This window comes from Erythrobacter sp. NE805, assembly GCF_046452355.1.
In the GTDB taxonomy this organism is placed as follows: domain Bacteria; phylum Pseudomonadota; class Alphaproteobacteria; order Sphingomonadales; family Sphingomonadaceae; genus Erythrobacter.
In genome coordinates, this window is record NZ_JBKFDI010000001.1 from 54400 (window position 1) to 109265 (window position 54866).

Genomic DNA, 54866 nt, shown 5'->3' on the forward strand with positions numbered 1-54866 from the left:
CCTCCTTCTTGGGGAGGAAGGTCATGCGCTCGGGCATGCAGTAGGAGCACCTCAGGTCGCAGCGGTCGGTGACCGAGAGGCGCAGATAGGTGATGCGGCGCATGAAGGCATCGACCAGCGGACGCGCCTCGGCCGGGTCCTTCAGCAGGATGAGGTCGGGCTTGCGGGGGCTCGGGAGGGGCGACACGGGGTCATACATGACACACCAGATACTGCCCTGTCACCCCGGGCGCATCTCCCAAAAATCGCAAGGTCGCATCGCGCGCCTCTCCGGGAGAGCCGGCGACGAGGTTGACGCGCTTCGGCGCCACCTCGCGGGCGAGGTCGCGGGCGAGCGCGCGGCGCCAGTCGCGGTGGTCGTGCGCGGCGGGCGGCAGGAGAATGGCGAGCGCGGTGGTATCCGCCTCGGCCAGCAACGCGCGGGCGCCTTCGAGGTGGAGGGCCATGAAGGCGGCCGCCGCGTAGAGCGCGCTCTCGGGCAGGCTTTCGACCGCGAGCTCGCGCTGCACCCCCGTCAGCCCCCGTGCTCGGGCCGACGGGTGCGGTGGAGGGTGATGCCGATCTGCTCGCCCGCCTCGGCGATGGCGAGCTTGACGATCTTGACCGTCACCGCCTCGACCTTCGCGTCCTGCACGAACAACGTCTCGCAGATGTGGTCCGCCACCGCCTCGATGAGCTTGAAGTGGACGCCGGCAGGCAGCCCCTCGGAGGCGGCGAACTTCAGGTCCATGTAGTTCTTCGAGGCCTCGAGCGGGGTGTCGGGCTCGTAGCGGTCCGCGACCGTGTAACGCGCCGCAACCGAGATGCGCAGCGGCTGGGGCTTGCCGGTCTCCTCGGAATAGATACCGGTGAGGACATCGACGACGAGATCGTTGACTTCGAGGGTGAGGGTATCGGCCATTGCGAGGCCCGTTGGCAGGATGGAGGGCGCAAGTCCAGTGTTGGCGCGTGCCGCAGGCCCACCCCCGACCCCTCCCGCTAGCGGGAGGGGACGATCGCGTCCTAGTCCCCCTCCCGCTAGCGGGACGGGTTAGGGGTGGGCACGGGCTACCCGTTCGACCACCGCGCAAAGATCGCGGTCGGCAGGAGGCGAGCGCCCTCCCCCTCCTCGCGCACCGCGAGGTCGCCGTGCTCGATGACGCCCGGCAGGTGGCCGAGCGCCTCCTCCAACAATCCCGCGATGGCGAGGCTGCTCATGCGCACGGCATAGACGGTGAGGAACAGGAAGCGGCTGTCCCCGTCGAGCAGCCGCGCGCAATCGGCGACGAGGCCGGGGAGGTGCTCCTCCAGCCGCCACACCTCGCCCTCGGGCCCACGGCCGAACTTGGGGGGATCGAGGATGATCCCGTCATAACGCCGCGCGCGCCGCACCTCGCGGGCGGTGAACTTGGCGGCATCGTCGGTAAGCCAGCGGATCGGGCGCTCGGCGAGCCCCGAGAGGCCTGCGTTCTCGCGCGCCTGCGCGACCGATTTCTTCGAGGCATCGACATGGGTCACCCGCCCGTGCTGCGACAGGGCGAGCGTGCCGAGGCCGGTGTAGCCGAACAGGTTCAACGTCTCGGCCGCGCTCAGCCCCTCGAGCCGCCCACGCATCCATGCCCACACCGGGGCCATGTCGGGGAAGAACTGGAGGTGGCGGAAGGGGGTCGGGCGGACGGTGAAGCGCACCTCGTTCCATTGGAGCACCCAGCCCTCGTCCGGCAGGCGCCCGGCGAACTGCCAGCGTCCGCCGCCGTCCTCGTCCGATCCGGGGATGAACTCGCCGTCCGCGCGCCAGTCGGGACGGCGCGGCTGCCACAGCGCCTGGGGCTCGGGGCGGATGAAGGAGCGCGGGCCGAAGGCTTCCCACTTGCGCCCCGCCCCGCTGTCGAGGAGGCGGTAGGAGTCCCACCCGGCGCATTCCATCACCAGCGGCTGCTGGACGAGGCGCGCCATCAGGCCTGCCCGGCGTGGCCGAGCACGTAGTCGCGGGCCGCGGCGTAGTCCCCGCCGATCTCGGCGAAGCTCTCCGCGCGCCCGAACAGGTCGCCGACGCGGGCCGGGAGCGCGGGCCTCAGGCCGATGGCGCGCTCGACCGCGTCGGGGAACTTCGCGGGATGGGCGGTGGCGAGCGTCACGAGCGGGACGCCCGCGGGGAGCGTCCCCGCGAGCGCCTGCGCGGCATAAAGGCCCACGCCGGTGTGCGGATCGAGCACCTGTCCGGCGGCGCGCCACGCCCATTGCAGCGCCCGCGCGGTCTCGACCTGGTCGGCGCGCGCGCTGGCGAAGAGCGCGGAGGCACCCCCGGCCTGCGCGTTGGTGAGCTGCATCGCCTTCGAGGCTTCGAAGCTCCGCATCTGCTCGGCCAGCGCCGCCCCGTCGCGGCCGCCCGCGTCGAACAGCAGGCGCTCGAAGTTCGAGGAGACCTGGATGTCCATCGACGGCGTGATCGTCGGCGTCACCCCGCCCGCCGAATAGTCCCCGGCGGACAGCGCGCGGTGGAGGATGTCGTTGACGTTGGTGGCGACGATCAGGCGCTCGATCGGCAGCCCCATCTTCGCTGCGACATAGCCCGCGAAGACGTCGCCGAAGTTTCCCGTCGGCACGGAATAGGCGACGGTCCGCTCGGGCGCGCCCAGTTGCAGGGCGCTGGCGAAGTAATAGACCACCTGCGCCATCAGCCGCGCCCAGTTGATCGAGTTGACCGCGCCGAGGTTGAGGACGCCCATCACTTGCCGGTCGGTGAACATCCGCTTCACGTGCGCCTGCGCATCGTCGAAGCTGCCCTCGATGGCGAGGTTGTGGACGTTGGGCGCGCGCACGGTGGTCATCTGGCGGCGCTGGACGTCGCTCACCCGACCGCGCGGGTGGAGCATGAAGATCTCGACCCGTTCGAGCCCCGCAACCGCCTGGATCGCCGCCGAACCGGTGTCGCCGCTGGTCGCGCCGACGATGGTGAGGCGTTCGTCGGCCCTCGCGAGGAAGGTCTCGAACAGCCGTCCGAGCAGTTGCAGCGCGACGTCCTTGAAGGCGAGCGTCGGGCCGTGGAACAGCTCGAGCAGCCAGTGCTGCTGGTCGAGCTGCACCAGCGGGGTGACCGCGGCGTGGCCGAAGTCGCCATAGACCTTGTGGCAGATCGCCAGCAGTTCCTCGTCCGAGAGGCTCCCCGCGACGAAGGGTGCCATGACGCGCGCGGCGAGGTCGGGATAGGCAAGACCGCGCATCGCCCGGATTTCGTCGGCGCCGAAGCGCGGCCACTCGGCGGGCACATAAAGGCCCCCGTCGCTGGCGAGGCCCGCCAGCGTCACCCCCTCGAAATCGAGCGCCGGAGCGCTCCCCCTGGTCGATACATATTGCATATGCGAAGGGCCTAGAGCGATTTCGAGGGAAATGGAACATTTCCCGACTCGGAAATCGCGACCATCAGGTGGCGCCCCGGCGGCGGCGCAATGCCAGCACGTAGATGACGAGGGCCGTCAGCGCGAAGAAGAACCACTGCACGGCATAGGCGAGGTGGTTGTTGGGGAGATCGCCGGGATCGGGCTTCGCCATCGCCTGCAAGCCGGCGAGCGGCGGGTCGGCGATGAGGCGCGGACCGGGGGCGATCACCCCGGTGACCGTGCCGCCCTGCCAGTCGGGCTTGGCAAGGTCGCGGCTGTAGCCGATGTCGACGCGCACCAGGACACCCTCGCTCACGGCGCAGGCGGCTCGCTGGACCCAGCCCTTCTGCCCCGTTGCCGAGGTGCCCGACACTGCCGCGATCCCGGCGACCTTGCGGCAGGCGACCTCGCTGCGCCGGAAAAGCGCCTCCTCGCCCTTGCCGGCGAGCGGGAAGGTGACGGGCGCATCGTTCCCCGCCGCCGCCGTGTAGCGCGCGATCAGCGCCTCCTTCTCGGCCTTGCGCTGGAGCTGCCAGATGCCGAGGCCGATCATCGTCAGGACCGCGGCGATGACGACGATGGTCGCGAATATCGGGATACGACGGGTCACGGCTGGCGTTCCTCGTATTGGTGGTAGACCCACATGGTCTTGTAGAACCGCAGGGCGAAGAGGACGCTCCCCACCGTCACCGGCGCCCAGAGCAGGAAGGACAGCCACAGCGGCGGCCGCAGCCACGCGTCGAAGCCGAGCGCGGCGAGGATCAGCACGAGCGCCAGCACCATCGTCAGCACGCCGACGAAGCGCCCGCCCCGCTCCAGCGCCAGAATATCGAGCCCGCAGGACCGGCACTCCTCGGCGAGCGCGGCAGGCGCGGCGAACAGCGTCCGCTCCCCGCACCGAGGGCACAAACCGGAAAGGGCAGCCGAGACGAGTCCCGGCTGCCCTTTCGTGTCGTTCGGACCTCGGTCCGGCGCCATCAGTGGTAGTGCGCGCCCCAGCCGCCCCAGACGTAGACGGCGACGAACAGGAACAGCCACACCACGTCGACGAAGTGCCAGTACCACGCCGCCGCTTCGAAGCCGAAGTGCTGGCGCGGGGTGAAGTGGCCGAGATAGGCGCGGTAGAGGCACACGGCGAGGAAGATCGTCCCGATCATCACGTGGAAGCCGTGGAAGCCGGTCGCCATGTAGAAGGCCGAGGAGTAGGTGTTGCCGCCGAAGCCGAAGGGCGCGCCGGCATATTCGTAGGCCTGGATCGCGCTGAACAGCACGCCCAATGCAATCGTCGCCCACAGGCCCTGCTTGAGGCCCTGGCGATCACCGTGGATCAGCGCGTGGTGCGCCCAGGTCACCGTCGTGCCCGAGCACAGCAGGATCAGCGTGTTGAGCAGCGGCAGCGAGAAGGGATCAAGCACCATCATGCCCTCGGGCACGAAGGAGGCGAGCGCGCCCTCGGTGCCGAACAGGCTGGTGGTCGCGCCGGTCGCCTCGTCGAATTGCAGCGGGGTCGGGAAGAGCGCGAAGTCGAAGAAGCTCCAGAACCAGCCGACGAAGAACATCACCTCCGAAGCGATGAACAGGATCATGCCGTAGCGCATGTGGAGCTGCACCACCGGGGTGTGGTCGCCGCGCTGGGCCTCGATCACGATGTTGCGGAACCACATGAAGAAGGTGGCGATCAGCCCGGCGAGGCCGAGATACATCACGATGCCCGCGGCCTGGCCGAAGACGTCGGGGTGCATGTGCAGCACCAGCCCGCTGGTGAAGGTCAGCGCCGAGATCGAGCCGACGAGCGGCCAGATGTCGGGTTCGAGGATGTGGTAATCGTGGTTTGCCTTGCCAGCCATGTGGTCGTTCCCGTCCCTGGGTTTAGCGGATCAATTGGTGCGCGTTGCCGCCGCTGCTAGCGGAGCTTCCGTGCGGTGGAAAGTGTAGCTCAGCGTGATCTGCTCGACACCCTTCATGTTGGGGTCCTTGAGCATCGCCGGGTCGACGAAGTAGAGCACCGGCATGGTGACCTCCTCGCCGGGCTTCAGGGTCTGCTCGGTGAAGCAGAAGCACTGGATCTTGTTGAAATACTGGCCGGCCTGCTCGGGCACGACGTTGAAGGTGGCGGTGCCGGTGACGGGCCGGTCCGAGGTGTTGCGAGCGACGAAGGTGGCGATGTCGCGCTCGCCGATGACGACCGTGTCGGTCGGCTGCGACGGGTGGAAGACCCACGGCATCCCGGCCTCGGTCGAGGCGTCGAAGCGGATCGAGATTTTCTGGCCCGTTGCGGCCGCGGCGGCCGCGGCAGCCTTGCTCTCGCTCGCGACCATGGTCGTGCCGCCGAAGCCGGTGACCTGGCAGAACAGGCGGTAGAGCGGCACCGAGGCATAGCCGAGGCCGAGCATCGCCAGCGCCCCGGCAGCCGCCATCAGGCCGACGCGCAGGTTGCTGCGCGCGGTATCGGGCGAGAGGGGCGCTGCGGAGGCCATCAGTGCTGCGCTCCGATGCGCACGATGGTGATCGCGTAGAACAGCACCACGAAGAACACGAGCGTGCCGAGCACCACCCAGTTCCGCGCCTTGCGGCGGCGGATGAATTCCTTCTCTTCCTCGGGCGTCATGCGATCCACCCCTGGTAGGCCGCGACGCGGTCGAGCACCAGCGCGGCGAAGAGCACGAAGAGGTAGACGATCGAGAACTTGAAGAGCGTCTTCTCCGGCGTCATCGCGTCGACCTCGGCGCGCATCCGGGTGAAGACCGGCAGGGCAAGCGCCACGAACAGCGCGGAGAGCACCACCGCGACCGAGCCGTAGATCCAGCTCGTCCCGCCGATGTACCACGGCGCGACGGTGATCGGCGCGAGCAGCAGCGTGTAGAGCATGATCTGGCGGCGCGTCGCCTTCTCGCCGGCGACGACGGGCAGCATCGGAATGCCGACCTTGGCGTAGTCCGACTGCACGAACAGCGCGAGCGCCCAGAAGTGCGGCGGGGTCCAGAAGAAGATGATCGCGAAGAGGAGGAGCGGCATCGCGGTGATGTCGCCCGTCACCGCCACCCAGCCGATCAGCGGCGGGAAGGCGCCCGCGCCGCCGCCGATGACGATGTTCTGCGGAGTGCGCGGCTTCAACCACATGGTGTAGACGACCGCGTAGTAGAGGATCGCGGCGAGAAGCAGCGCGGCGGCGAGCCAGCCCACCGCGAGGCCCATCAGCACGATCGACACGGCCGAGAGGAAGATCCCGAAGTCGCGCGCGTCCTCGCGCCGCATCCGGCCGCCGGGGAGCGGACGGTTCATGGTGCGCTTCATCCCGGCGTCGAGGTCGGCCTCCCACCACTGGTTGAGCACCGCCGAGCCGCCCGCGCCCATCGCGATCGCGAGGATCGCGGTGAAGGCGATCACCGGGTGGATGCTGCCCGGCGCGGCGAGCACGCCGCAGATCGCGGTGAAGATCACCAGCGTCATCACCCGCGGCTTGGTGAGCGCGAAGAAGTCGCGCCACTCCGTCGGCAGCGGGAGAGAGGCAGTCTGGGGTGCGGTGCTGGCCATGTCTCGCTTCGGTTCCATTGCGAAGGAGCGCGGGCCATCACCCGCGCTCCCCCTCGTGTCATTGCGCTCCGGCGAGGGAGCCGATCACGCGCCCCGCCTTACGCGGTGGCGGGACGGTGATCGTGGTAGTCGTTGGCGTCGGTGATGACCGGCAGCGTCTCGAACTGGTGGTAGGGCGGCGGGCTCGGCAGGGTCCACTCGAGCGTGGTCGCGCCTTCGCCCCAGGGGTTCGCCTCGGCCTTCTTGCCCGCGAAGAGCGCGTAGAGGATGTTCACGAAGAAGAACACCATCGAGCCGGCCATGATGTAGTACCCGTAGGTGCTGATCTGGTGCCAGAAGTGGAACGCCTCGGTGTAGTCCGGGTAGCGCCGCGGCATGCCGTTCATCCCGAGGAAGTGCTGCGGGAAGAAGATCACGTTCACGCCGACGAAGAAGGTCCAGAAGTGGAGGTGCGACAGGAGCTCGGAGTGCATCCGGCCGCTCATCTTCGGGAACCAGTAGTAGAAGCCGGCGAACATCGAGAACACCGCGCCCATCGACAGCACGTAGTGGAAGTGCGCCACGACATAGTAGGTGTCATGAAGGTTGTCGTCGATCCCGCCGTTGGCGAGCACCACCCCGGTCACGCCGCCGACGGTGAACAGGAAGATGAAGCCCAGCGACCAGACCATCGGCGACTTGAACTCAAGACTGCCGCCCCACATCGTCGCGATCCAGCTGAAGATCTTCACGCCGGTCGGCACCGCGATCACCATCGTCGCGGCGGTGAAATACATCTTCGTGTTCACGTCGAGGCCCACGGTGTACATGTGGTGCGCCCAGACAATGAAGCCGACGACGCCGATCGCGACCATCGCATAGGCCATGCCGAGGTAGCCGAACACCGGCTTGCGGCTGAAGGTCGCAACGATCTGCGAGATCATGCCGAAGCCCGGCAGGATCATGATGTAGACTTCCGGGTGGCCGAAGAACCAGAACAGGTGCTGGTAGAGCACCGGGTCACCGCCGCCGGCCGGATCGAAGAAGGTCGTGCCGAAGTTGCGGTCGGTCAGCAGCATGGTGATCGCCGCGGCGAGCACCGGGAGCGCGAGCAGCAGCAGGAAGGCGGTGACCAGCACCGACCACACGAACAGCGGCATCTTGTGCAGGGTCATGCCCGGCGCGCGCATGTTGAAGATGGTGGTGATGAAGTTGGTGGCGCCCAGGATCGAGCCCGCGCCCGCAAGGTGCAGCGAGAAGATCGCGAAATCGACCGCCGGCCCCACCGAGCCCTTGGTCGAGAGCGGGGCGTAGACCGTCCAGCCGGTGCCGGCGCCGGGCCCGGTGCCGCCGGGGACGAAGAGCGAGAACAGCAGGCTGAAGAAGCCCGCCACCGTCAGCCAGAAGGAGATGTTGTTCATCCGCGGGAAGGCCATGTCCGGCGCGCCGATCATCAGCGGCACGAACCAGTTGCCGAAGCCGCCGATCATCGCCGGCATCACCATGAAGAACACCATGATCAACCCGTGCGCGGTGATGAACACGTTCCACATGTGGAGCGCGGTGTTGAGATCATTGCCGCCGCCCATGAACTGGGCCCACCAGGTCAGGTACTGAATGTCCGGGTCCTGCAACTCGACGCGCATGATCCCCGAGATGGCCCCGCCGACGATCCCCGCGATAATGGCGAAGATCAGGTACATCGTGCCGATGTCCTTGTGGTTGGTCGACATGAACCAGCGGGCGAAGAAGCCCGGCTTGTGGTCCGCGTGATCATGCGCGTCATGCGCATGATCGTGGTGGATGTCGAAGCCTTCAGCGGTGGTTGCCATGGTCAGCTACTCTTTTGCGTAAATCTTGTCGGTCGGATCAGGCGGCGGGGGCCGGCTGGGTCTCGGGCGCATCGGCAGGGGCCTGCGCGGGGCCGCCGACGGCCGGAGCGGCGGTCGGCGCGGCCGGGGCAGCACCCTCGCCCGGCATCGTGCCGCCCTGCGCGCGCACCCACGCCGCGAACTGCGCCGGGGGCAGCGCCTCGACGACGATCGGCATGTAGGCGTGGCGCGCGCCGCACAGCTCGGAGCACTGGCCGTAGTACACGCCCGGCTCCTTGATGGTCACCATGCGTTCGTTGAGCCGCCCCGGAACCGCGTCCATCTTGAACCACAGCGAGGGCACCGCGAAGGCGTGGATCACGTCGGAGGCGGTGGTCTGGATGCGCAGCGGCACGCCCGCGGGCACGACCATGCGGTTGTCGACCGCGAGCTGGTCCGGCTCGCCGCGCTTCAGCGCCTCGGCCCTGTCGAGCATGTTCGAGACGACCTCGAAGTCGCCGTGGTCGGGGTAGGAATAGCCCCAGTACCACTGGTAGCCGGTCGCCTTGATCGTCACCGCGTTGGCGGGCGCGCTCTCGTACTGGCGCGCGAGCAGGGTGATCGAGGGGACCGCGATGATGACGAGCACGATCACCGGGACGATCGTCCAGACCACCTCGATGAGCGTGTTGTGGGTGGTCTTCGAGGCGGCCGGGTTGGCGCGGCGGTTGAAGCGCACCACGACGTAGAGCAGCAGGCCGAGCACCAGCAGGCTGATCGCGGTGATCACCGGCAGCAGGATCATGTCGTGCATCCACAGCGCGTAGTCGCCGGTCGCCGAGTACTGGTCCTGGAAGTGCATGCTCTTGAGCGGGCTGTCCTCGTAGGAGGTCGGCATGCCCTTGCCCTTGGTCGGCTTCATCGGCGTGTAGACGCCTTCGCCGGCGGGCGCCGCGGCCGCTTCGCCGGGGGTCTTGTTGCCCGGCAGGGCCTCGACACCCGGGGCGGTCTGCGCGCCCGGGACCTCGCCCGCCTCGGCGGCGGTGGTCGCGGGCGCCGCGACGGCGGGAGCAGCGGGCGCAGCGGCCTCAGCGACGACGCTCAGCGGCGCGAACGCCGCGAGCCCGGCAGCAACCGCCGCCAGGATAGCCTTTTTCATACGGGTGTCCCTCTGACCCATGAGCATGTGTCCAAGTGGTTCGAATCTGATCCCATACCGCGCGGCGGCAAGCCCCCTCGAGACCCGCTACGACACGGCGTTTGGCCGGCCCTCGGGCCAGCGTCAGCCCCGCCCTTAGCGATGCTTGCCGAGGGCCTCAAGCGCTTCTAGGGAGAAAATTATGCAAGGCTCCATGCCCGGGGCGCAAGAGGGCGAAGTTCCCTACCCTTCTTAAGGAGTTGCTTCATGAATCAAGAGGCTGTCCTGGCCGAGTTCCGCGCCTCGGGCGCGCTGCTCGAGGGGCATTTCAAGCTCTCCTCGGGGCGGCACAGCGGCCATTACCTGCAATGCGCGCGGGTGCTCATGAACCCGGCGCGCGCCGCCCGCATCGCCGAGGCGGTCGTGGCCGCCGTCCCCGCCGAGGTGCGCGCGGCTGTCGACGTCGTGGTCTCCCCGGCGATGGGCGGGATCATCATCGGCCACGAGGTCGGCCGGGTGCTCGGCAAGGACGCACTCTTCCTCGAGCGGCCCGAGGGCACCTTCCACCTGCGCCGCGGCTTCGCGCTCGCGAAAGGCGCGAAGGTGCTGATGGTCGAGGACGTCGTCACCACCGGCCTCTCCAGCCGTGAGGCGATCGCCGCGGTCGCGCGCGAGGGGGGCGAGGTGATCGCCGAATGCGCGATCATCGACCGCTCGTGCGGGTCGGTCGATCTGGGCGTGCCCTTCCACCCGCTCCTCGCCATCGACTTCCCGACCTATGACGAAAGCGACATCCCGGAAGAGCTGGCGCGCGTACCCGTGACCAAGCCCGGAAGCCGGAAAGAATGAGCCAGACCCACTCCCCCTCCCACCTACGCCTCGGCGTGAACATCGATCACGTCGCGACGATCCGCAACGCGCGCGGCGGGGACCACCCCGATCCGGTGCGCGCCGCCGAGATCGTCGCCGCGGTGGGCGGGGACGGCATCACCGCGCACCTGCGCGAGGATCGCCGCCACATCCGCGACGAGGACCTCGCGCGCATCCAGGCGGCGACCGACCTGCCGCTCAACCTCGAGATGGCGGCGACCCGCGAGATGCTCGCCATCGCCCTGCGCCACAAGCCCCACGCCGCCTGCATCGTCCCCGAGAAGCGCGAGGAGCGCACCACCGAAGGCGGGCTCGATGCGGCGGGGCTGCACAACACGCTCGTGCCGATCGTCGAGGAGCTGAAGGCCGCGGGCATCCGCGTCTCGCTGTTCATCGGCGCCGAGGAACGACAGCTCGACGCCGCGCTGCGCCTCGGCGTGCCGGTGGTCGAGTTCCACACCGGCGACTATGCCCACGCCGTCCTCGACGGGGACCGCGAGAAGGTCGCGCGCGAGTTGAAGCGCGTCACCGACATGGCCGCGCTCGCCGCAAAGAACGGGATCGAGCCCCACGCCGGGCACGGCCTCACCTTCGACAACGTCCAGCCGATCGCCGCGATTCCCCAGATCGCCGAGCTCAACATCGGGCATTATCTCATCGGCGAGGCGGTGTTCACCGGCCTCGAGACCGCGATCCGCCGGATGCGTGAACTCATGGATGAGGCGCGGTGAGCCAGCCCGACCTCCCGCAGCTCACCGGCGAGCAGAAGCGCTGGGCCTTCGGCGCGGCGGGGCTGTTCCTGCTCGGGGTGGGCTTCCTTGGCTTCGCGCTCAACACCGGCGTGATGCGGGTCTTCGCGGTCGGCTGGGTGGCGCTGATGATCTTCGGCTTCGTCGGCGCTGGCCGCGTCGCGAAGGGCGACTTCGCGCATCCGCTGTTCAAGGCGCAGGTGATGCTCCACGTCGTCGCGCTCGGCCTGCTCGCGGCGGTGATCATCAGGGCGGTGAAGGGATGAGCGGCGCGAAGATCGGCGGGACCCCGGATCAAGTCCGGGGCGACGCACCGGGGGGTGCGTCGTGATCATCGGCTTGGGCTCCGACCTCTGCAACATCGAGCGGATCGCGAACTCGCTCGCCCGCTATGGCGAGCGCTTCGAGAACCGCGTCTTCACCGCCACCGAGATCGCCAAGGCCCGCAAGCGCCCCTTCACCATCGCGGGCACCTACGCCAAGCGCTTTGCCGCCAAGGAGGCCTTTTCCAAGGCGGTCGGCACCGGCTTCAAGCGCGGCGTCTTCATGAAGGACATCGGCGTCGTCAACGCCCCTTCGGGCGCGCCGACCCTCGCGCTGACGGGCGGGGCGGCTTTGCGGCTTGAAGAAATGACGCCAAAGGGCCATGAGGCCCGCATCCACCTGACCCTCACCGACGATCACCCCTGGGCGCAGGCCTTCGTGATCATCGAAGCCCTTCCCCTCTAAGGCGGCGCACCCCAAGCATGGCATCGACCCAGACAACGCAAGCGACCGAGACCCAAGAGAAGGTCAACTGGCTCGCCGAGATCCGCGGCCTGGCGCTGATGCTGCTCGCGGTGCTCGCCTTCCACAGCCTCGTCGCCAAGCCCTTCTACATCCCCTCGACCTCGATGATGCCGACCCTGTGGGTGGGCGACCGGCTGGTGGTGAGCAAGTATCCCTACGGCTGGTCCTGGGCCTCGGCGAGCTTCCACCTCCTGCCGCGCTCCGACTGGCGGGTGTTCCCGCACACCCCCGAATACGGCGACATCGTCATCCCCGTGCACCCGACGCGCGACGAGGACTACATCAAGCGCGTCGTCGCGCTCCCCGGCGACACGATCGAGGTGCGCCGCGGCCAGATCATCCTCAACGGCAGGCCGATCGAGCGCGAGGTGGTCCCCGAGGTGCGCCTGCCCTTCGAGCCGGAACTCCTGTGCAAGGGCAGCCCCTGCCTCGCCGCCTTCGAGGACTACCGCCGGACCGGCCCCGACGGTAAGGACTACTTCGCCCCGCCGACCTGGCGCGAGACCCTGCCCAACGGCGCGACCTACCTCACCATCGACTACATGGACCAGCAGCTCGACGATTTCGGGCCCTACAAGGTCCCCGCGGACTCGGTCTTCGTGATGGGCGACAACCGCGACCAGAGCGCCGACAGCCGGGCACCGGCGATCGAGAACGGGCTCGGCGGCGCGGTGCCGCTCGCCAATATCGGCGGGCGCGCGGAGTTCATCACCTTCAGCCTCGACGGCTCGACCACCTGGAACCCGGCGACGTGGTTCTCCTCGATGCGCGGCGGCCGCGCCTGGACCACGCTGCGCCCGCCGCTCGCAGAGGGCGCGGCGGCCAAGTAGGCTGGCACGGCGATGGCGAAGAAGTTCCTCTATGTGATCGCCGTCCTGATCGTGCTGGTGATCGGCGGGCGGATCGCCTTCGAGCTGTTCCAGAAACAGTTCGCCGCAATCGCGCTCGTCCCTTCCGCGAAGTTCGAGGCCGTCGCGCCGCTCGACGCGAATGCCTACGAGGATGCGGGCCTGTGGTACTCGCGCCCCGGCATCGGCACCAGCGACCCGGCGCGCTGGCAACCCGCCACCCGGAGCGGCGCGGCAACCCCCGCCAAGGCGAGCCGCCCCTTCGCGGTGTTCTTCGTCCACCCGACGAGCTACATCAACCGCACCGCCTGGAACGCCCCGCTCGCGAACGGCGGCGACCCCGAGGCCGAGCGCATCGCCCGCATTTACCTGCGCGGCATGGCGAGCGCCTTCAACCCGGCCACCGAGATCTGGGCGCCGCGCTACCGCCAGGCGACCTTCGGCGCCTTCCTCACCGATGCGCCCGAAGGCCGGCAGGCGATCGACGCCGCCTATGCCGACGTGCGCGAGGCGTTCCGCTTCTTCCTTGCCTCGGTCGATCCGAACACCCCGATCGTGCTCGCGGGCCATTCGCAGGGCGCGCTGCACTTGAAGCGCCTCGTCGCCGAGGAGGTGAAGGGCACGCCGGTCGCGGCGCGGGTGGTCGCGGCCTATGTGATCGGCTGGCCGGTCTCGACCCTCCACGACCTGCCCGCCATGGGCATCCCCGCCTGCGCCTCGCCCGACCAGACCGCCTGCGTCGTCAGCTGGTCGAGCTTCGCCGAGCCCGCCGACCCCTCGCTGGTGCTCGACGCCTTCGCCACCACCCCCGCGCTCGACGGCAAGGCCCCGGGCAAGGAGCCGATGCTGTGCTCGAACCCGCTCACCGGGCTGATCGGCGGCACGGCACCGGCGAGCGCCAATCTCGGCACGCTGGTGCCCGAGGACTCGATGGAGAAGGGCGAGCTCGTCCCCGGCCTCGTCCCGGCGCGCTGCGCGCCCTCCGGCATCCTGCTGATCGGCCCGCCGCCGGAGATGGGCTCCTACGTGCTGCCGGGGAACAACTACCACGTCTACGACATCCCGCTGTTCTGGGCGAACACCCGGGACGACGTGATCCGGCGGGTGGGCGCATGGAAGCCGCAAGCCTGATCTTCGAGGACGCGCGCGGCTTCGGCGAGGCGCTCGGCGACGGGGGCGTGCTGCTCGGGCTCGACCTCGGCACCAGGACCATCGGCACCGCGCTGTGCGACGCCGGATGGCGCTTTGCCACCAACAACACCACCATCGAACGCGGCAAGTGGGGCCGTGACCGCGAGACGCTTGCGGCGCTGATCCGGCAGCGCAGCGTGCGCGGGATCGTGCTCGGCCTGCCGCGCAACATGGACGGCACCGAGGGCCCGCGCGCGCAGGCCTCCCGCGCCTATGCCCGCAACTGTGCCGAGGCCTTCGCCCTCCCCCTCCTGCTGTGGGACGAGCGCTGGTCGACCCAGGCGGCCGAGGCGGCGATGATTGGCCAGGACATGAGCCGCGCCAAGCGCGCCGCCGCGATCGACGCCCACGCTGCCGCGGTGATCCTGCAAGGCGCGATCGACCGGCTGGCGGGGGGCGTGCTGTAGCCCCTCGCATTTCCGCCATTGCGCGGCCCCCGCCCCACGCCCTATGCCGCGGCCCATGAACACCCCCTCCCCCCGGTTCGACGCGCGCGAGGCCTCGAAGTGGTTCTTCCGCCACGGCCATACCGGCTGGCTCGGCCTCAGGTTCACCGATCAGGGCGACAACTGGGTCGAGCTCGAACTGCCGTGGCGCGAGGACCTGCTCGGCGACCGCAGCCGGCCCGTTCTGGCCTCGGGCCCGATCATCAGCCTTATGGACATGGCGAGCGGCATGGCGATCTGGCAGACCCGCGGCTCCTTCGCGCCGGTCGCGACGCTCGACCTGCGCGTCGACTACCAGCGCCCCGCGCGTGAGCGGGCAAGCGTGCGCGGAAGGGTCGAGTGCTACCGCATCACGCGGTCCGCGGCCTTCGTGCGCGGGGTCGCCTATGACAAGGACCTCGAGGACCCGGTCGCCCACGTGGCAGGCTGCTTCATGACCATCGGCGCCGATCCGCGCACGGAGAACCCTGTGCTGAGGGAGGCGCTGGGCGATGACTGAACCGGTGGATCTCCCCGCCTACGCCCGCTCGCTCGGCATCGCCCTGACTGGCGAGGCGGAGCACGGGATGCCGGTGCTGAGCGTCGAGTTCGGCGGCAACGTCGAGGGCCGCCCGCAGCATTTCCACGGCGGCGCGACAGCGGGCCTGCTCGAGAACGCGGGCTATGCCGCGCTGCGCACCGCGCTCGTCGCGGCGGGGCGCGATCCGCAATTGAAACCGATCAACATCACCGTGCAATACCTCGCCGCGGGCAAATCGCGCGCGAGCTTCGCGGTGGGGCGCATCACCCGCCTCGGGCGGCGCAATGCCAATGTCGCGGTCGAGGCCTGGCAGGACGACCGCGACCGCCCGATCGCGACCGCGGTGATGAACATCCTGATGGTTTGACCCTTCCCTCCGTTCGGGCCGAGCTTGTCGAAGCTCTGTGCTTCCTTCGGGACCAAGGGCTGAGAAGAAGTGCAGCCCTTCGACAAGCTCAGGGCGAACGGGGAAGCTGGCTAGGGTGGCGGTGCCGGTGACGGCGCGGCCGAGGGTGCCACCACCACCCCGCCCTCGTCGAGGCGCACCTCGCCGATGCCGGGCTGGCTGATCGTCACACCGCCGTTCTCGATCCGCAGCTTGGCGCCCTCATCGCCGACCGGGATCGCCTGCCCCTCGAGTACGTCGAGCGGCTGCACCGGGCCTTCGGGATCGGGCGTGTCGTCGGATTTGGGCGCGGGCGCTGCCTCGATCCTGAGCGCGCCGCGCATGAAGTCGCGCCAGATGCGCGCGGGCAGGCTCCCGCCGGTGACACCGTTCAGCGGCGAGTTGTCGTCGTTGCCGATCCACACCCCGACCACGAGGTCGCCCGCATAGCCCACGAACAGCGCGTCGCGGTAATCCTGCGTCGTCCCGGTCTTGCCGTAGTTCGCCACGGGCAGCACGGCATTGCGCCCGGTGCCGCGGTTGATCGCGCCGCGCAGCAGGTCCTCGAGATCCTCGTGAACGCCGCCCGACAGCGAGCCCTTGCGGTCGGTGAGCCACTCCCACCACCCCCGCTCGCCGCGCGGGATCGCATGGGGCTCGACCGGGTAGGCGTTGGCGGCGATCCCGGCATAGGCGGCGGTCAATTCCATCAGCGTCATCGCCGAGGTGCCGAGCGCGAGGCTCGGGTCGCCCTCGGCCATCGGCGCGGTGATGCCGAGCGCGCGCGCGGTGCGGATCACCTTGTCGCTCCCCACCGCCTGGAGCAGGCGCACCGCGGCGACATTGCTCGAGGAGGCGAAGGCGTCCTTGAGGGTGATCTGCTCGGAATATTGCTCGCGCGCGTTCTTGGGGCGGTAGGACCCTTGCGTGATCGGGGTGTTGGGAAGGGTGTCCTCGGGCTCCCAGCCCTCCTCGAGCGCGGTGAGATAGACGAAGGTCTTGAAGGTCGAGCCCGGCTGGCGGCGCGCCTGCGTGGCACGGTTGAAGGGCGACTTGGCATAGTCGCGCCCGCCGACCAGCGCCACCACCTCGCCGTTCCGCCGCATCGCCACCAGCGCGACCTGTGCCTTCCCGAGCGGCGCACGCGCGACGATCCGGCTGGCGAGCGCCTGGAGCCGGGAATCCAACGTCGTCGTCAGCACGGAGCGCGAATAGCCCGCCTCCATCCCCTCGCGCGCCAGCGGCAGCGCCCAGTCGGCGAAATAGGTGCCGGTGGGGAGGTTGTCGTCCCGGGTGCGCACGTCGATGCGCGGGTCGGGCAGGCGCTTTGCCTCGGCGGCGGTGAGGTAGCCCTCCTCGACCATCGACTGGATGACGAGGTCCATGCGCTTCCTCGCCTTGTCGTAGTGCTTGGTCGGCGCATAGCGCGAGGGCGCCTGGAGCAGCCCGGCGAGCATCGCCGCCTGCTCGGGCCGCAGCTTCTCGGGCTGGCGGTAGAAGTAGTGCAGGGACGCGGCGCGCAGGCCATACTGGTTGTCGCCGAAATAGGCGTTGGAGAGATAGCGCTCGAGGATCTCGTCCTTGGTCAGCCAGCTCTCCAGCCACAGCGCGATCAGCGCCTCGCGGGCCTTGCGGGTGAGGCTCTGCTCGGGGGTGAGGAAGGTGAACTTGGCGAGCTGCTGGGTGATCGTCGAGCCGCCGCCGTAGCCGGTCCACGCCGCCCGGGCGATGCCGCGCGGGTCGATCCCCCAGTGCGAGTAGAAGCGCCGGTCCTCGATCGCGAGGAAGGCCTGCACCACGTGCGGCGGCAGGTCCTTGACCTTCACCGGCGCCTCGACGATCGCCCCCTGCCGCGCGATCGGCGTGCCGTCGCTGGCGAGCAGCGTCACCTGCGGCGGGGCGATGGGCTCGAGGCTTTTGGAGAGCGGCGCGGTGAAGGTCAGCCAGCCGACCAGCAGCGCGAAGGTCGCGAAGAAGGCGAGCACGCTCCGCCCCGTCCACCACAGCTTGGAGCGGCCCCGCCAGTAGTCGCGCTGCCACCACCGCAGGCGGCGCCGCTCCTCGACAGCGAGCGCCTGGTCGACGAGGCCGAGCTTCGCGTCCCACTCGTCGAAAGCGGGCTTGCCCGAGGGGCGCGGGCGGGGCGGGAGATCGTCATCGTCGTCGTCGAGAGGCCGCTGGCTCTCGTAGAGCGCGTAGAACCCCGCAGGCGGCCCTGCCCCTTCGTCGGCGCGGCCCCGCGAGCCTTTCCAGAATCGGTCGAAGAACGCCATGGCGGCGGCTGTGTTACCAGCCTAGGACACTGCCCCGCAAGCGCGACATCAACGCTTCTTGGCCGCGCCTTCCGGCAGGTCCTCGCCGAAGACCCGCTGGTAGTATTCGGCCACCAGCGTGCGCTCCGCCTCGTCGCACTTGTTGAGGAAGCTGAGGCGGAAGGCGAAGCCGGTCGAGCCGAAGATCGCCGCGTTCTGCGCCCAGGTAATGACGGTGCGCGGGCTCATCACGGTCGAGATGTCGCCGTTCATGAAGCCCTGGCGGGTCAGCTCGGCGACCTTGACCATGTCGGCGATCAGCTTGTCGTCCGACTGCGGCGTCTTCGACTTGACGATCTGCTGCTCGACCTCGGCCTTGAGGTAATTGAGCGCGACGACGATGTTCCAGCGGTCCATCTGCGCCTGGTTGATCGCCTGCGTGCCGTGGTAGAGCCCGGAGGTGTCGCCGAGGCCGACCGTGTTGGTCGTCGCGAAGAGGCGGAAGAAGGGGTTGGGGGTGATGACGCGGTTCTGGTCGAGCAGCGTCAGGCGCCCGTCGAACTCGAGCACGCGCTGGATCACGAACATCACGTCGGGGCGGCCCGCGTCATATTCGTCGAAGGTCAGCGCGACCGGGTGCTGGAGCGCCCAGGGGAGGATGCCCTCCTTGAACTCGGTGACCTGCAGCCCGTCCTTGAGCACGATCGCATCGCGCCCGACGAGGTCGATGCGGCTGATGTGCGCGTCGAGGTTGACGCGGATGCTCGGCCAGTTGAGGCGGGCGGCGACCTGCTCGATATGGGTCGACTTGCCGGTGCCGTGGTAGCCCTGCACCATGACCCGCCGGTTGTGCGCAAAGCCGGCGAGGATCGCCAGCGTCGTGTCCGGATCGAAGACATAGGCGCCGTCCAGTTCGGGCACGTGCTCTTCGCGGGTGCTGAAGGCGGGGACCTGCCAGTCGACATCGATGCCGAAGGTCTCGCGCACGTCGATCGTGGTGTCGGGCTGGGAGGGCATGGCGCTGGCGCCGGCGACAGTGGAGCGGGTGGATGCGGTCATTGTGCCGGTTCGGTTAAACGGCATGGGGCCGCCCTGCAAGCGCCGGTTTGCCCGCGGCGGCTGGCAAATTTGGCGAGCCGGGCCTCGCACGGGACGCCGGGGTCACCTATATGCCCCTCATGGCTGACGGACTCGAAACCTTGCGCCGGACGCTCGTTGCGCAGGTGCGCGGCGTGTTTCACGATGCGAGCGCCGGGCAGACCCCCACCCCGCCTTCAGACCAGGCGCTGTTCGCGCGCGACACGCCGATCCGGCTGGTCCATGCCGACATCGTGGGCATGATGACCGGCGGGGTGCGCGCGCTGCTGCTCCAGATGCTCCACCCCCACGCGCTGCAGGGCGTGCTCGACCATTCCAATTTCCGCGCGGACATGCACGGGCGGCTGCGGCGCACCGCGCGCTTCATCGCGGTGACGACCTTCGGCCACCGCGACGAGGCGATGAAGGCGATCCTCCGCGTGAACCGCATCCATGCCAGGGTCGGCGGCACGCTCCCCGACGGGACGCGCTACGAAGCGACCGATCCGCGCACCCTCGCCTGGGTCCACGTCACCGAAGCGCAGAGCTTCCTCGCGGGCTACTTGCGGCACGTGCGCCCCTCGATGCCGGTCGCCGAGCAGGACGAATACTACCGCCAGTTCGCCGTCATCGCCCGGATGCTGGGCGCCGACCCGGTGCCCGAGACCCGCGCCGAGGCGGACCGCATCTTCCGCGAGCTGCGCCATGATCTTGCGACCTCGCGGGAGGCGCGCGAGGTGGCGCAGCTGGTGCTCGCGCAGCGGCCCGCGGGAACGCCGCTCGCGGTGCAGACGATGATCACCGCCGACGCGGTCGCGATGCTGCCCGGCTGGGCGCGCGCGATGCTCAATCTCCAGCGCCCGATGCTCACCGCCCTGCCCGCCCGCGCCGCGACCTGGGGCATGGGCCGCACCCTGCGCTGGGCATTCCGCCAGACCTAGGTGCGTCAGTCGAGCGGCGGGGGCAGCGCGAACAGCCCCGCAAAGCGCAAGGCGAGATTGCGATCCCCTTCGATGACGAGCCCCGCCTCGGCCTCGAGCGTCTCCCACGGCACTCCGGCATAGATTCCGCCGGCGATGACGGCCGCGCTCGGCGCGCGGAAGACGGCGCCCGCCTCCTGCACGTCGCCGCGGCGGATCGGCAGGGCGCGTTCCTGCGGCTCGGCAAGGAAGCTGTCCTCGCCGACGACGAAGCCGATCCGCCCGGCGATCGACCCCACCCGCGCGTAATCGGCCATCGTCCGCAGCGAGAGCATCAGCGAAACCGGCGAAAGCGGCAGCGTGGGATCGTGCGCGCGCGACTGCGCGGCCCAGCGCCCCATCTCCTGCATGATCGGCTCGGCGGCATAGCCCCATGCGGTGAGTTCGTAGACCTGTGCCCGGGCGGGCGGGGGGAGCAGCCGTCGCGAGAGCACGCCCGAGGCCTCCAGCCCCGCCAGCCGCTCGGTCAGCACCTTGGCCGACAGGCCCGGCAGGCTCGCGCGCAGGTCGGAGAAGCGGCGCGGCCCGAGCATCAGCTCGCGCACGATCAGCAGCGCCCAGCGTTCGCCGACGAGCTCCATCGCGAAAGCGGTGCCGCAGGCATCGTCATACCAGCGCCCATGCGCGGTTCGTCGCGTTTCGGTTTCCTTTTGTGACTTCATGGTTGCTATATGTAACTCAGAAAGTCACAGAAGGCAAGGTTCGATTCGGAACCGGGAGAGAGGGAGAGAGACAATGTACATAGACGGCTTCGTGATCGCCGTGCCCAAGGCCAACCGGCAGAAGTTCATCGATCACGCCGGACACGCCGATCCGATCTTCATCGAGATGGGCGCCACCCGGGTGATCGAGTGCTGGGGCGACGAGGTGCCGGACGGCACGCACACCGACTTCCGCAAGGCGGTGCAGGCGACCGACGAGGAGGACGTGGTGTTCAGCTGGATCGAGTGGCCCGACAAGGCGACCCGCGATGCCGGGATGGCGCGGATGATGGCTCCCGACAACATGGACCCGCGCATCGACCCCGCCAAGAACCCGATGCCGTTCGACGGTAAGCGCATGATCTTCGGCGGGTTCGCCCCCGTCGTCCAGCTGGAGCAGGAATAATGGCCGAATTCACCTTCTACACCGTCGCGATGAGCCGCGGCCAGATCAGCCGCTGGGCCCTCCACGAGGCGGGCGCGGACTACGAGCACGTGGTGTTCGACTGGGCCACGCGCCCTGCGACCTTCAAGGACATCAACCCGATGAACAAGGTCCCCGCCCTCGTCCATCATCATGGCGGCCACGATCACGTCGTCACCGAATGCGCCGCGATCAACCACTACCTCGCTGAGACCCACCCCGAGAAGGGCCTGCTCCCCGACACCCACGAGCGCGCGGCCTATTTCCGCTGGCTGTTCTTCGCCGCGGGGCCATTGGAGCAGGCGATCATCGCGAAGTCGCTGGGCTGGGAGGTGCCCGAGGGCAAGAGCGGCCAGGCGGGCTTCGGCAGCTACGATCTCACCATCGACGCGCTCGACGGCTGGCTGTCGCGGAACGACTTCATCGCCGGCAAGCGCTTCACCATGGCCGACACCTATGTCGGTAGTCAGTTCGTCTGGGGCCTGCGCTTCGGCTCGATCCCCGAGCGCCCGGCGTTCCGCGCCTATGTCGAGCGCATCACCCAGCGCCCCGCTTACGCCGCGGCCAACGCGATCGACGCCGCGATCATCAAGGGAGCGGCCGCATGACCGCCCCGAAGACCGCCAAGACCACGATCTGCGTGTGGTATGACAAGGACGCGGAGGAAGCCGCGAACTTCTACGCCAGCGTCTTTCCCGACAGCCACGTCGGCGGCGTCCACCGCGCGCCGATGGACAGCCCCGGCGGCACCGAGGGCGATGTGATGGTGGTGGAATTCACCATCTGCGGCACCCCCTGCATCGGCCTCAACGGCGGCCCGATCTTCCCCCACACCGAGGCCTTCTCCTTCCAGATCGCCACCGACAGCCAGGAGGAGACCGACCGCTACTGGAACGCGATCGTCGGCAACGGCGGGGCGGAGAGCGCCTGCGGCTGGTGCAAGGACAGGTGGGGGGTCAACTGGCAGATCACCCCGCGCATCCTCACCGAGGCTCTGGCCGAGGGCGGCGCGGTGGCAAGGCGCGCCTTCGGGGCGATGATGACGATGCAGAAGCTCGACCACGCCGCTCTCGAGGCGGCCATCACTGGAGACGAACAATGAACGACCTTTCCGTTACCCGCTTCATCGCCGCCCCGCCCGCCCGCGTCTGGGACGTCATGGTCAACCGCATGGGCGAGTGGTGGTGCCCCCGCCCGTGGCGTGCCGAGGTGGTGGAGCAGGACCGCAGGCCGGGCGGGCGCAGCGCGATGGTGATGTATGGCCCCGACGGCGAGGAAATGCCGCAGGAGGGCATCTTCCTCGCCTGGGACGAGGGTCGTCGCTTCGCCGCCACCGATGCGATCACCGCCGACCTCCAGCCCTCCGGTCCCTTCATGATCGGGATCTGGGAGGTGGAGCCCGAGGGCGACGGCACCCGCTACACCGCCCGCGCCCGCCACTGGTCCGAGGAGGTTCGCAAGAGCCACGAGGAGATGGGCTTCGTGCAGGGCTGGGAGGCCGCTGCCGCGCAGCTCGCCGAACTCGCCGAGCGCGACTGATCAGGCGAAGGCCGCGCTCTTCCTGAGCAGCTGGTAGGCGTCGACCACCGCGGTGAGCTGCGCCTCGTGCTGGCGGTCGCCGCCGTTGCGGTCGGGGTGGTAGCGGCGCACCAGTTCCGAATAGCGGCGCCTGAGCCGCGTGCGGTCGGTGTCCGAGCCGAGGCCCATCACCTCCAGCGCCTGCGCCTCCTCGCGGCTGAAGCGCCTGTCCGCCGCGGCGGAGCGCGCGCGCCCCTCGGCCTTCTGACGAATGCCGCGGGCGCGCGCGCCGATCGCGTCGAGGGGATCGGAGAAGTCCGCCCAGCGCGGGCCGTCGGTGATCCCGGCGGTCGGGCGGAACACCCGGCTTTCGGTCTGCCAGCCTGCGATCGGCGACTGCGCGCGCAGGATCTCCTCGGCGCTCATCCCCTCGAACCAGTCGTAGCCGGCGTTGAACTCGCGCACGTGCTGAAGGCAGAACCAGCGCCACTCGCCCGGCCCGTCGAAGCCGTGCGGACGCCGCCCGGGCGCGCGGAATTCGCCCGCCTCGCGGCAGCCGGGGGCTTCGCAGCGTCGCCCGGGGCTCTCGACGCGGCCGTGGAATCGTGGTGAAGGCATGGACCTTGAGAATGGCGATTGGGCGCGCGACTTCCAAGCCCGTTCGAGACGCAAACCGATGCAAAGAAGGAAAGCCGTGATGAGTGTCGCCGAGGAAATGCGTGTGCTGCTGACCGAGGCCTTCGCGCCCACCCGCCTCGCGATCGTCAACGACAGCGCGAAGCATTCGGGCCACATGGGCGACGACGGCTCGGGGGAGTCGCACTTCACCGTCGAGATCGAGGCGGCGGCCTTCGCCCCCATGAACCGCCTCGCCCGCCAGCGCGCGGTGATCGCGGCTTTGGGCGACATCGTCGGCCGGCGGGTCCACGCGGTCGCGATCAAGGCGAGCGTGCCGGGGGCGTGACACCCGAGCCGCGCCTCAACCCCGCCCTGCGCCTGCGCCGCGCGGCGCGGATCATCGTGCTCGACGCCGAGGAGCGCGCGCTGATGTTCCGCTTCGACGTGCCTGGCCGGGCGCCCTTCTGGGTGACCGCGGGCGGCGAATGCGAGTCGGACGAGAGCTTCGCGGACGCCGCGCGGCGCGAGCTCTTCGAGGAGACCGGCATCACCGCCGACCCCGGCCCCGAGATCCTGCGCATGACCCCCGAATTCGTCACGGTCGAGGGCGAGCCGGTGCAGGCCGACGAGCGCTTCTTCCTCGTTCGCGTCGCCGAGGCGCGGGTCGACACCGCGGGCCACACCGCGCTCGAACAGCGGGTGATGACGCAGCACCGCTGGTTCACGCTCGCCGAGCTCGCAAGCTGGCCCGAGGCGGTGTTCCCCGCAAACCTCGCCGCGATCATCCGGTCCCGTATCGCAACTTGCCAGAACCCTACCTGATTGCCCTCGCCCCCGGCTCTCGCTAACCCTCGGCGAAAAGGGGAGAGAGACAGATGGACTATACGGGCAAGGTCGCCTGGATCACCGGCGCATCCTCGGGGATCGGTGCGGCGCTCGCGCGGGAGCTGGCAGCGCGGGGCGCGCACGTGGTGCTCTCGGGGAGGGACGTGGCGCGGCTCGCCGCAGTCGCGGCGGATTGCGGCGAGAGCCTGATCCTCGCCTTCGACGTCCGCGACGAGGCGGCGCTCGCCGACGCCACCGCGAACGCCATCGCGTGGAAGGGCGGCGTCGACATCGCCTTCGCCAATGCCGGCATCTCGCAGAGGAGCCGCGCGGTGAAGACGGCGATGCAGGTCTATCGCGACATCGTCGAAGTCGACCTCCTCGCCCAGATCGCCTTCGCGCAGGGGCTGATCGGCCACATGAGCGAGCGCGGCTCGGGGGCGCTGGGGTTCATCTCCTCGATCGCCGGCAAGGTCGGAGTGCCGATGCGCACCGCCTATTGCGCCGCCAAGTTCGGGCTCGCGGGCTATGCCGACGCGCTGAGGGCGGAGCTGTCGCAGAGCGGCGTTGCGGTCCACACCATCTACCCCGGATCGGTCGCGACCAACGTGTCGCGCAACGCACTGACCGCGGGCGGCACGGCGCGCGGCGCCTCGGATGCGGCGATCGACAACGGCATTCCCCCGGCGGTCGCCGCCAAGGCGATGCTCGACGCCATCGCCGCGGGCACGCGCGAGATCATCGTCGCCGAGGGGGTCGAGGCGCATCTCGGCGACGTGCGCCGCACCCCCGATGCGCTGTTCGACCAGATCGCGGCCTGGGTCGCGGGGGGCTACATGGACAAGCTGGAGGAAGCCTGATGAGTTTCGACCTGAAGCGGGTGGCGCTGCCGAACGGCATCCACCTCGACATCGTGGACGAAGGCCCGACCGAGGCGCCTGCGCTGATCTTCCTCCACGGCTTTCCCGAGAGCCACCGCACCTGGCGGCACCAGATCGCGCACTTCAAGGACAGGTTCCGCTGCATCGCCCCCGACCAGCGCGGCTATCGCGGCTCGTCGAAGCCGCAGGAGGTCGCCGCCTACACCCCGGACAAGCTGATCGGCGACGTGTTCCTGCTCGCCGATACGCTGGGGATCGCGAACTTCACTATCGTCGGCCACGACTGGGGCGGCGCGCTCGCCTGGGGGGTTGCGCTCGCCGGGCAGCATGCGCGGGTGAGCCGCGCGGTGATCGCCAACGCCCCGCATCCGGCGATCTTCCAGAAGCTGCTCTACACCAACCCGGTCCAGCGCGAGGCGAGCCAGTACATCCGCGGCTTCCGCGACCCCGCCAACGACGCGCTGGTCAAGGAGCACGGGCTGACCGGCCTCCTCTTGAAGGAGGTCAAGTGGGACCGCCCGAGCGCGATGGAGCCCGAGGAGCGCGACGCGCTGCTCCGCGACTGGCAGAACCGCGACGCGGCCTTCGGGATGCTCAACTACTACCGCGCGAGCCCGATCGACGTGCCGCCGATGGACGCGCCCTTCGAAATCCCCGCGGGCTACACGCCGCCGGCGCTGCCGAAGCTGACGATCCCGACCCTCGTGATCTGGGCCCTCGACGACCTCGCCCTGCCGCCGGAGAACCTTGAGGGGCTGGAGGCGATCATCGAGCCGCTGACCCTCGTGAAGGTGCCCGACTGCGGGCATTTCGTGCCGTGGGAGGCGCCGCAGGCGGTGAACGCGGCGATTGAGGCGTTTCTGGCGGGCTAGAACCGTTCGCCCTGAGCTTGTCGAAGAGCTGTCCTTCTCTTCGGTTCCGGCGAGTGCCCCGAGAAAGTGCAGTGCCTCGACAAGCTCGGCACGAACGGGTGTTTGCTACGGCAGCCACTCCACATCCGCCCCATGCGGGTGCGACCAGGCGAGCTGCACCTCCTCCGCGCCGCCCGGCCAGAAGCGCACGGTCAGCGCGTGGCGGTGGACGGTGCGGTCGGCTTCGACCTTGACCCACGCGAGCGGGCGCTCGGCTGACGCCTTCGCGCCTGCCGCCTCCATCGCCGCGGTCACCCGCGCCTGCTGGTCCTCGGGCACGTATTGCCAGACGATCGAGTGCATGAGGAGGCGGACGGTCCCAGCCTCTTGCGGCTTCGCGAGCTCGGCCTCGACGAAGTCGGCGGCGTTGGCGGCGACGAGGTCGGGCGCCTGCTGCGAGGCGGCGCGGATCGCGGCGTCCATCCGGTCGAACCGCACGCGGTGTTCGGGCCAGATATAGGCCTTGAGCCGCAAGGCCTGCGCGGGGTCGGTGAGGTCGACCGGGGCGACGTCGCAGCCTCTTGCGGCGATGATTGCGATGTCGCGCAGCGGCGGCGGCGCGCCCCGCCACTCGGGCGCGAAGTCCATCACCGGCGCCTCCGGCCCCACCACCACCCCGCCGAGGTCGTAGCGGTAGCGCGCGAGCATCAGGTTGATCCCCGCGCTCGAACCGATCTCGAGGCATTCGAACCGCGCCGGGAGCCCCCGCTCCGCCAGCCACAGCATCGCCGCGATGAAATTGGCCGAGCGCCCCGCCTCGTTGGTCTGCGGCGGACCGTCGAGCCAGGGAAGCAGCGCCGCCTCGTGCGCCGCGAAGACACGCGCGATCACCGCCGCGTCGTCGGCCGCCTCCCCCGCATAGATCGGCGCGAGTTCGGGCGCGGCCCCCGAAAGGTGGAGCGCGTGCAGCCCGCCCGCCACCCGCAAGGGCAGCGCGTCGGCGAGCGGCGCGCCCTCCCACTCGCGGATGCGCCGCGCAAACTCCCCGCCCGCGCCGCCCGCCACCACCGCGGCGATACCCGCCACCACCCGCGCGGTGACCGGCGCGCCCCCGGCCTCGCAATAGGCGACCTGGTTCGCGAAGGCCGTCGCCACCGCCCCCGCCCCGCGGGTGTTCATGTCGACGAATTCGTAAGCGGGCCGCTTCCCCGTATCACCCATCACCATTGCCCTTTTCCCGTGCCCGCCTTAAGTGCGCGCCCGATCATGAGCCTCGACACCCTCCAGCACAATCCCGGACAGCTGACCTTCGCTGTCCCCAAGGGGCGCATCCTCGACGAGGCGCTCCCGGTCATGGCGCGCGCCGGGGTCGAGCCCGAGGCCGCGTTCCACGATCCGAAAAGCCGCGCGCTCGCCTTCGCTTGCCTCCGCCCCGACATGCGGATCATCCGGGTGCGCGCCTTCGATGTCGCGACCTTCGTCGCCCACGGCGCGGCGCAAGTCGGGATCGTCGGCTCGGATGTGATCGAGGAGTTCGACTACGCCGACCTCTACGCGCCGGTCGACCTCGGCATCGGGCTGTGCCGGCTGTCGGTCGCGCGCCTCGCCTCCGACACCGAGGAGGCGGGGAGCGCCAGCCACCTGCGGGTCGCCACCAAGTACCCGAGCCTCACCCGCCGCCACTTCGAAGCCGCGGGCGTGCAGGCCGAGTGCGTGAAACTGAACGGCGCGATGGAGCTTGCCCCCTCCTTGGGCCTCGCGCGGCAGATCGTCGACCTCGTTTCAACCGGCACCACCTTGCGCGAGAACGGGCTGGTCGAGACCGCGACGATCCTCGAGATCTCCGCGCGGCTGATCGTCAACCGCACCGCCTTGAAGACCGACCGCCGGGTCGCCGCGCTGGTCGACGCCTTCCGCCGCGATGGCGAGGAACGGAGCGCCGCCGCATGAGCGCGACGCTGCTCTCCACCCTCCAGCCCGATTTCGCCGCCCGCTTCGCGCGCATCGTCGAGGCGCGGCGCGAGGCCGACAGCGACGTCGCCGGGCAGGTCGCCGACATCCTCAACGAGGTGAAGCAGCGCGGCGATGCGGCGCTCGTCGACTACACCCGCCGCTTCGACGGCTATGCCCTCGCCGACGAGAGCGACTGGACGATCACCCGCGGGCGCTGCGAACAGGCCTACAGCGAGCTCGCCCCCGAGCTTCGCGAGGCGCTCGAACTCGCCGCCGCGCGGATCCGCGCCTATCACGAGGCGCAGCTGCCGCAGGACCGCGACTACGTGGACGCCGCCGGGGTCAGGCTCGGCGCGATCTGGCGGCCGGTCGATGCCGCCGGGCTCTACGTGCCGGGGGGCCGCGCGGCATACCCTAGCTCGCTGCTGATGAACGCGATCCCTGCGCGCGTCGCCGGGGTCGAGCGGCTGGTGGTCGTCACCCCGACGCCCAAGGGCACCGCCAACCCGCTGGTGCTCGCCGCGGCGCATATCGCCGGGGTCGACGAGATCTGGCGCGTCGGCGGGGCGCAGGCGGTCGGCGCGCTCGCCTACGGGACGCAGCGGATCAAGCCCGTCGACGTCATCACCGGCCCCGGCAATGCCTGGGTCGCCGAGGCCAAGCGCCAGCTCTACGGCGTGGTCGGGATCGACATGGTCGCGGGGCCTTCGGAAATCCTCGTCATCGCCGACGGCCAGAACGATCCCGACTGGATCGCCGCCGACCTCCTCTCGCAGGCCGAGCACGACCCCACCTCGCAGTCGATCCTCATCACCGACGATGCGGGCTTCGCGCGGCAGGTCGAGGACTGCATCGACCTCCAGATCACCCAGCTTGCGACCGCGAAGACGGCGCGGGCGAGCTGGGACGCGCACGGGGTGATGATCGTCGTCAACGACCTCCTCGCCGAAGCCCCCGCCCTCGCCAACCGGCTCGCCGCCGAGCATGTCGAGATCGCGGTCGACGATCCCGAGCCCTACCTGCGCGCGATCCGCCACGCCGGGAGCATCTTCCTCGGCCGCATGACCCCCGAGGCGGTCGGCGACTATGTCGCGGGGCCGAACCACGTGCTGCCCACCGGCAGGCGCGCGCGCTTTGCGAGCGGGCTCTCGGTGCTCGATTTCATGAAGCGCACGAGCTTCCTCGGCCTCGATGCCGCCTCCTTCGCCGCGGTCGGTCCCGCCGCCGCGACCCTCGCCCATGCCGAGGGGCTGCCCGCCCACGCCAAGTCCGTGGAACTGAGGATCAAATGAACGCACCCGCCCGTTCGCAGGCCCGCTCGGCCGCGCGTCTCGCCGCCGTGCAGGCGCTCTACCAGCAGCACATGGAGGGCACCGCGCTCGCCCGGCTGCTCGACGAGTTCCACCAGCACCGCCTCGGGCGCGGCATCGACGAGGACGCCTTTGGCGACGCCGAATATGCCGAGGCCGAGGTGCCCTTCTTCGACGACGTGGTGCGCGGCGTCGACGCGCGGCGCGAGGAGATCGACGCGCTGGTGGCGAGCAAGCTCGCGAGCGGCTGGAGCCTCGCGCGGCTCGACAAGGCGATGCTCCAGGTGCTGAGGGCCGGGACCTACGAGCTGCTCGCGCGGGCGGACGTTCCCGCGCCGGTCGCGATCAACGAATATGTCGAGGTCGCGAAAGCCTTCTTCGACGACGGGCAGGCGAAGTTCGTGAACGGGATTCTCGACGCGGTGGCGAAGACGGCGCGGGGCTGATCTCTGATCACCGTTCTAGACCCTCTCCAGCCCCGCTTAGACCCCTCCTAGCCCCCTTTAGCCCCCCTCTTGAGTGCCCCTTGCGGCGCTGTTTCACGTGAAACATCGAGATTTCGACAAGCCCTGAGCGACCAGCTAAGGCCGGACCGGAAATGAACGAGGCCGACTTCATCGCCGCTCTCCGGTCCCTCCCGCTCCACCCCGGGGCGCGCGGGCTCATGGACGACTGCGCGGTGCTGGCGATCGGGGGCGAGACGCTGGTCCTCACCCACGACATGATGGTCGAGGGCACCCATTTCCGCCCCGATGCGGACATGGCCGACGTCGCCTGGAAGCTGATCGCGACCAACCTCTCCGACCTCGCGGCCAAGGGCGCGGAGCCGGTGGGGGTGCTGCTCGGGCATATGCTGGGGCAGGAGGACGCGCGCTTTCTCAAGGGGTTGCACGAGGCGCTCGCGGCCTTCGGCACCCCGCTCCTCGGCGGCGACACCGTGGCGGGCGCGGGTACGCGCGCCCTCGGCCTGACGGCCATCGGGCGGGCGACCCACACCCCCGTTCCCTCCCGCAGCGGTGCGCAGCCGGGCGACGGCGTGTGGCTCACCGGCCCCGTCGGCCGGGCGATGCTCGGCTTCGAGGGCAGCCCCGAACACCGCCAAGCCTTCGACCGCCCCGTGCCGCGCCTCGTCGAGGGCCGCGTGCTCGCCCCATATGTCACCGCGATGATGGACGTCTCCGACGGCCTCCTCCTCGACGCCTTCCGCATGGCCGAGGCGAGCGGGGTGACGCTCGCGCTCGATCCGTTGGCGATCCCCTGCGCCGATCCTGCGCGCGCCGAGGCCTGCATGCGCTGGGGCGACGATTACGAGCTGCTCTTCACCGCGCCGCCCGCGGCCCGCCTGCCGACCCGAGCCTACAAGATCGGCCTCGTCACCCCGCGCGCCTGGGCCCCGCTGCTGCTGGGCGAGACCCCGCTCTCCAGCCCGGACAGCCTCGGCTACCGCCACGGCTGACCCGCGTCCGGCGGCCGCCTCCTCACAAAACTGCTGGATTCGTCGCATTCCGGGGATTGGCCCTGCGCGAGAGGCTTGCCAGCCTTGGGCGAGCGCCTATGACTGTGCGCCCAGCGCCCGAGGGATCAAGACGAGGCGCGTGCACCCCCGCGGGGGTAGCATCATAATAACGAGAGGGGATTGCTCGTGAATCTATTGCTCATTTCGATTGGGCTGGGGGTGCTTGCCATTGTCTACGGCATCGTCACCAGCTCGCAGGTGCTCGGCGCCAGCGCCGGGAACGCGCGGATGCAGGAAATCGCCGCCGCGATCCAGGAAGGCGCGCAGGCCTACCTGAACCGTCAATACACCACCATCGCGATCGTCGGCGTCGTCGTCGCCGCGATCGTCGCCTTCGCGCTCGGGAGCACGGCGGCGATCGGCTTCGTCACCGGCGCGGTGCTCTCGGGCGTCGCGGGCTATATCGGCATGAACATCTCGGTGCGCTCCAACGTGCGCACCGCCGAAGCCGCCAGCCAGGGCCTCCAGGCCGGCCTCACCCTCGCCTTCCGCGCGGGCGCGATCACCGGGATGCTGGTCGCCGGCCTCGCGCTGCTCGCCATCGCGGTGTTCTTCTACGTGATGGTGGGGCCCATGGGCCTCACCCCCTCGAGCCGCACCGTGATCGACGGCCTCGTCGGCCTCGCCTTCGGGGCCTCGCTGATCTCGATCTTCGCGCGCCTCGGCGGCGGGATCTTCACCAAGGCGGCCGACGTCGGCGCCGACCTCGTCGGCAAGGTCGAGGCGGGCATCCCCGAGGACGATCCGCGCAACCCGGCGGTGATCGCGGACAACGTCGGCGACAACGTCGGCGACTGCGCCGGGATGGCCGCGGACCTCTTCGAAACCTACGTCGTCACCGTCGGCGCCACCATGGTGCTGACCGCGCTGCTGCTGACCGGCCTCGGCGACCTCTTGCTGCCGATGATGGCGCTGCCGCTGCTGATCGGCGGCGTGTGCATCGTCACCTCGATCCTCGGCACCTACTTCGTGCGCCTCGGCGGCGGGACCAACGTGATGGGGGCCATGTACAAGGGCTTCATCGTCACCGCCGTGACCTCGATCCCGGCGATCTACGCGGTGATGCAGTTCGCTCTGGGAGACATGAACACCCCGCTCAACGGCGTCGCTGAGACGGTCGAGGCCGCGGTCGATCCGGTGACGGGCGAGGCGGTCGTCGCGGCCGCCACCACGCTCGGCTTCACCGGCATGGACCTGTTCCTTTGCGCCTTGCTCGGCCTTGCCATCACCGGCCTCATCATCTGGATCACCGAGTACTACACCGGCACCAAGTTCCGCCCGGTGCGCTCGATCGCCAAGGCCTCGGAAACCGGCCACGGCACCAACGTGATCCAGGGCCTCGCGATCAGCCTCGAGGCGACCGCTCTGCCGACGCTGGTGATCGTCGCGGGGATCATCATCGCCTATGGCCTCGCGGGCCTGATGGGGATCGCCTATGCGGCGACCGCGATGCTGGCATTGGCCGGCATGGTCGTGGCGCTCGACGCCTATGGCCCGGTCACCGACAACGCCGGCGGCATCGCCGAGATGTCGGGGCTCGACGACAGCGTGCGCGAGAAGACCGACCTGCTCGATGCGGTGGGCAACACCACCAAGGCGGTGACCAAGGGCTATGCGATCGGTTCGGCGGGCCTCGGCGCGCTTGTGCTGTTCGCGGCCTACACGACGGACCTTCGGACCTTCTTCCCCGATGCCGACGTGAACTTCAGCCTCGAGAACCCCTTCGTGATCGTCGGCCTGCTGCTCGGCGCGCTGCTGCCTTACCTCTTCGGGGCGATGGGCATGACCGCAGTCGGCCGCGCGGCGGGCGACGTGGTGGTCGACGTGCGCGAGCAGTTCCGCACCAACCCGGGGATCATGGCGGGCACCTCGAAGCCCGACTATGCCCGCACCGTCGATCTCGTCACCAAGGCGGCGATCAAGGAGATGATCATCCCCTCGCTGCTCCCGGTGCTCGCGCCCGTGGTGGTGTATTTCGTGATCACCGCCATCGCCGGGCAGGACAACGGCTTCGCGGCGCTCGGCGCGCTGCTGCTCGGCGTGATCGTGGGCGGGCTGTTCGTCGCGCTCTCGATGACCGCCGGCGGCGGGGCGTGGGACAACGCCAAGAAGTACATCGAGGACGGCAACCACGGCGGCAAGGGCTCGGAAGCCCACAAGGCCGCGGTGACCGGCGACACGGTCGGCGACCCCTACAAGGACACCGCCGGCCCGGCCGTGAACCCGATGATCAAGATCACCAACATCGTCGCCCTGCTGCTGCTCGCGGCGCTGGCGCATGGTGCCGCCTGATCCCCTGACCTCGGCTTGAGCATTCAAACCCCGTCGGGAGCGATCCCGGCGGGGTTTATCTTTGCCCGCGGCGTTGTCCCCGCTTCGGACACGGCCAGCACGCGCTGAGGCTTTCTTAATCGCGCTGTGCCATCACCGCCCGGGAAAGCCCCGAGGGGCGCGGCACGGCAGGGTCAACGGCGATGGAGATGCAACCGGCGGGCAGTTTCGCTCGGGCAGCGGCGGCTCCGGGCGAACTGCGCCTGCTGACCCTCGCCGAGCTTACCGAGCCCGCGTTCCTCGCCAGTTGGGAGCGCCTCGTCGCCCGCGCCTCGGAGCCCAATCCCTTCTTCGAGCCGTGGTTCCTGCTCCCCTCGCTGCGCGGCTTCGATGCGGCGGGTGCGGTGCGGGTGGCGGCCTGGTTCGACGGCGGGAGGCTCGCCGGCCTTCTGCCGCTCCAGCGCAGCGCCGCCTATTACGGCCACCGCGTGCCGCACCTGTGCGGCTGGCTCCACCCCAATGCGTTCGGCGGCGTGCCGTTGATCGCCGCGGGGCACGAGGAGGCCTTCTGGCGCGCGCTCCTCGCCCATTGCGACCGTCATCCGGGCGCAGCGCTCTTCGCGCATTTCCCGCTGCTCCCCGCCGAGGGCCCCGCCCATGCCGCGCTGCTGCGGGTGCTCGCCGCCGAGGGCCGCGCGCACTACGCCAGCGCCGAGGAGACCCGCGCGCTGCTCGCGGGGACAAGCGGCGCGGCCGACTATCTCGCGCACGCCCTGTCGCCCAAGAAGCGCAAGGAGCTGCGCCGCCAGCGCAACCGCCTCGCCGAGGAGGGGGCGCTTACCATCGAGCGGCTCGAGGGCGACGAGGACCTCGCCGCATGGACCGCCGAGTTCCTCGCCCTGGAGGCCGCCGGGTGGAAGGGCGAGGCGGGCTCCGCGCTCGCCTGCGCGCCCGCAACGCAGGCGCTGTTCGCCGAGACCCTCGAAGGCGCCGCCGCCGCGGGACGGCTCGAGCGGCTTGCGCTGCGGCTCGACGGGCGGGCGGTCGCGATGCTCGTCAACTTCATCACCCCGCCCGGCGCCTTCAGCTTCAAGACCGCCTTCGACGAGGCCTATGCCCGCTTCTCGCCGGGGATGCTGCTGCAACTCGAGAACCTCGCGCTGATCGAGCGCCCCGGGGTGCGCTGGGCCGACAGCTGCGCTGCCGAGGGCCACCCGATGATCGAGCGCCTGTGGCGCGATGGCCGCCGCATGGTGAGCCGCAACATCGCCATCGGCGGGCCGCTCCGCCGCGCCGCCTTCCGCCTGCTGATGGCCTACGAGACCCGACCGAGGAGACCCTCATGAACGCTCCCGCAAACTTCGCCGATGCCCTGTCGGACCCGGTCTTCGACGCCGCCGCGCGCGCGCGGTTCGCCCGGCATTACCCCGAGCAGCCGCACATCCTGCGCCACGGCCTGACCCACCACCCGCTGCTCGAGATCGAGGCGCTGGCCGGGCTCGCCGAGCGCCTGCCCCTCGCCTCGGTCGAATACAACCGCGGCGATCTGCCGATCGGGGTCGACGGCAAGCCCGGTTCCAACGGTCTGACCATCGCCGAGACGATCCGCCAGGTCGCCGAGGCGGAGAGCTGGGCGGTGCTCAAGAACATCGAGCAGGTGCCCGAATACCGGGACCTGCTGCTGGGCCTCCTCGAGGAGATCCGCCCCGAGATCGAGGCCGCGACCGGCGCGATGCTGACACCGCAGGGCTTCGTCTTCGTCTCCTCGCCGAACGCGGTCACGCCCTACCACTTCGATCCCGAGCACAACATCCTGCTCCAGATCCGCGGGACCAAGACGATGACCCAGTTCCCCGCAGGCGACACCCGCTTCGTGCCCGACGCAGCGCACGAGACCTACCATTCGGGCGGCCCGCGCGAGTTGCAGTGGGACGAGGCTTTCCTCCCCCACGGCACCGAATTCCCGCTCACGCCGGGCGAGGCGCTGTTCGTGCCGGTCATGGCCCCGCACTTCGTGAAGAACGGCCCCGCGCCGTCGGTCTCGCTCTCGATCACCTGGCGCTCCGAGTGGTCCTATCGCGAGAGCGAGGCGCGCATCCTCAATGCGATGCTGCGCGCGCGCGGGTTCTCGCCCAAGGCCCCGGGGCGCTTCCCCCGGCAGAACTACGCGAAGGCTTACGTCTTCCGGGTGCTGCGGAAGCTGGGATTGACGGGAACGTAAACCCGCCGCATGGCGGCGTGCCATGACCGAAACGCCCACCACTGACGAACTGGTCGCAGGCCTCGTCCGCCTGCTCACCGTGGAGAAGCGCGCCGCCGACGTCTTTGCCGGCCCGCCGCAGGCCGACGGGATCGGGCGGGTGTTCGGCGGGCAGGTGCTCGCGCAGGCACTCCAGGCGGCGCAGGCGACCGTCGCCGACGGCAAGCGCGCGCACTCGCTTCACGCCTATTTCCTGCGCGGCGGGCGCGAGGGCGCGCCGATCGAATACCGCATCGAACGCGACTTCGACGGCCGGAGCTTCGCCAACCGCCGGGTGGTCGCCTCGCAGGAGAACGAGGAAGGGATCGCCGTCCCCATCCTCAATCTCACCGCCAGCTTCCAGCAGCCCGAGGACGGCCTCGAGCACCTCGATTCGCCGATGCCCGAGGTCGCGCGTCCGGAGGATCTGCGCCCCGACATGGAACTGCGCCGCGAGATCGCCGACCAGTGGGGCGACAAGCTCTCCGAGACCCAGCGCCGCATGATGCTGCGCCCGCGCCCGATCGAGATGCGCACCATCGACCGCCTCCACTGGATGAGCCGCGAACCGAGGGAGCCGCGCGCGCATACCTGGTTCCGGGTCGCGGCGCCGATCTCCGGCACAGCCGACACCCCCGAACTCCACCGCGCGATCATCACCTATGCGAGCGACTACACCCTGCTCGGCACCAGCGCGCTGCCGCACGGCCTCAGCTGGATGCGGAACGAGCTGGTCGGCGCGAGCCTCGACCACGCGATCTGGTTCCACCGCGACGCGCGGGCCGACGAGTGGCTGCTCTACGCCACCGACGCGCCATGGTCGGGCGGCGGGCGCGGCTTCAACCGCGGACGGATCTTCAACCGCGCCGGCGAACTCGTCGCGAGCGTCGCGCAGGAAGGCATGATGCGGCGGCGGGTGAAGGCCTGAGCCTTCCGCCCCTAATGCGCCAGCAGGATCGGCAGCTCCGGCGCGCTCAGCATCTTGCGGGTGACGCCGCCGAACAGCAGCTCGGCGAGGCGCGCGTGGCCATAGGCGCCCATCACGATCAGCGAGCATTCGCGCATCCGTGCCGCGGCCTCGAGCGTCTCGGCGATCCCGCCCTCGCCGCGCGGGATTGCGACCATCTCGCAGTCGATCCCGTGGCGGCTGAGGTAGCGCGCGCCCTCGGTCGAGGGGAGGTCGAAGCCGCCCGGCCCCTCGCCCTCGGCGATGCTCGCGAGCGTCACCTTGCACGAGCAGGCGAGCAGCGACAGCGCGGCGCGCAGGGCATGGGCGCTCTCGGCCGAGCCGTTCCAGGCGACCAGCATCGGCGCGCCGATGTCGAAGCTCTTCGCCTCGCCCGGCACCACCAGCACCGGCGCACGGGCCTTCAGCACCACCTCGCCGACCAGCGACGAGGGACCCCGCCCGCCCATCCCGTTCTCCGCCGGGCCGAGGATCACGAGGTCGGCGAGCGGCGAGGCCTCGATCAGGCGCTGGCCCGCCATGCCGTAGACGAAGTGCCAGTCCCACGGCACGCCCTCGTGCGCAAGCTCGCGCTCGATCGCGGCGCGCTGCGCCTCGGCGTTGTCCCTGATGACCGGGAGCGCCGCCGCCATTGCCGCACCATAGACGTCGCCCGGGGTGAAGATGTCGTAGCTGATCGCCTGGAGGCAGGTGATGTGGCCGTTGGTCTCGCGCGCGATGTCGAGCGCGACCTGGAGGCGGGCGGGGAAGGCGGCGTCTTGGTCGATGTGCAGCAGAATCGATTTCATGGCGGATCTCCCGGTGACGCATCGGGAAATCCTCCCATTCGCCGCCCGAGACCTTGATCCGGGTCAAAATTGGGCGGGGTCCCCTCCCCCTTGCCAGCCGGGGCAGGCTGACGCATCCTCGCGGGCGAGGGAGAGAGACGATGCAGATCATGCGCCACCCGCCGGTGAAGACCAGCCTCGAGCCGTCGAACCACCCCTACCTGACGGGGCCGTGGACGCCGCTGCACGAGGAGGTCGATGTCGCCGAATTGCCGGTGATCGCGGGCGCCATTCCGGACGACATCGACGGCATCTACCTCAGGAACACCGAGAACCAGGTGCATCAGCCGCTCGGCCGGCACCATCCCTTCGACGGGGACGCGATGATCCACCAGGTCGACATCTCGGGCGGCAGGGCGAGCTATCGCAACCGCTTCGTGCGCACGCATTGCTTCGAGGCCGAGCAGATCGCGGGCCGCTCGCTGTGGGGCGGGCTGATGGACCCGTGGGGGACGAGCGTCCGCCCCGGCTTCGGCGCGCATGGCGGCCTCAAGGACACCGGCTCGACCGACATCATCGTCCATGCCGGGACCGCCTATGCGACGCTCTACCAGTGCGGCGAGGCGTGGATGCTCGATCCGGTCACGCTGGCGGGGCGCGGCAAGGCGCCGTGGGTGCCGCTCGACGGCATCTCGGCCCACCCCAAGGTCGACGAGGGGACGGGCGAGCTGATGTTCTTCAACTATTCCAAGCACGCGCCTTTCATGCATTACGGGGTGGTCGACCGGACGGGGCAACTGGTGCACTACGTGCCCGTTCCGCTGCCGGGACCGCGCCTGCCGCACGACATGGCGGTGACGCCGAACTGGTCGATCCTCAACGACATGCCGCTGTTCTGGGACGCCGAGCTGCTCGGGCGCAACATTCACGCCGCGCGGCTGCACAAGGGGATGCCGACGCGCTTCGGCCTGATCCCGCGCCGCGGCCAGCCGGAGGATATCCGCTGGTTCGAGGCCTCGCCCACTTACGTCCTCCATTGGACCAATGCCTGGGAAGAGGGTGACGAGGTGGTGCTCGAGGGCTACCATCAGGCCAGGCCCATGCCCGATCCGCTCCACGAGATGGGCCGCTACAGCCACATGATGGCCTATGTCGACGAGCACTCCTTCCAGAGCCGCCTGCACCGCTGGCGCTTCAACCTCGCGACCGGCGAGACCCGCGAGGAGCGCCTCTCGGAGCGGATCGTCGAATTCGGGATGATCAACCCGCGCTTCGCGATGCGGAAGAGCCGCTACGTCTGGTCGACCACCACGAAGCCCGGCTGGTTCCTGTTCAACGGCTACGTCCGCCACGACACCGCGACGGGCGAGGAACAGGTCTATCGCCTGCCCGAGGGGGTCTATGCCAGCGAGAGCCCGATGATCCCGAGGAAGGGCGGGACGTCCGAAGACTCGGGCTATCTCGTCACCTTTCTGATCGACGAGAACACCGGCACCTCCGAGTGCGCGATCCTCGATGCCTCGGACGTGACCAGAGGCCCGATCTGCCGCCTCGCGCTGCCGCACAAGATCTGCTCGGGGACGCATTCGGTCTGGGTCGAGCACGACCAGCTGCGCGCCGACGCGGCCTTTCATGCGGGCCGCTTCGCCGCAGCGTGAACCACCCCTGCTCGACACCGGTCGAAGCTCCTCCTACCCCCGTCGCACACCCGGTTGAGCCTACCCGACGTGGCGCCTAGCCCCCGCCCCGACACGCCAGATCGACCGAAAGTGACACCGACGATGACCCTGCGCCTCGCCCTCGCCGCCTCGACGGCGCTGCTGCTCGCGGCCCACCCGGCCCTCGCCCAGCAGCCTTCCGCACCCTCCGCCACCACTGCCGCCACGCAGTCCGAGCATGACAGGCTGTTCGCGCTGTTCGAGGATGCCGACGCGCGCGAGCTCGAACTCAATCCCCTCAGTCGCCTGTTCCGCGGCGACGAGGAGAACGCCGGGCGCCTCGGCGACCTCCTGACCGACTCGGCCTTCCTCGCCAGCCGCACCGACATCAAGCTCAACCTCGCGCTGCTCGCGCAGATCGACCGCTCCAAGCTGAACGAGACCGACCAGCTCGCCTACGACGTGTTCAAGTACACGCAGGAGCGCAATCTCGAGGGCTACACCGACGCAATGCGCGCGCTCACCGAGGTGCGGCCATTGAACCACTTCTTCGGGCTGCACACCTTCTACCCGACCTTCGCCAGCGGCACCGGGGTCGCGCCGTTCAAGACCATGGCGAATTACGAGGACAACCTCAGCCGCCATGACGACTACATCGCCTTCGTCGACCGCGCGATCGCCAAGTTCCGCGAGGGCATGAGAAGCGGGGTGCTCGAGACGAAGCTGACGGTGGGGATCATGGTCACCCAGCTCGACACGCAGCTCGCCCAGCCGATCGGCGAGAGCCAGTACATGGGGCCGACCAAGAGCTTCCCCGAGAGCTTCTCGGCCGAGGACAAGGCGCGCCTCACCGCCGCCTACGAGGCCAAGACGAAAGAAATCTACGCCGCCAACACCCGGCTGCGCGACTTCCTCAAGAACGAATACCTCCCCATCGCCCGCGACTCGGTCGGCCTCTCGCAGATGAAGGGGGGCGACAAGCTCTACGCCCGGCTGATCGAGGAATCGACGACCCTTCCCCTTGACGCCGAGACGATCCACGCGCTCGGCCTTTCCGAGGTCGCGCGGATCAAGTCCGAGCTCGAGAAGCTCCAGAAGGAAGTGAAGTTCAAGGGCACGCTCACGCAGTTCTTCGATTATGTGCGCACCGATCCCAAGTTCCAGCCCAAGAGCCGCGAGGCGCTGACGCAGAACTTCTACGCCATCGGCAAGCAGGTCGACGCGAAGATCGGCGCGCTGTTCTCGCTGGTGCCCAAGTCCCCGCTCGAGATCCGGCCCTACGATCCCACCACCGAGAAGTTCGAGGCGGGCGGTTCCTACCAGCAGGGCTCGCCCGACGGGAAGCGTCCGGGGGTCTTCTACTTCAACGCCTACGACCTGCCGAGCCGCCTCACGCCCGGTAACGTGACGCTCTACCTCCACGAGGGCGCGCCGGGGCACCACTTCCAGCTCAGCCTCGCGCAGGAGAACGAGGCCCTCCCTGCCTTCATGCGCTTCGGCGGCACCACGGCCTTCGTCGAAGGCTGGGCGCTCTATGCCGAGACGCTCGGCAACGAGATGGGCTTCTACAAGGACCCGTGGAACCGCTACGGCACGCTTCAGGACGAACAGCTGCGCGCGATGCGGCTGGTGGTCGACACCGGCATCCACGCCAAGGGCTGGACTCGCGACCAGGCGATCGATTTCATGATGGCGAATTCCGGGATGACCCGCACCGAGGTGGTGGCCGAGGTCGACCGCTACATCGCGATCCCCGGCCAGGCGCTCGCCTACAAGATCGGCGCGCTCAAGATCCAGGAACTCAGGAAGCGCGCCGAAACGAAGCTCGGGGCCAAGTTCGACATCAAGGCCTTCCACGCGCAGGTGCTCGACACCGGGGGGCTGCCGCTCACGGTTCTGGAGCAGAAGATCGACCGCTGGATCGCCGCCGAAGCGGCCCGCTGAGCGCCGCAGGCGCGGCCGCGCGGGTCACGGCCCGCCGCATTTGACGCCCCGGTGACCCGCTCCCGCGGGCGCCGGAGCGTCGCCGTTCATCTGCCAGCAAGGCGCTCGCCAACACCGCAAGGCATACCCCCAAGGACGGGTTGCCCCACGCGATGGCGGCCCGCGCAAGCCCAGGAGCATGAACGTGAACACCACTGCCACCCCGATGCGAAAGATCGCCCTGGCGAGCCTTCTCGCCGCCGCCGCCTCGACCGGCCTCTCGGCGCAGGGCCTGCCGCAGGACACCACCCAGACCGGCACCGGCGGCGAGGTGCTGACCACCGTCTATGGCCAGCTGCCCTCGCTCGCCGAGATGCAGGAAGGCCCCAAGGTCACCGGCATGATCACCGCGCGCAAGGGCGCGCGTCTCCAGGTCACCGCCGATGACGGCACCGTGACCCTCGTCACCCTCCACCCCGAGACCGAGATCCGCAGCCGCGGCGGCTTCCTCGGGATCGGCAACAAGACCTTCGACCAGAGCGCGCTCAGCAACGGCATGCCAGTCACCATCAAGACTTCGCAATACGGCGAGGGGCTCGTCGCCAACGAGGTGCGCTTCACCACCGACGACCGCCGGATCGCGGCGATGATCCGCGGCGGCACCCAGCAGCAGTTCGGCGAACAGGGCGAGGCGATCAAGCAGAACGCCGCAGCCACCGAGGCGCTGCGCGGTCGGCTCGGCGACATCGACAAGTACAACCTCGTGAACTCGACCAACGTCTATTTCCAGACCGGCAAGGCGAACCTCACGGAGCAATACAAGGCGCAGCTTTGCCAGGCGGCGCAACAGGCCGAGCAGAACGAGAACTCGCTGCTGCTGGTGCTCGGCTATGCCGACATCACCGGCTCGGCCGACTTCAACCAGACGCTCTCGGAAAAGCGCGCCGCGGCGGTGGTCAACCACCTCCAGCAGGTCTGCAAGTGGAAGCCCTACCGCATGCTCACCCCGACCGGCATGGCGACCGCCGATCCGGCGGCGGACAACTCCACGCCCGAGGGCCGCGCGCAGAACCGCCGCGTTTCGGTCAACGTGCTGGTGAGCAAGGCGCTCGACGAACCCCAGCAGGTCGCACGCCAGTAAGGCGCAGCGCCGGGGCAGAGTGACGCAGGGGGCGGGCCGGAAGGTCCGCCCTTTCGCTATCCGCCGGCGTGGTAGAAGTCGTAGACCTTGCGCGCGACGGTCGCGCTGACCCCGGGCGCGCGTTGCAGGTCCTCGAGCGCGGCGGCGCGCACCTTCGAGGCCGTGCCGAAATGCAGCAGCAGCGCGCGCTTCCTCGCCGGGCCGATGCCGGGGATCTCGTCCAGGGGCGAGGCGGTGATCGCCTTCGAGCGCTTGGCCCGGTGCGCGCCGATCACGAAGCGGTGGACCTCGTCGCGCAGGTTCTGCAAGTGGAACAGCAGCGGCGAGCCCGCCGGCAGCATCTTCTCGCGCCCGTCGGGGAAGTGGAACACCTCGCGCCCCTCGCGCCCGTGCCCCGGCCCCTTGGCGATGCCGACCACCGCGACCTCCTCCGCGAGCCCGTAATCCTCGAGCACGCGCATCACGCTCGACAGCTGGCCCTTGCCCCCGTCGATCAGCATGAGATCGGGCAGCACCGCCTCGTGCCCGCCCGGCTTCGCGTCCGGCGCCGGCTCGCCTTCCCCTTCGGCGAAGCTGCGGAACCGCCGCGCCATCACCTCGCGCATCATCGCGAAGTCGTCGTTCGATTGCGCCTCGCGGATGTTGAACTTGCGGTATTGCGACTTCTCGAAGCCCTCGGGTCCGGCGACGACCATCGCGCCGACCGCCTTGGTGCCCTGGGTGTGGCTGTTGTCGTAGACCTCGATGCGCTGCGGCGGGCTGTCCAATTCGAGGAACTCGGCAAGCTCGCGGTTGAGCCGCGCCTTGGTGCCGCTCTCCGCCAACCGCCGCTCGAGCGCCTCGACGGCATTGCGCTGCGCCTGCTCCATGAGCTTGCGCCGGTCGCCGCGCTCGGGGACCGAAATGCCGACCTTGCGCCCCGCAAGCTCTGAGAGCGCGGCGGCGATCAGCTCGCATTCGGGCAGATCGCGGTCGACGAGGATCGTCGGCGGGGGCGGCACCTCTTCGTAGAATTGCAGCATCACGTCGGCGAGCACCTGCGCTTCCTCGACGTCGGCGGTGTGGCGCGGGAAGAAGGCGCGGTGGCCCCAGTTCTGCCCGCCGCGGATGAAGAAGGCCTGGACGGTCATCTGCCCGCTCTTGGCGGCGAGCGCGAAGACATCGGCATCGCCGAGCCCCTGCGCGTTAATCGCCTGCGAGCCCTGAATGAAGGTCGCCGCGCGCAGCCGATCGCGCAGCATCGCGGCGGTCTCGAAATCGAGGTTCGCCGCGGCCTCGGCCATCTGCCGCTCCAGATCGGCCTGCACCGCCCCCGACTTGCCCGCGAGGAAGTCCTTGGCCTGCCGCACCAGCACATCGTAATCGGGCTCGCTGATCCGCCCGACGCAGGGCGCCGAGCATCGCTTGATCTGATAGAGCAGGCACGGCCGGTCGCGATTGTTGAAGAAGCTGTCGGTGCACGAGCGCAGCAGGAACAGCTTCTGGAGCGCGTTGAGCGTCGTGTTGACGCTCCCGGCGCTGGCAAACGGCCCGTAGTAGTTGCCCTTCGCCCGCCGCGCGCCGCGGTGCTTCTGGATGCGCGGGTAGGCGTGATCGGCGCGCAGCAGGATGAAGGGGAAGCTCTTGTCGTCGCGCAGCAGCACGTTGAAGGGGGGGCGGAAGCGCTTGATGAGCTGCGCCTCGAGCAACAGCGCCTCGGCCTCGGAACGCGTGACGACGATCTCCATGCTGCGCGTCTGGCTGACCATCCGCTGCAAGCGCCCGGAGAGCTGCGCGATCTGGGTGTAGTTCGCCACCCGCGCCTTCAGCGAGCGCGCCTTGCCGACATAGAGCACCTCGCCGCGCGCATCGACCATGCGGTAGACGCCGGGGACGGGCTTGAGCACCTTCACCGTGGCGCGGATCGCCGCCACGCCGGCCTCGAGATCGGGCTGGGCGTTCGCGACCGTCTGGACGGCGCGCGCCTCGTTGAAACGCTCTTGCCCACGCGGATCGTGGGGACTGCCTGCGGGGGTTCGGGCCATGCGCCGGGAGATAGGAGCGGGCGGCGCAAATGGCAAAACTTGCGCGCGCGCCGGAGCGCATTAAGGTGGGCACAAGCGCGAGGGGGGCGCCCACCATCGCAGACACACAAGCCCTGCCCAGGACGATGGGCTTCTGGAGCGCCGCGCTCCTGCCGATCAACGGCATGATCGGGGCGGGCGTCTTCGCGCTGCCCGCGATCCTCGCAGCGCAGGTGGGCAGCTTCGCGCCGTGGATGATGCTGGTCGGCCTCGCGCTGGTCCTGCCGCTCGGGCTGGTGTTCGCCGCGCTCGCGGGCCGGTTCGAGGCGCATGGCGGCCCGGTGCTCTACGCGACGACCGCCTTCGGCAGCTTCGTCGGGTTCCAGGCCGGATGGGCGCGCTATGCCTCGGGCGTGGTATCGATGGCGGCCAACACCCACGTCGCGATCGCCTATCTCGCGGTGCTGTTCCCGGTGCTTGGCGGAGAACAGGCGCGGCAATGGGCGGCGGCGGGGTTCCTCGCTTCGACGGTGATCGTCAACCTGGTCGGGATGCGCACCTCGGTCGGCACGCTCGGGATCTTGACCGCGATCAAGCTGCTGCCGCTCGCCGCCCTCGCCATCGCCGGCCTTGCGCTCGGCGAACCTGCGATCGGCGTGACACTGCCGCCGCTCGGCGAGCTCGAGGGCGTCGTCCTGCTCACCTTCTACGCGCTGATGAGCTTCGAAAACGCGACGATCCTCGCGGGCGAGATGCGCAATCCCAAGCGCGATGCGCCGCGCACCGTGCTGGTGACGCTCGGCGCGGTCGCGCTGCTCTATGCGCTGGTGATCTGGAGCTACCTCGCGATCGGCCCGGTCGATGCCGAGGGCGACAATGCGCTCGCCACAGCCGCGGGCAAGCTCGCGGGGGCCGCGGGCGTTCTGGTCCTGACGCTTGCCGCCGCGGTCTCGATCGGAGCGAACACGCTCGCCGGAGGTCTGGGCCTGCCGCGCCTCACCTTCGCTATGGCCGAGCAGGGCATCCTGCCGCGCATCTTCGCCCATGTCTCGCCGCGGCTGAAGACCCCCGACGTCTCGATCCTGTTCTTCGGCGCAGCGGCGATTGGCGTCAGCCTGCTCGGCGGCTTCACCGTGCTGGCGGTGGCGAGCACTCTCGCCCGCCTCGTCATGTACCTGCTCACCGCGCTGTCGCTGCCGGTGATCGCCGGCCGGAGCGGGGAGCCGCGGGTGTGGTGGCACATCCCGGTGGCGGCGCTCGCGGTCGCCGCGACGCTGTGGGTCGCCGCGCAGGCGAGCCGCGAGGCCTTCGTGATGCTGGCGGCGATGCTCGGCTTCGGCACCGTGCTGTTCCTGTTCGCCCGCGCGGGTGCGATGAGGGCTGCACAAGTCGCCTAGAAGCGCCTAGGCGTGGCCGCGATGCAGGGAGCTGACGTCATCATCCTCGGCGCGGGCGCGGCCGGGCTTTATTGCGCCGGGCAGGCGGGGCAGCGCGGGGTGCGGGTGGCGCTGCTCGAAAAGGCCGAGGCACCGGGCAAGAAGATCCTGATCTCGGGCGGGGGGCGCTGCAACTTCACCAATCTGGGCGCAGGTCCGGCGAACTACCTCTCGGCCAACCCGCATTTCGCCAAGAGCGCGCTCGCCCGCTGCACGCCCGCCGACTTCGTCGCGCTGGTCGAGAAGCACGGGATCACGTGGCACGAGAAGACCCTCGGCCAGCTGTTCTGCGACGGCTCGGCGCGGCAGATCGTCGACATGCTGCTTGCGGAGTGCCCGCCGGAGCGGGTGAGCCTCACCAGCAGGGTCGAGATCGCGGAGGTGTCGCGGGACGACGACGGTCGCTTCACCGTCACCGCCGCCGACGGACGTCGCTGGCAGGCCCCGGCGCTGGTGATCGCCACCGGCGGGCCCTCGATCCCCAAGATGGGTGCGAGCGATTTCGCCTATCGGGTGGCGCGGCAGTTCGGCCTCAAGGTGGTCGAGCCCCGCCCCGCGCTCGTGCCGCTGACGCTGGGGGGCGAGGACGTGCTGTTCCGCGAGCTCTCCGGGGTCGCCGCGCCGGTGCGGGCGCGCGCCGGGAAGGCGGAGTTCGCCGAGGCGGCGCTGTTCACTCACAAGGGGCTGTCGGGCCCGGCGATCCTCCAGGTGTCGAGCTACTGGCGGCATGGCGAGCCGGTCGCGATCACCTTCCTGCCCGACGGCGCCACAGACTGGCTGATCGCCGCCAAGCGCGACCGCCCGCGCGCATCCCTGCGCACCCTGCTGCGCGAGCGGTTGCCGGACCGGCTGGCGGACGCGCTCGCCGACCGGCTCGGGCTCGAGCGTGAGCTCGGCAATGTGGCCGACAAGGACCTGCGCGCGGCGCAGACGAGGCTCGCCGACTGGCGCTTCATCCCCAACGGCACCGAGGGCTATGCCAAGGCCGAGGTCACCGCCGGGGGCATCGCCACCGCGGAGCTCTCCAGCCGCACGATGGAGGCGGCGAAGGTCCCCGGCCTCTACGCGATCGGCGAGGCGGTCGACGTCACCGGCTGGCTCGGCGGCTACAACTTCCAGTGGGCCTGGGCGAGCGGCCACGCCTGCGCGGAGGCACTCGCCCAGAGGTTCGCCTAGAACAGCTTCCGCAGGTCGATTCCCACGTAAAGCCCGAGCGGGTCGATCACGAAGGACTGGTAGTTGATCGGCGTGTCGCCATTCGAATCCCGCACCCGGCGCTGCGCGTCGAACAGGTTGTCGGCGACGAGGCTCACCCGGAAGTCCTTGAGGAAGCCCTCGTTCTTGCCGGTGATCTCGCCGAGATTGGTGAACACGCGAAGGTTGAACGTGACGATGTCGTCAAAGACAATGTCGGTGCTCCCCGGCAGGCCCGAGCCGTCGATCCGGGTGGTGCCGGTGTAGATTCCGGAGAGCCGCACGCCCATGCCCTTGCCGAACAGGCCGGCCTCGAGACGCGCGGAGTTGCGCGGCTGGCCGAAGGCGCTGGTCGCCTGCCCGTCGAGCTGGTCGAGCGGCTGGAGGCCGGGGGCGATGAGGATCTCGTTGGCGAGCTCGAGCGTGTGGGTGAGGTTGAAGAAGTAGCGCCACCCCTGCATGTTGCGCCCCATTGCCAGCGGGTTGAACGCAGGTCCCCCCGCGGGCGCGCCGCCACCGCCGGCTGCGGGAGCGCCGCCCGCAGGCGCGCCGTCGGGGGCCGCGGCGCAGAAGCGCTGCTGGAATTGGGCGATCGCCTCGGGCGGGATCGTGCCGTCGGGCAGGCGCGATCGGTCGAGCGCCATCTTGATGAAGGCGGGGTCGACCCCGGGGAGCTCGGCCGAGACGTCCTCGCCGCGGTCGATCTTGGCGACCAGCGCGGCGATCGCCTCGGTGCCGTTCGGCCCGCAGGCCCGCTCGCGGAAGGCGGCGAACTGGGGCGGCATCCCGCCCGGTGCAGCCTGTCCCGGAACGCCCGGCGCACCCCCGCCCATCATCGACGGATCGATGGCGCAAATGCGGGTCCGGAACTGCGCGAGCTTCGCCAAATCGATCTTGCCGTCCGCCCCGCGCACCCGCGCGAGCATCGGCGCGAGCCGCTGCGCGTCGATCCCCGGATACTCCGCCGAAATGTCCCGTCCGCTGTCGATCGCCGCGGCGACCTTCTCGAGGAAAGCGAGGCCGTCCTCGGCGCACAGCCGGGTGCGGAAGGCCATGAACTGCGCGCGCTGCTCGGGGCTCGGCGCGAAGCCGCCTGCCGGGGGACCGCCCGCACCTGCCGGGGCCGCAGGGGCCGCGCCCGCCGCAGGCGCTGCCGGTGCGCCGCCAGGCCGGCCACCGCCGCCACCGCCACCGCCACCGCCACCGCCGCCTGGGCCGCCGAAGCCGCCCGGACCGCCCGCGGGGGCGCCGATGCTGCCGTTGGTCGAGAGCGTGAACTGCAAGCGGTCCGCCTTGGTCTTCGCGAAGCTCACCGAGCGCCGGTCGACCGCGATCAGCCGGCCGCTCGCATCACGGGTCACGCGGCCGGGGAACGCCGCCTCGATCTCCGAGGTGATCTGCGGAAAGGCGCTCACCACGTCGCTCGAACGGTTGCGGATGTACTCGACCGTCAGCCGGGTGTTCTCCCAGAAGGGCAGCTCCCAGTTGGCGGCGAACTTCCAGTCGCGCTGGGTCTCGGCCGGGAGGTCCGGATTGCCCCCGGTGGTGACGTCCGCCAGCACCGTCTCGCCGCGCACGAAGTCGAACACCGGCACGTTGAGGTTGACGATCCGCGGATTGCCGAGCGCGGTCAGCCCCGGCGCCACCTCGCGCCAGATATAGGTCGCCGACAGGTCGAGCTTGTCGAAGGGCTTCCACGTCAGCCCCGCGTTCCAGTCGCCGAGCACCCCGAAGTCGCTGAGGTCGTCGACCCCGGCCTGGAGGTTGAGCGTGAAGTCGCCGAGCGCATCCGCGAACTCCTCGCGCCGGCTGGTGAGCGGGATCACGAGGTTCGCGCCGGTAGAGAGGTTGCGCCGCGTGAGGTTCGCGCCGAAGGCCGAGCGGGTATCCGAACTCTCGATGCGCTGCCAGTCGAGCCGCACGTCGAAGGTCGCCAGCACCTCGCCCGCAGGAAGCTCGCCGAGCGGGCCTTGCAGCGTGTTCAGCGTCGAGCCGGTGATGACCCGGCTGCGCGCGACGTCGAAGCCGTTGGCGGTGTCGTTCGGCAGGTCGCCGGTCACGCCCAGCGTCCCGGCGAGCGCCGCGTTCTGGAACACCGCAAGCTGCTGCGCGGAGAGGCGCCGGTCGATCTCGGTCTCGGTCTCAGCGAGCGAGGCGTCGAAGGTGCTTGTCAGGCGGAAGGCATTGACCGGCTTGTTGAACGAGCCCGCGGCCGAGACCGTGTCGCTCGAGGTGCGCCGCGCGAGCGGGGTGTCCTCGCCGAAGGTCCTCAGCGTGCCCGCATCGCCGGCATTGCGGCGCAGCACCACGGTGTTGAGCCCGTCGAGGCTGCGGCTCTCGCCGCGCTGGTAGTTGAGATTGGCCGAGAGCGAGGTGCCGCTGTCGATGATCGCCTTGGCCCAGGAGACGTTCCCCTCGACCCCGAAGGTGTCGGCGAGCAGGCTGCGGAAGCGCGCCTGTTCGGGATCGCCGGGCACGCCCGAGACCGAGCCGGGGGTCTGGTCGATCCCGCGTTCGGCCTCGGTGAGGAGGTTGGTGTCCTCGACCTGGATGCTCGCGTTGATCCGCCCGCCATCCTTGATCTGGAGCAGGCCGAGCTGCTGTTCGTTGCGCGCATAGCCGCCCCGCGTCGGCATCTCGTATTCGAGATCAATCTGGCGGTTGGCGTAATTGTCCTTGAGGATCAGGTTGATGACCCGGCGATCGGGCGGAAAGCCGAAGCGCTGGGCGACCTCCTCGGGGAACACCTCGACCCGCGCGAGCGCCTCGGGCGGATAGTTGGCGAACTCGCGGAACGAGCCGATGCGGATGCCGTTGACGAGAATCACCGGCTGCCCCCCGCCGCCGCGTCCGCGCGCCGATCCGGTGCGCGCGCTGATCTGGGCGATGAGATCGGTGATCGAGGTCACGCCCTCGGCGGCGATCTGGGTCTCGTCGAGTTGCAGCAGCGGGGCCTGCTCGACGAACAGTTGCCCCTTGATGCGCCCGGAACGCACCACGATCTCGTTTGGCGAAACGCTCACGTCGCTGGCGCTGGCGGGCTCCTCCTCGCTGGCCGGGACGGCGGGCTCGGGCTGCGGCTGGGCGCCCGCACCGGCTTCGGTGGCAAGTGCGGGGAGCGCGAGCGCGATCCCGAGGGCGCAGGTGCCAGCACGCAGCATCGTGCGGGAGAGGGGGGAGAGGTTCATGTGGTCCCTTCGATGACTGTTCTTCTTGCGGTGCGACCTTTGGCCGCTCCCGTTCGAGGACCTGCCTGCGGTGAAGCCTCGGCGGCCCCGACGCAAGCGAATGCGCGCGCAGAACCCGCACAAATCCCCGCCGATCCTGCGCCTAACGCACGAGCCTTCCCTTTTGGTTCCCGCATCGCTAAAGCGCAGCGCCGTATCGACGGGCGTATTGTGCGCCGCACCCAATGCGAAGGAATTTCATGGCCAAGGAAGAACTCCTCGAAATGCGCGGGCGCGTGGTCGAACTGCTGCCCAATGCGATGTTCCGGGTGGAGCTTGAAAACGGGCATGAAGTTCTCGGCCACACCGCGGGCAAGATGCGCAAGAACCGCATCCGCGTGCTGGTCGGCGACGAGGTGCTGTGCGAACTGACCCCCTACGACCTCACCAAGGCGCGCATCACCTACCGCTTCATGCCGGGTCGCGGCGGCCCCGGCCCGCAGTAAGGGCGCGGGGCCCGCGCGATGGGCTCGCTTCACCTGACATTGGCCTCGGCCTCGCCCCGGCGGCGCGAGTTGCTCGCCCGGCTCGGCATCGCGCCCGACGCCGTGGTGCCCGCCGACATCGACGAGACCCCGCGCCCCGGCGAGCTCCCCCGCGGCTATGCCATGCGCATGGGCCGCGAGAAGGCGCTGGCGGTGGACGCGCCGGGTTTCGTGCTCGCGGGCGATACGGTGGTCGCGGTCGGGCGGCGCATCCTCCCCAAGACCGAAACCGAAGCCGAGGCGCGTGCCTGCCTCGCGCTGATGAGCGGGCGGCGCCACCAGGTGCTCTCGAGCGTCGTGCTGCGCGCGCCCGACGGCACGTTGCGCGAGCGGCTCGACGAAACGGTGGTGTGCTTCAAGCGCCTCTCTTCGGAGGAGATCGCCGCCTATCTCGCCGGCGGCGAATGGCGCGGCAAGGCGGGCGGCTATGCGATCCAGGGCGCGGCCGAGGGCCTGATCGCGTGGATCAGGGGCAGCCATTCGGGGGTGATGGGCCTGCCGCTCTACCACACCCGCGCGCTGCTCAAGGCGGCGGGGTTCGCGATTGGGTAGGATCAGGCGTCGCACGGCGCGGGCCCACCCCCGACCCCTCCCGCAGGCGGGAGGGGAGGATCGCCGCGACCCGCTCCCCTCCCGCCTGCGGGAGGGGCTGGGGGTGGGCCCGTGACCTGGCTCATCGAGGAGGGCATCGCCGAGCGGCGCGCCCTGCTGGTCGAGGGCGAGCGCGTGCTTGCGTCCAGAGTGATTTGGCCCGGCGAGCTCGCGGCGGGTCACCGCGTCACCGGCCAGCTCACCGCCAAGCTCAAGGGCACGCGGCGCGGTGTCGCGCTGCTGGAAAGCGGCACCGAGGCGCTGGTCGACCACCTCCCCCCGCAGGTCACCGAGGGCCAGACGCTCGACCTCGTCATCACCCGCGCCGCGCTTGCCGAGCGCGGGCGGCTGAAGCGGGCGCAGGCGCGGTTGGCGGGCTCGGGCGGGCCCTCGACCGATCCCGCGTGGCCCGAGGGCCGCATCGTCCGGCGCTTTCCCGCAGGCCTGTGGGAGGAGGTGTGGCACGCCGCCTCCTCGGCGAGCCTCGACTTCGCGGGCGGCGAAGTCCTCGTCAGCGTCACCCCGGCGATGACCGTGATCGATATCGATGGCATCGGATCCCCGCGCGAGGTGGCGCTCGCCGCGATCCCCGCGATTGCCCGCGCACTGGCATGGTTCGACTGCGGCGGGAACATCGGCATCGACTTCCCCACCCTCGCCGCCAAAGAGGACCGCCGCGCGGTCGACGAGGCGCTCGCCGCGGCGCTGGCCGGCTGGCCGCACGAGCGCACCGCGATCAACGGCTTCGGCTTCGTCCAGCTGGTCGCGCGGCTTACCGGCCCATCTCTGCAGCACCGATTCGCGACCGCGCGGCTCGGCATGGCCGCGCGCATGGCGCTGCGCCGGGCGGAGCTGGCGGCGGATGCTGGGACCGGCCGCGTGCTGCAACTGACGGTGCACCCGGCGCTCAAGCCCAAGCTCAAGCCTTTGTGGCTCGAAGAGCTCGCCCGGCGATCGGCCCGCGAGGTGCGGATCGCGGTCGATCCCGCTCTTGCCATCGAAGCCGCTCATGCCCAGCTTTTGGGCGCATGACGAACGCCTCGAAACCCTGCCCGATCTGCCGCAAGCCGCGCCACCCGGCCCACCATCCCTTCTGCTCCGAGCGCTGCCGCGACCGCGACCTCGCGCGCTGGTTCTCCGACAGCTACGCCGTCCCCGGCCCGCCTGCCGACCCCGAGGAACTCGCCCGCGAGGACTGGCGCGAAGCGGACTGAGGGGAGCTGCGCAAAGGGCGATAAAAGCCTCTTGCCAACCCCGACCTCGTTCGCCATAGGGCCGCTCTCATTTGCTCGCCGGGGCAGCCGAATGGCACCTCCCCGTCGCTCGCAGCGAATGCCCGGGTAGCTCAGGGGTAGAGCAGCGGATTGAAAATCCGCGTGTCGGTGGTTCAAATCCGCCCCCGGGCACCATTCGCTGATAAGGGAAACTGACGATGTCCCGCCGCACCAAGCTCTACGAAGGCAAGGCCAAGATCCTCTACGAGGGTCCCGAGCCCGGCACGCTCATCCAGTACTTCAAGGACGACGCGACCGCCTTCAACGCGGAGAAGAAGGGCACGATCAACGGCAAGGGCGTGATCAACAATCGCATCAGCGAGCACGTCTTCACCCGCCTTGCGCACATCGGCATCCCCACCCACTTCATTCGCCGCCTCAACATGCGCGAGCAGCTGATCCGCCAGGTCGAGATCATCCCGCTCGAGGTGGTGGTGCGCAATGTCGCCGCCGGCTCGATCAGCAAGCGGCTCGGGATCGAGGAAGGCGAGCCGCTGCCGCACACCCTTATCGAATACTACTACAAGGACGACGCGCTCGGCGATCCGCTGGTGGCCGAGGAGCACATCGCCTGCTTCAACTGGGCCAGCAACGACGAGATGCACGACATCTCCTCGATGGCGATCCGCATCAACGATTTCATGTGCGGCATGTTCGCCGCGATCGACATTCGCCTGATCGACTTCAAGCTCGAGTTCGGCCGCCTCTACGACGGCGACTACAGCCGCGTGATCCTCGCCGACGAGATCAGCCCCGACGGCTGCCGCCTGTGGGACATGACGACCGGCGAGAAGCTCGACAAGGACCGCTTCCGCCGCGACCTCGGCGGCGAGGAGGAGGCCTACCGCGAGGTCGCCCGCCGCCTCGGCCTGCTGAACGGCGAGGACAACGGCCCGGGCGAGGTCTTCGACCTCTCCCACGCCCGCTCGCGCCTGCGCGGGCCGCCGCCCCTGAAGAAGTAGGCTGACAGGCGCGAACGAGGGCCTAGAGTCGCGGGCACAGCCATGCGACCGATCAACCTTCCCGCCGCCCGCCTTCGCCCCCTCGCCGCCAGCCTCGCGCTGGCCCTCGCCCTCGCCGCACCCATAGCGGCGCAGGAGGCGCCGCCCGCCGAAGCCGCAGGCGAGGCGCCCGCTCCTGCACCCTCTCCCGCCTGGCCCTTCGAGGCGAGCGACGTGCCGGTCGATCCCGGCTACACCTTCGGCCGGCTCGACAACGGGATGCGCTACGTCATCCGCCGCAACGCCACCCCCGCGGGCACCGCGCTGGTGCGCCTGCGCATCGGCTCGGGCGCGCTCGAGGAGACCGACAGCGAGCGCGGCCTCTCGCACTTCCTCGAGCACATGGCCTTCAACGGTTCCCGGGGCATTCCCGAGGGCGAGATGATCAAGCTGCTCGAGCGCGAGGGCCTGGCCTTCGGCGCCGACACCAATGCCTCGACTGGCTTCGAGAACATCACCTACATGCTCAACCTGCCGCGCAACGACGAGGCGCTGCTGGGAACGGCGCTCAGGCTGATGCGAGAGACGGCGAGCGAGCTCACCATCACCGAGGACGCCGTGGCCCGCGAGCGCGGCGTCGTGCTCGCCGAGCGGCGCGACCGGGCGGGGTTCCAGCAGCGCAATTTCGAGGACAATGTCGCCTTCCTCGCCCCCGGCGCACGCTATGCCGAGCGCCTGCCGATCGGCACGCTGGCGACGCTGGAAGGCGCCACGGCGGCGCAGATCCGGGCGCTCTACGAACGCGCCTATACCCCGGCCAACGCTGTGCTGGTGGTGGTCGGCGACTATCCGGTGGAGGTCGTCGAGGCGGCGATCCGCGAGCGCTTTGCCGACTGGCGCCCCGGCCCCACCCCCCGCGAGCCCGAGGCCGGGCCGATCGACGTGGCCCGCAAGGGCCTCACCGATATCCACGTCGATCCCGCGCTCGCCGAGAGCGTGACGATCAGCCGCCTCGCCCCGTGGCGCGACGAGCCCGACACCGTCGCCAACCGGCGCACCGCGCGGCTGCGCGGCATCGGCTACGCGATCGTCAACCGCCGCCTCGCCCGTCTCGCGCGCGGGGCCGATGCGCCCTTCAAGTCGGCGGGCTTCAGCTCGGGCGACATCTTCGAGGAGGCGCGGATCACCAGCCTCGACGTCAACACCGCCGACGGCGCTTGGCGACCGGGCGTGCTGGCGGCGGTGCGCGAGGTCCACCAGGCGCTGGCCCACGGCTTCACCCGCGCCGAGGTGGACGAGCAGCTCGCGAACATCCGCACGGGGCTGGAGAACGCGGTCAAGGCGAAGGACACGCGCAACAATTCGGTCTTCGTGGGCGCGGCGCTCGCGCTGGTGAGCGACGAGCGCGTGCCGACCACGCCCGAGTGGAACCTCGCCGAGTTCGAGCGGATGCTCCCCGACATCACCCCCGAGGCGGTGTGGCAGGCGCTGCTCGCCGATGCCGCCCCGCTCGAGGAGCCGCTGATCCGCTTCGAGGGCCGCGCCGCGCCCGCCGGCGGCGAGGCGGCGCTGCGCGAGGCCTTCGCGGAAGGCCTGGCGCTCCCCGTCAGCCCGCCCGTCGACACCGGGCCGCTCGCTTTCGGCTACAGCGATTTCGGCCCGGCGGGGACGGTCGTCTCCGACACGCAGGAACCGCGCCTCGGCTTCCGCTTCGTCACCTTCGCCAATGGCCTGCGCCTCACGCTCAAGCACACCGAGGTGCGCAAGGACCGCGTCGCCTTTGCGCTGGCGGTCGACGGCGGGGACCTGATGAACACCCGCGAGACGCCGCTCGCCACCACGCTTGCGGATTCGCTGGTGGCGGGCGGGCTCGGCAAGCACAGCCAGGACGATCTGGCGAGCGTCCTCGCCGGGCGCAATGTCAGCTTCGAGCTGGCGAGCAGCATCGACGCCTTCACCGCCTCGGCGATCACCACCCCGCGCGATCTGGGGCTGCAATTGCAGGTGCTGGCGGCGACCCTGACCGACCCCGGCTACCGGCCGGAGGGGGTCGAGCGCTACCGCAAGGGCATCGAAAACTACTTCGAGACGCTCGATGCGACGCCCGGCCGCGCGCTCGGCGCGGTGAGCGGCGCGATCCTCTCGGACCGTGACCCGCGCTTCAGCCTCCAGCCGCGCGAGGCTTACATGGCGCTCGACTTCTCGGGGCTGAAGGCGGTGATCG

The 54866-nt window shown here is 69.9% G+C and carries 58 protein-coding genes and 1 tRNA gene (2 of these 59 only partly in view); 38 read left to right on the forward strand and 21 right to left on the reverse strand.

Annotation, left to right across the window (positions count from 1 at the left end; translation table 11 throughout):
• From moaA to coxB, 13 genes are all read right to left on the reverse strand, one after another.
• Positions 1-199: the 5' portion of a GTP 3',8-cyclase MoaA gene (moaA, locus tag ACLBKU_RS00265; protein WP_410177524.1), read on the reverse strand. Its footprint begins 869 nt before the window's first position; only the first 199 of its 1068 coding nucleotides appear in the window; the start codon lies at positions 197-199; its stop codon lies beyond the left edge, outside the window.
• Positions 192-509 (reverse strand): Rossmann fold domain-containing protein, encoded by a 318-nt coding sequence (locus ACLBKU_RS00270; protein ID WP_410177525.1) that lies wholly within the window; start codon positions 507-509, stop codon positions 192-194. Before ACLBKU_RS00270 ends, moaA begins: the two co-directional genes overlap by 8 nt.
• Before the next feature lie 5 nt (positions 510-514).
• Positions 515-901, reverse strand: coding sequence for a dihydroneopterin aldolase (locus ACLBKU_RS00275; protein WP_410177526.1), 387 nt, complete (start codon positions 899-901; stop codon positions 515-517).
• 146 nt (positions 902-1047) lie between these two features.
• Entirely contained in the window at positions 1048-1935 is an 888-nt protein-coding gene (locus tag ACLBKU_RS00280; RefSeq protein WP_410177527.1) for a class I SAM-dependent methyltransferase, read from the reverse strand.
• Entirely contained in the window at positions 1935-3338 is a 1404-nt protein-coding gene (gene thrC / locus ACLBKU_RS00285; RefSeq protein ID WP_410177528.1) for a threonine synthase, read from the reverse strand. Before thrC ends, ACLBKU_RS00280 begins: the two co-directional genes overlap by 1 nt.
• A gap of 64 nt (positions 3339-3402) precedes the next feature.
• The gene (locus tag ACLBKU_RS00290) at positions 3403-3969 is read right to left on the reverse strand and encodes an SURF1 family cytochrome oxidase biogenesis protein (protein ID WP_410177529.1); all 567 of its coding nucleotides are present in this window, start codon (positions 3967-3969) and stop codon (positions 3403-3405) included.
• Positions 3966-4268: a DUF983 domain-containing protein gene (locus ACLBKU_RS00295; protein WP_410177530.1), complete on the reverse strand. Its 303-nt coding sequence runs from the start codon at positions 4266-4268 to the stop codon at positions 3966-3968. Before ACLBKU_RS00295 ends, ACLBKU_RS00290 begins: the two co-directional genes overlap by 4 nt.
• A gap of 68 nt (positions 4269-4336) precedes the next feature.
• Positions 4337-5206 (reverse strand): cytochrome c oxidase subunit 3, encoded by an 870-nt coding sequence (locus ACLBKU_RS00300; protein WP_410177531.1) that lies wholly within the window; start codon positions 5204-5206, stop codon positions 4337-4339.
• A 30-nt stretch (positions 5207-5236) separates the two neighbouring features.
• Positions 5237-5836: a cytochrome c oxidase assembly protein gene (locus ACLBKU_RS00305; protein ID WP_410177532.1), complete on the reverse strand. Its 600-nt coding sequence runs from the start codon at positions 5834-5836 to the stop codon at positions 5237-5239.
• Positions 5836-5967: a hypothetical protein gene (locus ACLBKU_RS00310; protein WP_410177533.1), complete on the reverse strand. Its 132-nt coding sequence runs from the start codon at positions 5965-5967 to the stop codon at positions 5836-5838. Before ACLBKU_RS00310 ends, ACLBKU_RS00305 begins: the two co-directional genes overlap by 1 nt.
• On the reverse strand, positions 5964-6893 hold the full coding sequence (locus ACLBKU_RS00315; protein WP_410177534.1) for a heme o synthase: 930 nt from the start codon (positions 6891-6893) through the stop codon (positions 5964-5966). The genes ACLBKU_RS00310 and ACLBKU_RS00315 overlap by 4 nt, the downstream gene beginning before the upstream one ends.
• A gap of 98 nt (positions 6894-6991) precedes the next feature.
• Entirely contained in the window at positions 6992-8704 is a 1713-nt protein-coding gene (gene ctaD / locus ACLBKU_RS00320; RefSeq protein WP_410177535.1) for a cytochrome c oxidase subunit I, read from the reverse strand.
• Between the two features lie 37 nt (positions 8705-8741).
• Entirely contained in the window at positions 8742-9842 is a 1101-nt protein-coding gene (coxB, locus tag ACLBKU_RS00325) for a cytochrome c oxidase subunit II (protein ID WP_410177536.1), read from the reverse strand.
• Between the two features lie 246 nt (positions 9843-10088).
• Between coxB and pyrE the strand changes: the two genes are divergently transcribed.
• The 9 genes from pyrE to ACLBKU_RS00370 all read left to right on the forward strand — a co-directional run bounded on the left by pyrE (position 10089) and on the right by ACLBKU_RS00370 (position 15601).
• Positions 10089-10670 carry an orotate phosphoribosyltransferase gene (pyrE, locus tag ACLBKU_RS00330; protein WP_410177537.1) on the forward strand — a complete coding sequence of 194 codons (582 nt, stop codon included), beginning with the start codon at positions 10089-10091 and terminating at the stop codon, positions 10668-10670.
• Positions 10667-11422: a pyridoxine 5'-phosphate synthase gene (locus ACLBKU_RS00335; protein WP_410177538.1), complete on the forward strand. Its 756-nt coding sequence runs from the start codon at positions 10667-10669 to the stop codon at positions 11420-11422. The genes pyrE and ACLBKU_RS00335 overlap by 4 nt, the downstream gene beginning before the upstream one ends.
• Entirely contained in the window at positions 11419-11706 is a 288-nt protein-coding gene (locus ACLBKU_RS00340; RefSeq protein ID WP_410177539.1) for a pyridoxal phosphate biosynthetic protein, read from the forward strand. The genes ACLBKU_RS00335 and ACLBKU_RS00340 overlap by 4 nt, the downstream gene beginning before the upstream one ends.
• 61 nt (positions 11707-11767) lie before the next feature.
• A complete protein-coding gene (acpS, locus tag ACLBKU_RS00345; protein ID WP_410177540.1) occupies positions 11768-12169 on the forward strand; it encodes a holo-ACP synthase in 402 nt (133 codons plus the stop codon).
• A gap of 17 nt (positions 12170-12186) precedes the next feature.
• Positions 12187-13059 carry a signal peptidase I gene (lepB, locus tag ACLBKU_RS00350; RefSeq protein ID WP_410177541.1) on the forward strand — a complete coding sequence of 291 codons (873 nt, stop codon included), beginning with the start codon at positions 12187-12189 and terminating at the stop codon, positions 13057-13059.
• A gap of 12 nt (positions 13060-13071) precedes the next feature.
• The gene (locus ACLBKU_RS00355; protein ID WP_410177542.1) at positions 13072-14208 is read left to right on the forward strand and encodes a DUF3089 domain-containing protein; all 1137 of its coding nucleotides are present in this window, start codon (positions 13072-13074) and stop codon (positions 14206-14208) included.
• Positions 14190-14675: a Holliday junction resolvase RuvX gene (gene ruvX / locus ACLBKU_RS00360; RefSeq protein WP_410177543.1), complete on the forward strand. Its 486-nt coding sequence runs from the start codon at positions 14190-14192 to the stop codon at positions 14673-14675. Before ACLBKU_RS00355 ends, ruvX begins: the two co-directional genes overlap by 19 nt.
• A gap of 55 nt (positions 14676-14730) precedes the next feature.
• Positions 14731-15213 carry a PaaI family thioesterase gene (locus ACLBKU_RS00365; RefSeq protein WP_410177544.1) on the forward strand — a complete coding sequence of 161 codons (483 nt, stop codon included), beginning with the start codon at positions 14731-14733 and terminating at the stop codon, positions 15211-15213.
• Complete coding sequence (locus ACLBKU_RS00370) at positions 15206-15601, forward strand: PaaI family thioesterase (RefSeq protein WP_410177545.1); 396 nt, start codon at positions 15206-15208, stop codon at positions 15599-15601. The genes ACLBKU_RS00365 and ACLBKU_RS00370 overlap by 8 nt, the downstream gene beginning before the upstream one ends.
• Before the next feature lie 110 nt (positions 15602-15711).
• On the opposite strand, the gene ACLBKU_RS00375 is transcribed toward ACLBKU_RS00370, so the two are convergent.
• Entirely contained in the window at positions 15712-17892 is a 2181-nt protein-coding gene (locus ACLBKU_RS00375) for a transglycosylase domain-containing protein (protein ID WP_410177546.1), read from the reverse strand.
• Positions 17893-17940: 48 nt separating this feature from the next.
• Complete coding sequence (cobS, locus tag ACLBKU_RS00380; protein WP_410177547.1) at positions 17941-18930, reverse strand: cobaltochelatase subunit CobS; 990 nt, start codon at positions 18928-18930, stop codon at positions 17941-17943.
• Between the two features lie 119 nt (positions 18931-19049).
• Between cobS and ACLBKU_RS00385 the strand changes: the two genes are divergently transcribed.
• On the forward strand, positions 19050-19889 hold the full coding sequence (locus ACLBKU_RS00385) for an oxygenase MpaB family protein (RefSeq protein WP_410177548.1): 840 nt from the start codon (positions 19050-19052) through the stop codon (positions 19887-19889).
• A 5-nt stretch (positions 19890-19894) separates the two neighbouring features.
• Here the strand turns inward: ACLBKU_RS00385 and ACLBKU_RS00390 are convergent, their stop codons facing one another.
• Positions 19895-20590: a winged helix-turn-helix transcriptional regulator gene (locus tag ACLBKU_RS00390; RefSeq protein WP_410177549.1), complete on the reverse strand. Its 696-nt coding sequence runs from the start codon at positions 20588-20590 to the stop codon at positions 19895-19897.
• A 73-nt stretch (positions 20591-20663) separates the two neighbouring features.
• On the opposite strand from ACLBKU_RS00390, the gene ACLBKU_RS00395 reads away from it, so the two are divergent.
• The 4 genes from ACLBKU_RS00395 to ACLBKU_RS00410 are packed head-to-tail and all read left to right on the forward strand — an operon-like array spanning position 20664 to position 22592.
• Positions 20664-21035: a DUF1428 domain-containing protein gene (locus tag ACLBKU_RS00395; RefSeq protein WP_410177550.1), complete on the forward strand. Its 372-nt coding sequence runs from the start codon at positions 20664-20666 to the stop codon at positions 21033-21035.
• Positions 21035-21661, forward strand: a complete 627-nt coding sequence (locus tag ACLBKU_RS00400; RefSeq protein WP_410177551.1) for a glutathione S-transferase family protein — start codon at positions 21035-21037, stop codon at positions 21659-21661. Before ACLBKU_RS00395 ends, ACLBKU_RS00400 begins: the two co-directional genes overlap by 1 nt.
• Positions 21658-22155 carry a VOC family protein gene (locus ACLBKU_RS00405; RefSeq protein ID WP_410177552.1) on the forward strand — a complete coding sequence of 166 codons (498 nt, stop codon included), beginning with the start codon at positions 21658-21660 and terminating at the stop codon, positions 22153-22155. The genes ACLBKU_RS00400 and ACLBKU_RS00405 overlap by 4 nt, the downstream gene beginning before the upstream one ends.
• On the forward strand, positions 22152-22592 hold the full coding sequence (locus ACLBKU_RS00410; protein ID WP_410177553.1) for an SRPBCC domain-containing protein: 441 nt from the start codon (positions 22152-22154) through the stop codon (positions 22590-22592). Before ACLBKU_RS00405 ends, ACLBKU_RS00410 begins: the two co-directional genes overlap by 4 nt.
• Here ACLBKU_RS00410 and ACLBKU_RS00415 read toward each other — a convergent pair whose 3' ends face one another.
• Positions 22593-23189 carry a DnaJ domain-containing protein gene (locus tag ACLBKU_RS00415; protein WP_410177554.1) on the reverse strand — a complete coding sequence of 199 codons (597 nt, stop codon included), beginning with the start codon at positions 23187-23189 and terminating at the stop codon, positions 22593-22595.
• A gap of 79 nt (positions 23190-23268) precedes the next feature.
• On the opposite strand from ACLBKU_RS00415, the gene ACLBKU_RS00420 reads away from it, so the two are divergent.
• The 4 genes from ACLBKU_RS00420 to ACLBKU_RS00435 are packed head-to-tail and all read left to right on the forward strand — an operon-like array spanning position 23269 to position 25767.
• Positions 23269-23535, forward strand: a complete 267-nt coding sequence (locus ACLBKU_RS00420; RefSeq protein ID WP_410177555.1) for a BolA family protein — start codon at positions 23269-23271, stop codon at positions 23533-23535.
• Entirely contained in the window at positions 23532-24011 is a 480-nt protein-coding gene (locus ACLBKU_RS00425; protein ID WP_410177556.1) for an NUDIX hydrolase, read from the forward strand. The genes ACLBKU_RS00420 and ACLBKU_RS00425 overlap by 4 nt, the downstream gene beginning before the upstream one ends.
• 53 nt (positions 24012-24064) lie before the next feature.
• Positions 24065-24874 carry an SDR family NAD(P)-dependent oxidoreductase gene (locus ACLBKU_RS00430; RefSeq protein WP_410177557.1) on the forward strand — a complete coding sequence of 270 codons (810 nt, stop codon included), beginning with the start codon at positions 24065-24067 and terminating at the stop codon, positions 24872-24874.
• A complete protein-coding gene (locus ACLBKU_RS00435; RefSeq protein ID WP_410177558.1) occupies positions 24874-25767 on the forward strand; it encodes an alpha/beta fold hydrolase in 894 nt (297 codons plus the stop codon). Before ACLBKU_RS00430 ends, ACLBKU_RS00435 begins: the two co-directional genes overlap by 1 nt.
• Positions 25768-25872: 105 nt before the next feature.
• Here ACLBKU_RS00435 and ACLBKU_RS00440 read toward each other — a convergent pair whose 3' ends face one another.
• On the reverse strand, positions 25873-26967 hold the full coding sequence (locus ACLBKU_RS00440) for a DUF2332 domain-containing protein (RefSeq protein ID WP_410177559.1): 1095 nt from the start codon (positions 26965-26967) through the stop codon (positions 25873-25875).
• A 45-nt stretch (positions 26968-27012) separates the two neighbouring features.
• Here ACLBKU_RS00440 and hisG point away from each other — a divergent pair, with 45 nt between their 5' ends.
• From hisG to ACLBKU_RS00480, 8 genes are all read left to right on the forward strand, one after another.
• The gene (gene hisG, locus ACLBKU_RS00445; RefSeq protein ID WP_410177560.1) at positions 27013-27696 is read left to right on the forward strand and encodes an ATP phosphoribosyltransferase; all 684 of its coding nucleotides are present in this window, start codon (positions 27013-27015) and stop codon (positions 27694-27696) included.
• Positions 27693-28991 carry a histidinol dehydrogenase gene (gene hisD / locus ACLBKU_RS00450; protein ID WP_410177561.1) on the forward strand — a complete coding sequence of 433 codons (1299 nt, stop codon included), beginning with the start codon at positions 27693-27695 and terminating at the stop codon, positions 28989-28991. The genes hisG and hisD overlap by 4 nt, the downstream gene beginning before the upstream one ends.
• A complete protein-coding gene (gene nusB, locus ACLBKU_RS00455; RefSeq protein WP_410177562.1) occupies positions 28988-29455 on the forward strand; it encodes a transcription antitermination factor NusB in 468 nt (155 codons plus the stop codon). The genes hisD and nusB overlap by 4 nt, the downstream gene beginning before the upstream one ends.
• A 152-nt stretch (positions 29456-29607) precedes the next feature.
• On the forward strand, positions 29608-30465 hold the full coding sequence (gene thiL / locus ACLBKU_RS00460; protein ID WP_410177563.1) for a thiamine-phosphate kinase: 858 nt from the start codon (positions 29608-29610) through the stop codon (positions 30463-30465).
• Positions 30466-30651: 186 nt separating this feature from the next.
• Positions 30652-32817, forward strand: a complete 2166-nt coding sequence (locus ACLBKU_RS00465) for a sodium-translocating pyrophosphatase (protein WP_410177564.1) — start codon at positions 30652-30654, stop codon at positions 32815-32817.
• Between the two features lie 182 nt (positions 32818-32999).
• Positions 33000-34142, forward strand: coding sequence for a GNAT family N-acetyltransferase (locus ACLBKU_RS00470; protein ID WP_410177565.1), 1143 nt, complete (start codon positions 33000-33002; stop codon positions 34140-34142).
• Positions 34139-35017, forward strand: coding sequence for a cupin-like domain-containing protein (locus ACLBKU_RS00475; RefSeq protein ID WP_410177566.1), 879 nt, complete (start codon positions 34139-34141; stop codon positions 35015-35017). Before ACLBKU_RS00470 ends, ACLBKU_RS00475 begins: the two co-directional genes overlap by 4 nt.
• Before the next feature lie 22 nt (positions 35018-35039).
• Positions 35040-35963, forward strand: coding sequence for an acyl-CoA thioesterase (locus ACLBKU_RS00480; protein WP_410177567.1), 924 nt, complete (start codon positions 35040-35042; stop codon positions 35961-35963).
• Between the two features lie 11 nt (positions 35964-35974).
• Here ACLBKU_RS00480 and ACLBKU_RS00485 read toward each other — a convergent pair whose 3' ends face one another.
• Entirely contained in the window at positions 35975-36790 is an 816-nt protein-coding gene (locus ACLBKU_RS00485; protein ID WP_410177568.1) for a universal stress protein, read from the reverse strand.
• 140 nt (positions 36791-36930) lie between these two features.
• Between ACLBKU_RS00485 and ACLBKU_RS00490 the strand changes: the two genes are divergently transcribed.
• From ACLBKU_RS00490 to ACLBKU_RS00500, 3 genes are all read left to right on the forward strand, one after another.
• A complete protein-coding gene (locus tag ACLBKU_RS00490) occupies positions 36931-38427 on the forward strand; it encodes a carotenoid oxygenase family protein (RefSeq protein WP_410177569.1) in 1497 nt (498 codons plus the stop codon).
• A gap of 123 nt (positions 38428-38550) precedes the next feature.
• Positions 38551-40371: a DUF885 domain-containing protein gene (locus ACLBKU_RS00495; protein WP_410177570.1), complete on the forward strand. Its 1821-nt coding sequence runs from the start codon at positions 38551-38553 to the stop codon at positions 40369-40371.
• A 178-nt stretch (positions 40372-40549) separates the two neighbouring features.
• Entirely contained in the window at positions 40550-41491 is a 942-nt protein-coding gene (locus ACLBKU_RS00500; RefSeq protein ID WP_410177571.1) for an OmpA family protein, read from the forward strand.
• A 56-nt stretch (positions 41492-41547) separates the two neighbouring features.
• Here ACLBKU_RS00500 and uvrC read toward each other — a convergent pair whose 3' ends face one another.
• Positions 41548-43515, reverse strand: coding sequence for an excinuclease ABC subunit UvrC (uvrC, locus tag ACLBKU_RS00505; RefSeq protein ID WP_410177572.1), 1968 nt, complete (start codon positions 43513-43515; stop codon positions 41548-41550).
• Between the two features lie 125 nt (positions 43516-43640).
• Between uvrC and ACLBKU_RS00510 the strand changes: the two genes are divergently transcribed.
• Positions 43641-44891, forward strand: coding sequence for an APC family permease (locus ACLBKU_RS00510; protein ID WP_410177573.1), 1251 nt, complete (start codon positions 43641-43643; stop codon positions 44889-44891).
• 21 nt (positions 44892-44912) lie between these two features.
• Complete coding sequence (locus ACLBKU_RS00515) at positions 44913-46106, forward strand: NAD(P)/FAD-dependent oxidoreductase (protein ID WP_410177574.1); 1194 nt, start codon at positions 44913-44915, stop codon at positions 46104-46106.
• Here ACLBKU_RS00515 and ACLBKU_RS00520 read toward each other — a convergent pair.
• Entirely contained in the window at positions 46103-49312 is a 3210-nt protein-coding gene (locus ACLBKU_RS00520; RefSeq protein WP_410177575.1) for a hypothetical protein, read from the reverse strand. The two genes, ACLBKU_RS00515 and ACLBKU_RS00520, sit on opposite strands and share 4 nt — an antisense overlap.
• Positions 49313-49551: 239 nt before the next feature.
• Here ACLBKU_RS00520 and infA point away from each other — a divergent pair, with 239 nt between their 5' ends.
• The 7 genes from infA to ACLBKU_RS00555 form a co-directional block, all read left to right on the forward strand.
• Positions 49552-49797 carry a translation initiation factor IF-1 gene (infA, locus tag ACLBKU_RS00525; protein WP_007163491.1) on the forward strand — a complete coding sequence of 82 codons (246 nt, stop codon included), beginning with the start codon at positions 49552-49554 and terminating at the stop codon, positions 49795-49797.
• Positions 49798-49815: 18 nt separating this feature from the next.
• Positions 49816-50388 carry a Maf family protein gene (locus tag ACLBKU_RS00530; RefSeq protein ID WP_410177576.1) on the forward strand — a complete coding sequence of 191 codons (573 nt, stop codon included), beginning with the start codon at positions 49816-49818 and terminating at the stop codon, positions 50386-50388.
• 111 nt (positions 50389-50499) lie between these two features.
• Positions 50500-51459: a ribonuclease gene (locus tag ACLBKU_RS00535; RefSeq protein WP_410177577.1), complete on the forward strand. Its 960-nt coding sequence runs from the start codon at positions 50500-50502 to the stop codon at positions 51457-51459.
• Positions 51456-51641: a DNA gyrase inhibitor YacG gene (locus ACLBKU_RS00540; RefSeq protein ID WP_410177578.1), complete on the forward strand. Its 186-nt coding sequence runs from the start codon at positions 51456-51458 to the stop codon at positions 51639-51641. The genes ACLBKU_RS00535 and ACLBKU_RS00540 overlap by 4 nt, the downstream gene beginning before the upstream one ends.
• A 120-nt stretch (positions 51642-51761) precedes the next feature.
• A tRNA-Phe gene (locus ACLBKU_RS00545) sits at positions 51762-51836 on the forward strand.
• A 23-nt stretch (positions 51837-51859) separates the two neighbouring features.
• A complete protein-coding gene (purC, locus tag ACLBKU_RS00550) occupies positions 51860-52663 on the forward strand; it encodes a phosphoribosylaminoimidazolesuccinocarboxamide synthase (RefSeq protein ID WP_410177579.1) in 804 nt (267 codons plus the stop codon).
• A 42-nt stretch (positions 52664-52705) separates the two neighbouring features.
• Positions 52706-54866 carry the 5' portion of a M16 family metallopeptidase gene (locus tag ACLBKU_RS00555; protein WP_410177580.1) on the forward strand. It continues 737 nt past the right edge of the window, so the window shows 2161 of its 2898 coding nt (coding positions 1-2161); it begins with the start codon at positions 52706-52708; its stop codon lies off the right edge, out of view.

Coding starts and splice junctions, on each gene's coding strand:
- uvrC (WP_410177572.1), bottom strand. CDS start 43,515: ATGGCCCGAACCCCCGCAGGCAGTCCCCACGATCCGCGTGGGCAAGAG.
- coxB (WP_410177536.1), bottom strand. CDS start 9,842: ATGAAAAAGGCTATCCTGGCGGCGGTTGCTGCCGGGCTCGCGGCGTTC.
- hisD (WP_410177561.1), top strand. CDS start 27,693: ATGAGCGCGACGCTGCTCTCCACCCTCCAGCCCGATTTCGCCGCCCGC.
- ACLBKU_RS00370 (WP_410177545.1), top strand. CDS start 15,206: ATGACTGAACCGGTGGATCTCCCCGCCTACGCCCGCTCGCTCGGCATC.
- ACLBKU_RS00480 (WP_410177567.1), top strand. CDS start 35,040: ATGACCGAAACGCCCACCACTGACGAACTGGTCGCAGGCCTCGTCCGC.
- ACLBKU_RS00390 (WP_410177549.1), bottom strand. CDS start 20,590: ATGAAGTCACAAAAGGAAACCGAAACGCGACGAACCGCGCATGGGCGC.
- ACLBKU_RS00530 (WP_410177576.1), top strand. CDS start 49,816: ATGGGCTCGCTTCACCTGACATTGGCCTCGGCCTCGCCCCGGCGGCGC.
- ACLBKU_RS00470 (WP_410177565.1), top strand. CDS start 33,000: ATGGAGATGCAACCGGCGGGCAGTTTCGCTCGGGCAGCGGCGGCTCCG.
- ACLBKU_RS00335 (WP_410177538.1), top strand. CDS start 10,667: ATGAGCCAGACCCACTCCCCCTCCCACCTACGCCTCGGCGTGAACATC.
- ctaD (WP_410177535.1), bottom strand. CDS start 8,704: ATGGCAACCACCGCTGAAGGCTTCGACATCCACCACGATCATGCGCAT.
- hisG (WP_410177560.1), top strand. CDS start 27,013: ATGAGCCTCGACACCCTCCAGCACAATCCCGGACAGCTGACCTTCGCT.
- thrC (WP_410177528.1), bottom strand. CDS start 3,338: ATGCAATATGTATCGACCAGGGGGAGCGCTCCGGCGCTCGATTTCGAG.
- ACLBKU_RS00520 (WP_410177575.1), bottom strand. CDS start 49,312: ATGAACCTCTCCCCCCTCTCCCGCACGATGCTGCGTGCTGGCACCTGC.
- pyrE (WP_410177537.1), top strand. CDS start 10,089: ATGAATCAAGAGGCTGTCCTGGCCGAGTTCCGCGCCTCGGGCGCGCTG.
- ACLBKU_RS00385 (WP_410177548.1), top strand. CDS start 19,050: ATGGCTGACGGACTCGAAACCTTGCGCCGGACGCTCGTTGCGCAGGTG.
- ruvX (WP_410177543.1), top strand. CDS start 14,190: ATGGAAGCCGCAAGCCTGATCTTCGAGGACGCGCGCGGCTTCGGCGAG.
- ACLBKU_RS00515 (WP_410177574.1), top strand. CDS start 44,913: ATGCAGGGAGCTGACGTCATCATCCTCGGCGCGGGCGCGGCCGGGCTT.
- ACLBKU_RS00510 (WP_410177573.1), top strand. CDS start 43,641: ATGGGCTTCTGGAGCGCCGCGCTCCTGCCGATCAACGGCATGATCGGG.
- ACLBKU_RS00280 (WP_410177527.1), bottom strand. CDS start 1,935: ATGGCGCGCCTCGTCCAGCAGCCGCTGGTGATGGAATGCGCCGGGTGG.
- ACLBKU_RS00365 (WP_410177544.1), top strand. CDS start 14,731: ATGAACACCCCCTCCCCCCGGTTCGACGCGCGCGAGGCCTCGAAGTGG.
- thiL (WP_410177563.1), top strand. CDS start 29,608: ATGAACGAGGCCGACTTCATCGCCGCTCTCCGGTCCCTCCCGCTCCAC.
- ACLBKU_RS00315 (WP_410177534.1), bottom strand. CDS start 6,893: ATGGCCAGCACCGCACCCCAGACTGCCTCTCTCCCGCTGCCGACGGAG.
- ACLBKU_RS00420 (WP_410177555.1), top strand. CDS start 23,269: ATGAGTGTCGCCGAGGAAATGCGTGTGCTGCTGACCGAGGCCTTCGCG.
- purC (WP_410177579.1), top strand. CDS start 51,860: ATGTCCCGCCGCACCAAGCTCTACGAAGGCAAGGCCAAGATCCTCTAC.
- ACLBKU_RS00400 (WP_410177551.1), top strand. CDS start 21,035: ATGGCCGAATTCACCTTCTACACCGTCGCGATGAGCCGCGGCCAGATC.
- ACLBKU_RS00395 (WP_410177550.1), top strand. CDS start 20,664: ATGTACATAGACGGCTTCGTGATCGCCGTGCCCAAGGCCAACCGGCAG.
- ACLBKU_RS00415 (WP_410177554.1), bottom strand. CDS start 23,189: ATGCCTTCACCACGATTCCACGGCCGCGTCGAGAGCCCCGGGCGACGC.
- ACLBKU_RS00275 (WP_410177526.1), bottom strand. CDS start 901: ATGGCCGATACCCTCACCCTCGAAGTCAACGATCTCGTCGTCGATGTC.
- ACLBKU_RS00475 (WP_410177566.1), top strand. CDS start 34,139: ATGAACGCTCCCGCAAACTTCGCCGATGCCCTGTCGGACCCGGTCTTC.
- ACLBKU_RS00490 (WP_410177569.1), top strand. CDS start 36,931: ATGCAGATCATGCGCCACCCGCCGGTGAAGACCAGCCTCGAGCCGTCG.
- ACLBKU_RS00300 (WP_410177531.1), bottom strand. CDS start 5,206: ATGGCTGGCAAGGCAAACCACGATTACCACATCCTCGAACCCGACATC.
- nusB (WP_410177562.1), top strand. CDS start 28,988: ATGAACGCACCCGCCCGTTCGCAGGCCCGCTCGGCCGCGCGTCTCGCC.
- lepB (WP_410177541.1), top strand. CDS start 12,187: ATGGCATCGACCCAGACAACGCAAGCGACCGAGACCCAAGAGAAGGTC.
- ACLBKU_RS00440 (WP_410177559.1), bottom strand. CDS start 26,967: ATGGGTGATACGGGGAAGCGGCCCGCTTACGAATTCGTCGACATGAAC.
- ACLBKU_RS00485 (WP_410177568.1), bottom strand. CDS start 36,790: ATGAAATCGATTCTGCTGCACATCGACCAAGACGCCGCCTTCCCCGCC.
- ACLBKU_RS00540 (WP_410177578.1), top strand. CDS start 51,456: ATGACGAACGCCTCGAAACCCTGCCCGATCTGCCGCAAGCCGCGCCAC.
- ACLBKU_RS00410 (WP_410177553.1), top strand. CDS start 22,152: ATGAACGACCTTTCCGTTACCCGCTTCATCGCCGCCCCGCCCGCCCGC.
- ACLBKU_RS00305 (WP_410177532.1), bottom strand. CDS start 5,836: ATGGCCTCCGCAGCGCCCCTCTCGCCCGATACCGCGCGCAGCAACCTG.
- ACLBKU_RS00495 (WP_410177570.1), top strand. CDS start 38,551: ATGACCCTGCGCCTCGCCCTCGCCGCCTCGACGGCGCTGCTGCTCGCG.
- ACLBKU_RS00430 (WP_410177557.1), top strand. CDS start 24,065: ATGGACTATACGGGCAAGGTCGCCTGGATCACCGGCGCATCCTCGGGG.
- ACLBKU_RS00355 (WP_410177542.1), top strand. CDS start 13,072: ATGGCGAAGAAGTTCCTCTATGTGATCGCCGTCCTGATCGTGCTGGTG.
- ACLBKU_RS00435 (WP_410177558.1), top strand. CDS start 24,874: ATGAGTTTCGACCTGAAGCGGGTGGCGCTGCCGAACGGCATCCACCTC.
- ACLBKU_RS00500 (WP_410177571.1), top strand. CDS start 40,550: ATGAACGTGAACACCACTGCCACCCCGATGCGAAAGATCGCCCTGGCG.
- ACLBKU_RS00405 (WP_410177552.1), top strand. CDS start 21,658: ATGACCGCCCCGAAGACCGCCAAGACCACGATCTGCGTGTGGTATGAC.
- ACLBKU_RS00310 (WP_410177533.1), bottom strand. CDS start 5,967: ATGACGCCCGAGGAAGAGAAGGAATTCATCCGCCGCCGCAAGGCGCGG.
- ACLBKU_RS00375 (WP_410177546.1), bottom strand. CDS start 17,892: ATGGCGTTCTTCGACCGATTCTGGAAAGGCTCGCGGGGCCGCGCCGAC.
- infA (WP_007163491.1), top strand. CDS start 49,552: ATGGCCAAGGAAGAACTCCTCGAAATGCGCGGGCGCGTGGTCGAACTG.
- cobS (WP_410177547.1), bottom strand. CDS start 18,930: ATGACCGCATCCACCCGCTCCACTGTCGCCGGCGCCAGCGCCATGCCC.